Below are 49,103 nucleotides of genomic sequence, written 5' to 3'. Positions count from 1 at the left end.
CCACTGGACCAGCCTGCTCGAGGCCCGGGTGGTGATCGGAGATTTCAAGACCGACCACAACCGGCGGCACCGGCATTCGGCGCTGGGCTACCGGACACCGGCCGAGTACGCTGCGGCCTGCACCCACACCCACCACCCGGTGGGATGCGGAACCAACTGAACACCGCACCAATATCACCTGACTCTATTCCCGGGTGGTCGCGTTATCGGGGACTGCTCACCAGCTTGATGATGGTCTCGAATCGGCTCCCCGATCCCTGAGCGAATCCGTTCCAAGTGCCGGCGAATTCGTAATTTGCTGCCGGGGGTGTAACAGTCATCGCCGCAGGCGTTTGCGCCGTGGTAGACAGTGCCGTTGGACCGACTGAGGTTGTTCCTGTTATCGGTTGAGTGGGAACGGCAGTGGATTCAGTCGTCGGTGAGTCGGCGATGGATTCAGTCTCTCCTTGGAAGAGGGCTAGGCCCACCACTATTCCCACGATCAGTAACACCGCAGTCGTAACGAGTAGCACCGAGACAATCCTTTGATTGTCGGAGCGATGTTGGACTGCGTGACTCGACGGGGCGTTGTATGGGTTTACCTGTGTGGGGGCTGTTCGCGAGTAGATTTGTCCAGCGCGCGCAGTCGCGTTCGCTACAGCCATCCGCGCCGCGCTCGCCAACGCTCCCGCGGATGGGTAACGAAGGAAGGGGTCCTTCGCCATACCCCGTGCAATCACTGCATCGAGTTCATCTGTCAGCTGGGGAACTATCAGCGACGGTCGCGGTGGAGGCTCGGCAAGGTGTGCGGCGATCTTTCGTTCGAGCGTCTCGTATGGGAACGGCTTTGATCCGGTCAGAGATTCGAAGAGGACACAGGCCAGCGAGTAGACATCGGATCGAGCATCGCAACGCTCGGTGGAGAATCGCTCCGGTGCCATGTAATCAAATGTTCCGATTGCGAAACCTGTGCTGGTAAGGGCCGAGTCGCCAACCCCGCGGGCGATACCGAAATCTATGAGATATGTGAAATCGTCCGCCGCCACGAGGATGTTGGATGGCTTCACATCTCGATGGACCAGGCCCGTTCGGTGCGCGGAGTCGAGAGCTGCCGCGACCTGTTCGATATGATGAACTACTCGCAGCGGTGTCAAGCGATCCCGAGCGAGAACAGCTGCCAAGTCGTGCCCTTCGACCAGCCGCATGTCCAAGAATAGCCGACCGTCGATTTCGCCGAAGTCGTGGATAGGTAGCACATGCGGCTCGTTCAGCCTTGCGGCTGCCTGGGCCTCCCGACGGAAGCGCTCCTGATACACCGGATTACCGGCGAGGTGCGCCGCGAGGACCTTGAGCGCCACGACTCGGTTCGTCCCCGTGTCGTGGGCGCGATAGACCTGACCCATCGCACCCTCGCCGATCAGTGCGAGCAACCGATACCGCCCGAATGACTCACCTTCCACGTGACAGCACTATCACGTCGTAACCGATCCAGAGGGCGATCGCTAGGGTCCGTCCTCAAAGCCATATGAGCAGGGTGGCGAGGTCGAGCATTCCTCGATAGGAGGTCGCGGTCTTGTCGTAGCGGGTGGCGATGGCCCGATATTGCTTGAGTCGGTTGAAGCAGCGTTCAACCACGTTGCGGCGCCGGTAAGCGGTCCGGTCGAACGCTGGTGGGCGGCCACCGGCACTGCCCCGGCGACGACGGTGGGTTTGTTGGTCTCTGCGTTCGGGGATCGTCGCGGCGATACCCCGCTGTCGCAGGTGGTGACGGATCGCGCGTGTGGAATAGCCCTTGTCGGCCAGGACCCGCCGGGGTCGGATCCACGGTCGACCCCGACCCGGGCGTGGCATCCAGATTCCTGCCAGGACCTGGGTGAACATGGTGCAGTCGTTGACGTTGCCCGCGGTCAACACCATGCTCACGGGTCGCCCGAGCCCGTCACAGGCCAGATGGATCTTGGTGGTCAGCCCACCACGGGAACGACCGATAGCATGATCAACTGGCTCACTGTGCCCGACGCCGGATCCGTTGTCCCCCTGTGTGAACCACACGAGAGCGCCCACCGGCAGAGTGCTGATGGGCGCGCACGATCGTCGAATCGATCGACACCTCACGATCGAGTTCGGCCACCGCCTCGGCGACCACCCGCACCTTCACCACCAACATGCCCAGAGTGCCGTTACGCGACCACCGCCAGAACCGGTTGTAGACCGTTTTCCACGGTCCGTAGCGTTCGGGCAGGTCCCGCCATGCGACCCCGGTCTTGGCCTTGTACAACATGCCGTTGATCACCCGACGGTCATCGACCCGAGGACGGCCCTTCGCACCCGATACCGGCAACAGCGGCTCGATCACCCGCCACTGCTCCTCACTCAACTCGTGCCTACGCACCACAAACACAGATCAAAGCACATCAACCACACCAACTTTGAGGACAGGCTAGCTTGAGTTTTAAGCTCTGCGGCGTGGTCGTGGCGCGGCGGATTTCGATGCTTGCCGGTTGCTGGCGGTCTTGATGTGCACGTCGTAGCGGGGCGCGGGCTGCTGGTTGCGGTGGCCGGGCGGGCGTCCCGGTCCGGGGCGGGAGGGTTTCGGTGCACCGGCGGGACAGGCTGTCTTCGTGCGGAGGTGCCGAAACCCCCGCCGGACACGTGCGGGTGTAAGCCGTTGCGGGGCAGTAGGTTTCTCCCACGGGTGCCGGAGGTCCGAGGTGAGGCCGCGTGCCAGGCGTAGCTGGGTGTAGGCGGCCAGCAGCAGCCAGGTCCACCGGTCGGCTGCGGCCGGGTCACGTAGTTTCGGACCGGCCCAGCCCAGAGTTTGCTTCAGCATGCGGAAGGTGTGCTCGATGTCGAACCGGCGCAGGAACGCCTGCCACAGCAGATCCACCATCCCGGCATCGAGATCGATGACCGAGTGCCACAGCCATACCGGTTTCGGGATGGCGCCCGACGGTAGGCGGGCGACGTCGAGGCGAATGACAGTGCCCTCGATGACCGGCAGCGTCCCGGTCGCGGCGACCCAGGATGAGCGGTGAGTCAGTCTGGGATGCAACCGATTCCACGATCTCGCGGTGGCCGGGCCGTAGAGGCGCGTCTCGGTGTCGGTGGCTACGTCCGGTTCGCCCCAGGTGGCTGGGTCGCCGAAGACGAACTCGCCGCCGTGGCGGGGCGGGCGGCCGTTGACGCCGGGCACCCGTGGCGGCGCGGCGCGGCGCAGCACCCGGTCCGACCGCATCCGCCCCAGCACGGCCACGGGCAGGTCTGCCAGCAGGAACGCCAGCCGCGGCGAGTCGTACCCGGCGTCGGTCACGACCCAGATGTCGGGGTCACCGGGCCGCCAGTGGCCCGCGTCGATCAGATCGGTCACCACGGTGCGCAGTTGGGCGGCGGTGACGGTGGCGGCGTCGTCGCCGGGTGCCAGCCGTATCGCGTCCAGCGGGGCGGTCCAGGAACTACGGCCGGACTCGAGCGCGCAGACCATCGAATATGGCCATCCAGGGATCATCAGATGCGAATCCTTGGCACGCCCGTAGGTGTGACACAGCATCCGCTGCGGGCAGGTGTGCGCTTCCGGCCGCAGCCAGGAGGTGATATCCACCGCCAGCACCAACCGGCCGTCCGCAGCCCGCGGTAGCGGAGCCGCTGTCACCGCCCGCCGCAGCCGAACAATGTCGATCCGGCCCCGATCCAGCGCCGCATACACGCTGCCGTGGCCTCGGCGATGCTCGCCGACCAGCGACAACTCCGGCAACGACCGCACCGGGCCGTCCGCGCACAACACCGCGTCCACCAACTCGAACACCGCATCCGCTCGCGCGGTCACACACCGGTAGAACTCCTGCCGGAACGTCGACAAGTCCCCGGCCGCACCAGTCCAGCCGGTGTCGTGCACACTATTCACCGAAGCCCTTTGGGTCGAGTTTCCTTCTGTAGCAAGAGGAATCATCACCCAAGGGCTTCTTTCAAGATCAACCAGGGTCCACACCAGCCGCCAGAGCTTAAAACTCAAGCTAGTCGAAATCAGAGGGTGACGCGTCCCCCGGCGGGTCAGTGACTGGTGGTATCAGCGACGCAACTGCTCGAGGTCTGGGTCGCGACCGAGTTTCACCGCCCAGCCCAGGTCGTCGTGTGCGGCGCCTGATCTCCCCTACGACGACGACACCGCCTGGACCATCAACATCAAACCCTTGTACAGCAACGGACTCACCTTGCAGGGCTACACCCCGCTCCAGTTCCCGGACGCGCTCCCCGCCGCCTTCGACGACCTCATTGAGTGGGTCGGCGCCGGACAACTGATCCCCCTGGAGACCGAACGTCACGGACTCGACGCACTACCCGGCGCGATCAGCGGCCTGTTCAACGGCGAGAACATCGGCAAGATGATCGTCACCACGACCTGATCGAACACCGTGGACAGTCCACACAGGTCATTCGCGAACGGCGGGAGCGGCCAGCCTGCGCGCGTTCTCAGCCGCATGCCTGCAGGCCTGCTCCACCACACCACCCAGCACGCCTTCGAGCAGGAACACAGCGTGCCCGTGCGCGCACGCCGCCACCGACAACACGAGGCCACGGGCCTGCTGGTCATCGTCCCGGAGTGCGCGGGCCGGCGCGTCGAGCACAGCGAGCAGGTCCGCACCAGCCGTGACCAGCTCCGGGTAGCGGCGCTTGTCCAACCCCGCGGCGAAAGTGAGCTCGAACAGCGCCCGCTGCTCGATAGCGAACCGCACATAGGCCGCGGCGAACGCCGCCAATTGCTCCACCGGGTCCGCCACAGACCCCATCGCGGCCCGGTACCGCTCGCGCTGGTCCTGGTAGGCACGCAGGACCAGCGCCGCCAGCAGCGCGTCGCGGTCCGCGAAGTGCTTATACGGCGCCGCGACGCTCACCCCGGCACGCCGACTGGCCTCGGCCAGGGTGAACCCGCCGACCCCCTTGGCCGCCATCAGCTCCAGCGCGGCCTGCTCCAGCGCATGACGCAGGTCACCGTGATGCTGCCCGTTGGGCCGCTTGCCTCTGGTCTCCACACGCGTAAGGTTAACAACACTAACCTAGTTAAAGACATTAACCAGAATTCAGCTGGAGGTACCCCGCCCGATGTCCGCCCTGAAATTTGACCTGGCCGTGCACCACACCAGCCTGTCCGTCGCCGATCTCGACGCACAGCAGGCCTGGTACCAGCAGGTGCTCGGCCTACACCAAGTGATCGAGCAGTACGAGCTCGACGAACCAGCCGTGCGCACGGTGGTTCTGCGATCGGCCTCGGGCGTGTGCCTTGAGCTGATCGAGCGGTCCGGGGCGACGCGGCAGCGCGTGTTCGCCGATCCACTCGACGCTGCCGCCACGCTCGGTTTCGGACATTGGGCGCTGTCGGTGCGGGATCTCGACACCGCGTTCGCCGCCATCACGAACGCGGGCGGCGTCGCGGTGTGGCCACCGGCGGACGCAGTCCAGCCAGGGGCACGGTTCGCCTACGTGAAGGACCCGGAAGGCAATCTGATCGAGCTGATCCAGCCGCCCACACACGCCTGACGCAACGACTGCCGATCCCTTGTCCGACGCGCTCGCGTTGAGCGACGCCCGGTGCGTGATCGCGGGAGCTGTCCCGGCGCGACGACGCCGAGAGCAACCAGGACCCCGATGACCCAGCCCCCGCAACCTCGCGAGTCTGCTTCAGGAACTGCGGGTGGTCCAAACCGGCGTGCAGGTGCTCACCGGGTTTCTGCTGACGTTGCCGTTCCAGGAACGTTTCGAGGATATCTCCGCGGCGATGCGCCTGGACTACCTGTTCGTCGCCGGGGCATCGATCGCGGCGACGGCATGCCTGACCGCGCCGGTCGCGGCACACCGCATACTGTTCCGCCGTCATCGTCTCGAAGACGTCGTACACGGCGCGCACCGGTGCGCACTCACCGGAATACTCCTGCTCGGGTGCGCCCTCACCGGCGTGGCGGTACTGATATTCGATCTGGTCGCCGGACCGCTGTTCGCCGTAGCGGCCGGGGTGGGTTCGGCGCTGCTGTTCATCACCCTGTGGATCGCCCATCCGTACTGGCAACGTGCCCATTCCGGACGCTCGTGACGGCCACGCGACGTTCAACAGGGCCCCTCACCGATTTGGGTAGAACGCGCGATTCCGGGTAGCACGCGACTATGAGAGTCGGAGTCCTCGATATCGGATCGAATTCGGCACAGTTTCTCGTGGTCGACGCCTCGGTACGCGCTCCCCCGCTGCCGATTCGCGCCATGAAGGAACCGGTCGCACTCGGCGACGACGTCGACCAATCCGGCGTGATCAGCGAGCCGGAATCGCTCGCGTCGTCGTCTCGCGTCGTAGAAGCCGACACGGCGCTGCCGCTGCGATCGTTCACCGTGCCGCCGATCAAAACCCCGACAACCCTCGCGGTGGTCGGATCATGACGATTTCCGGCCAGAACGGAGCACTGCAGTGGATGACGACGCCACGGTCTATCGCGTGACGCTCACTGCCCTGCGCGGTGACGAACAGTCCCGATTCGCCGACGCGCTCAAAGCTGTCGGCGCGATGATCGTCTACGGGACACATCCGGAACACGTCACGATTGCGGCCACCCCCCAGGCTGCCGCGCGTATCGCCGAATTGCCCTTCGTGCAGTCAGTCGAAGACGTCATCCATGGTCGATCAGTACCAGCGCCGCTGCCGCTGCGGCACTCGGCCCGATAGAAACCCGGAGAGGAAATGGACAGGCAACCAGCAGGTGAAGGAAAGTCACGCGAACAGGTGGAGGCCGAACTTCACGATGAACCGGAATTCGCCGATGAACACACTTCCGTGACCAGCGAATCCGAACCGGAGGAAACCGAGTCCGAATCCCCCGACCAACTCGGCGGCATGGACATGTAGGTCACCGGCGTCGGGGACAGTCATGCGATCGCCGCGGGCCGAACACGACCTGTCGTACGGTCATCGCGCTACCTCGGCTCATCGACCGCGTCTGGGAACGAATTCCTGTGCTTTGGTCTTGACTCCCTGGGTGACCAGGTGCCAGCCGTCGGGATCACCGCGCAGCACTGCCTCCGCCGTGGATTTCATCTGATCCCAGGTCGCATGCGGAGGGATCGGCGGCATCTCCGGATCGCAACGCACATCGAGCAGCATCGGCCGATCCGCCGACAACGCCGCGTCCCATGCTTTCCCCAGATCGTCGGGGTCGTCGACCGCGATGGCGGCGAACCCGCAGGTACGGGCGAGATCAGCGTAGGAGACATCCGGAAGCGACTGCGACTCTTCGAATTTGGGAGCTCCGCCCATCGAGCGCAGTTCCCAGGTCACCTGGTTGAGATCATTGTTGTGGAATACGCACACAACCAGTCTCGGATCGGACCATCGTTCCCGGTACCGGCTGATCGTGAGTAGTTCGGCGGCACCGTTCATCTGCATCGCCCCGTCACCGACGAGCGCGACCACCGGCCGGTCGGGATGGGCGAATTTGGCACCGATCGCATAGGGCACGCCCGGACCCATCGTCGCGAGCGTGCCCGACAGCGAACCACGCATATCACCGCGCATGCGCAGACAGCGCGCGTACCAGTTCGTCGAGGAGCCCGAATCCGCCGTGACGATCGCGTTTTCGGGAATGCGCTCGGACAGTTCCCACGCCACTCGCATCGGGTTGACCGGGTCGGCCTTCAACATCGACTGTCGTTCGATCGTGGACCACCAGCGGGCCACATTCGACTCCACCGTGTCCCGCCAGTCTCGGTCGGTCTTGCGCGTGAGTAGCGGGAGCAATTCGGTCAGCGTCGTCTTCGCGTCGCCGACCAGCGCGACCTCGATGGGGTAGCGCATGCCGATCATCGCGGCGTCGATATCGATCTGCACCGCCCGTGCCTGCCCGAACTCCGGAAGGAATTGCGAATACGGGAAATTGGAGCCGATGATCACCAGGGTGTCGCAGTCCCGCATCAATTCGTAGCTGGGGCGCGTACCGAGCAGACCGATCGATCCGGTCACGTACGGGAGATCGTCCGACAGCACATCTTTGCCCAGCAGCGCTTTCGCCGCACCCGCTCCGGTGAGGTCGGCCAATGCGGTGACCTGCTCCACCGCGCCGCGCGCACCCTGACCCACCAGGATCGCGACCCGCTCTCCTGCTTCGATGACAGCCGCCGCCCGTTCTATCTCGGCGCGCTCGGCGGTGACGGTCGACCGCGGCGTCGACGGCGGGCTGGAAGGAACCTGTTTGAACGCGTGCGCGGGTTCCTCGTAAGGCTGCTCCTGGAGATCGGAGGGAATGATCACCGCGGTCGGCGCGCGTCGCGCGCGTGCGACCCGGAATGCGCGATCCAGGGCGTTGGGAAGCTGTTCGGCGACATTGACCTCGACGAGATAGTCCGACGCCACATCCTTGAACAGGCTCTGCAGGTCGACTTCCTGCTGATAGCTGCCGCCCATCGCGCTGCGCGCGGTCTGGCCGACGATCGCCACGATCGGGACGTGGTCGAGTTTCGCGTCGTAGAGCCCGTTCAGCAGGTGGATGGCGCCCGGCCCCGAGGTCGCCATACACACCCCGACGTGCCCGCTGAACTTCGCGTATCCCACCGCCTGGAACGCGGCCATCTCCTCGTGGCGCGCCTGAACGAAGGTGGGTTCGTCCTCCGCGCGGCCGAAGGCGGCGATCAACCCGTTGATACCGTCTCCCGGATAGCCGAACACCTGTTCCACACCCCACTCGCGTAGTCGTCGCAGGACATGATCGGCGACCTGGTCAGCCATGGTGCTACTCCTGTCCGTCATCGAACCGGTCGTTTCCGCGGTGCGGTACCCCGCCACTCGACTCCCAACCAGATCGGTCCGCGACCCAGGTCCGGTCAGCCGCCCCAAATACACTGGCCGCCGTGTCCTGGAACAGATCCGCGCCGATGAGGACCTGTCCCGTATTCCGGTGGTCATCCTCACCACCTCCTCGTCCGAGGACGACATCCTGGGCAGCTACCGAAGCCACGCCAACGCCTACGTGACCAGACCGGTCGACCTGGACCGGTTCACCGTGCGGATCGATGACGGGTTGATCACGGGCTGTACTTCGTGCGCAATCCGCACAAGCTTTCGCACATCGAACGCGAGACCCCCTTGGACCGTTCGATCCCCGCCCGCAAACCTACGGCGTAGCAGGTGGTCCGGACAGATTCCACGGCCGTTGGTCTCGAATGGTTTCGCAACTCACCGTTTCGCTAAGTGCGGGAAAGTAACGGGCGATGGACGTGCGGTGCAGCTTCTGGAACCGTGACGCCATGGTGGGGAGTGCGTCGCTGTGCGGGCTCGGCCCCGCGGCGGGGGACGCCATCGACCCTGACGCAGTCACCCGCCAACCCAATGCCCGCATGCGGAGCCGCCCCGTCGCGGCGCGCCTCGGCGAGCAACTCGGCGTGCGGGTGGTGTTCCGTGACGGGACGACGACTTTCGTTGAAGCGATCCGCCGCACACTGCCGACCCCCACGTCAGGACCGACACTTGCTACTCATTTGCTGTTGGGTTGAACCCTGAGGTTCCGGGTAGCGCCTACGCATGGAACTACTTGTGATCCTCGCTCTCCTCGTGGTGGTCGGCGCGGTTGTGCTGTACCGCAAATTCAAGGGAACCGACAAGGACCTGGACATGTCTACGGGCAATCCCCCTTCGTCGTCGGCCGACGACGACAAGATCTGAACCTCCGACGAGCCGACGCGATTTCGCTGCGCGTTTCTCGTTAGTTCGGGAGATCAGTGGGTAGAGCCTGTTCATACGCCGATTGATCGACATCATCCTGGTCGACGACTGATACCTCGCCTCCGAGGATCAGGCGACCGCGATCGACCCACGTCGTTGCGGCGGGAGCACCGTCGAATCAAAGCAAAAGAGGGGCCTCGCCCCTGACCGACGTGACGGGCCACTGATCCCCAGCAGTCCTGACGCGTTGCCGAGCAGCGCCGAGTTCCTTCCATCACCGAGGAGTACCGATGTCCACCGATGCGATTGTGTTGCTACGTGACGATCACAAGGCGATCCGCAAACTGTTCCGAGAATTCGAGAAGGCCGGTAGCGACGCCCACGCGACCAAAGGGCGATTGGTCGACAAGATCATCGAGGCGTTGACCGTGCACACCTACATCGAGAACGAGGGGATGTATCCCGACGTCCGCGAACTCGTTCCCGATCTCGAGGACGACATCCTCGAGTCGTATGAGGAACACCACGTCGCGGACATCTTGGTTACCGAACTGGCGGCCATGAAACCCGAGGACGAACGTTTCACCGCCAAGGCCACCGTGCTGATCGAGAACGTCGACCACCATATCGACGAAGAAGAAGACGAATGGTTTTCCAAAGTTCGAGAAAAGTTGGGGCGCAAACAGTTACAGGATATCGGCGCGAAAATGATCGAACTGCGGAAGAAGGCCCCCGCCTCACCCGCCCAACCCTCGGCGCTGAAGAAGACCGTGGACGCGGTCATTTCCTGAGTCGGCCGGGTGCCGCCTTCGCGCGCCTGGGCTGTGGACGAGCTAGCAACAACAGATCGGCCCGCGATCGGTTTGACGATGCCGTCGGCGTGCCCGACCGCCTGATTCGCCACATCCTGATTCGACACCGTTCCGGCGGGGTCCTGCGGATCCGATCATCTGGTCGACACGGGCTATCGGATCGAGGAGGTTCTCATGCATCTGTTTTCACACCGACAGCGGCAACCTCGACAGGCGCGGGGTGATGACCCGCGTGCGCCCTCGGTCGCTGTCACGGTGCCGGTGGCGCCCGGTGATGTCTTCGATGTTCTCGCCGACGGTTGGTTGTACGCGCTTTGGGTGGTCGGCGCTTCCCATATCCACGATGTCGATGACACCTGGCCCAGCGTCGGCGCCCGCATTCATCATGGCGTGGGGCCGTGGCCGATGACACTGCATGACGTCACCGAAGTGCTCGCCGTCGATCCGCCCCACAGCCTTGAATTGAGGGCCAGATCCTGGCCGGTCGGCTCGGCGTGGATTCGGATCGCCCTGCAACCGGGCGAGGACGGGTCCACCGCGATTCAGATGTCGGAGCGGGTCAGCGGTGGACCCGGTCGGCTCCTTCCGGACGCGGCTCAGAAGCTGCTGCTGACACCCCGTAACAACGAATCGCTGAAGCGTTTGGCCGATATTGTCGTCGGAAGGGCAGACGCCGACCGGCAGACCCACGGCTAGCACCATACGGATGTCACCTCGCCCACTACTGCCACAAAGTTACGGCGCTGACGGCGACTCAGCACAATACCGATCAGATGCAACAGTAGATATCTGTGCCGCCAGCCCGATTGCAGGTCGCGGCATGCCGGGCCTGCCGTCCCCCCAATTTCAGAGGTGGGTTTAGGCGACGCTGCCGCCCCGCCACCATTACCTGCGACGCTCACCTGCATCGTTCCTGCCCCGGGCGGGGCGATCGAGGTGATCTGGCTGGCCGAATCAATCGTGAACGAAGTCGCCGTGCCACCGAATCGCACCGTCAGTGGACCGGTGAAGTTCCGGCCGGTGATCACGACAGTGTTGCATCCCTCCGCCGGTCCCGATGCCGGTGACGTCGGGGACCACGACGTACACGAACGACCCCGGAGTTGGCGCCGCCCGGGGCGGTCACGGTGACCACGACGATCTCGGTTTCCGCCGGTGAGACGCCAGTATCTGGGTGCCACAGCTCGATGTCTCGACTGCGCGACCCGTACTGCATGCCCTGTTGACCCGCCGATGCGCTCAGTGAGCCAGTTGATCGGCTCGCGCCCAAGACCTATGTTCAGGCAAAGCGGTGGCGATCGACTCGAAAGCGGCTCCGAGGGTTGTGGCGCTTTCGATGCCGTCGAACTCGTCGGTGATCCCGGCGGTTTGCAGCGCCTGCTGGCCTGCTGGGATGTAGGCGATGGCTTTGAGGTGGCGGTGGGCTTCCTGCAACAGCACAGTGAGTTTCGGGTGCGGCAGGGTTGCTGCGATGAGCAGGGCGTCGAATTCGATGGAGCGGGCGGTGTCGAGGGTGCGTGAGATCGGAATCTTGTTCTGCCGAGTGCCGAGTTCTCCGCCGTGCCCGGCGATGACCAGTGCGGTCATCGACTGATCGGTGATGGCGTTCACTGTGGCGGCCAGGTCCGCCAGATCGGTGGCGTCGTCAGCGAGGATGCCGATGATCCGACCGTCAACGGGCCAGCGTGAACCGATCTGTGTCAGCGCCGCGGAGGTGGTGGGATCGGAATGCTCGTTGACCTTGGCGCGCACGGTGATACCGAGGTTGGCCGCGACGGTGCGCGCGAGTTGTTCGTCGATGTTGCGCAGGACGCCGACTGTTCGTTCCTTGATGGCCTTCTCATAGCATTTGCCGAGTTCGAAGCTGTAGGCCTCGGCGACGTGCTGCTGCTCGATCGGGGTGAGGCTGGCGTAGAACATGCGCGCACCGCTGTAGTGGTCGTCGAAACTCGCAGGCGCTTCACGGACCTTGGTGCCCTCGACCGGCTCGGGATACTCGATGAGCGCTTCGCCCGGTCTCGCGGTGAACGGGCAGCCGCCGTCGAGACTGTTGGGCCGGTAGGGAGCCACCCCGGAATGCACCGCAGTCTGGTGCATGCCGTCGCGGAGCATGTCGTTGACCTCGGCGTGGGGTCGGTTGATCGGCAGTTGCGCGAAATTAGGTCCGCCGAGCCGCGTGATCTGGGTGTCGATGTAGGAGAACAACCTGCCTTGGAGCAGCGGGTCGTTGGTGAGGTCGATACCGCGCACCAGGTGGCCGGGATGGAACGCGACCTGCTCGGTCTGGCTGAAATAGTTGGTCGGGTTGGCGGTGAGGGTCATCGTGCCGATGATCTGGACAGGTGCCAGTTCTTCTGGAACGAATTTGGTGGGGTCGAGCAGGTCGATCCCTTCGAAAGTCTGGTCCTCGATGTCGGGAAAGACCTGGACCCCGAGATCCCATTCGGGGAACGCGCCCGCTTCGATGGCATCTGCCAGATCGCGTCGGTGCATGTCCGGATCGACGCCCGCCGCGATCTGCGCTTCTTCCCACAGCAGCGAGTGCACACCCAGCTTGGGCTTCCAGTGCAGTTTCACCAGAACGGTTTTGCCGCGCGCGTTGACGAAGCGGAAGGTGTGGACGCCGAAACCCTCCATCATCCGGTAGGAGCGGGGCAGCCCGCGGTCGGACATGTTCCACAGGGTGTGGGCGGTGGTTTCGGTGTGCAGGGACACGAAGTCCCAGAAGGTGTCGTGGGCGCTTTGCGCTTGGGGGATCTCCCGGTCGGGGTGTGGTTTGGCGGCGTGGATGATGTCGGGGAACTTGATGCCGTCCTGGATGAAGAACACCGGGATGTTGTTGCCGACCAGATCCCAGATGCCGTCGTCGGTGTAGAACTTGGTGGCGAATCCGCGGGTATCGCGCACCGTGTCCGCGGAGCCGCGCGATCCCAGCACCGTCGAGAAACGCACGAAAACCGGTGTCTGCTTGCCCTTCTCGAATACCGAGGCACACGAGATCTTCTGCGCGGCCCCGTTGGCGACGAACACCCCGTGCGCAGCCGCGCCCCGCGCGTGCACCACACGCTCGGGAATCCGCTCGTGGTCGAAGTGGGTGATCTTCTCGCGGAGATGGTGATCCTGCAACAGGACCGGCCCGCGCGGCCCCGCCTTGAGAGAGTGATCGGTGTCGGCGAGCGGGGTGCCGTTCGCGGTCGTCAAGCGGGCGCCACGCGGGGCGACGGCGTCCTCGCTGTCGCTGGACTCCGTACCGGTCGGGGTTCTCGGGTCGGGTCCGCGCTGATCGGGTTTGGGTGGCAGCGGTGTGCGCGGGCGAGTCGGCTCCTTGATCGAGGGGGGTTCGCTACTCGGTGCGCCCGGGACGGTCGGCTGCTTCTCGGCATCGGGTCGACGCGCTGAGGGGGACATCGCGAAACCTCCTGTACTCGATTCGGCCCGAACTGAGGACGTCGATCCGCAAGAGCGTGTACCGGCACCGCTCAGGTCACAGCCACTGGACTGGCCTGCTATACCCCACGCGCTCCTGACCAAACACCGACCTCTACTCCTCTCACCTGCATGGATAGGCTCCACAGCACATCTTCGAGGCGACCGCGGGTCCGAAAGTCGACCCGGTGCATCCGATGCGGACTCGTCGAAGCCGCGAGCAAGGAAGCCGCTGTGGAGAAAGCGCGTGCCGAGTCGACGAAGCCCGCCAAGCCGCCCACCAGCAAGACCGCTGAACGACGCCGCCCGTCAAACCCGACGAAAGGGGCGCGGGGCGACCACTCACCCCGCGCCCCTTTCCCATCGGCGGCGATCGTGAGGAAATTGTTTGGCCGGGACCGGTTTGCCGGCCGGAAAACGGTGAAGTCCGCATCTGCGGGTGGGGAAGATGGACCAAGGAGAACAGCTATGTCGGATCCGGAGATATCCAGTGACCACGGCCGGGCTGCGGCCTATCCGGGCGACGGGAATTTCCCCGACCACGCGCGCACCTCGCGCAGCCACGCCGGTGAAGGAATCCAGGACGGCTACAACGTTCCCGGCATCGTGCTGTGGGCGCTGGGCATCGTCGCGTTGGGCCTGGCCCTGACCGCAGCGGCATACGGATTCAACGGGTGGGCGATCATCGCCGCGATCGTGTGCGCGATCGCCATCCTCACCGGCACAGGATGGCTACTGCTCGAACACCGCCGCATCAAAAACAAAGAAGGACTCGCCCTGACAGACCAAGCAGGGCACTGACCACACCGAAACCGACGCGCCCCAGGAAGCCGACGGCTCGGCCGCAGCCTGCTCGAAGGGCTGATCGTGCTCAAAGATCTGTTCCAGCAGGGCATGGCGGTGAGGATCCTGGCGGGCATCGCTGCTGGCGAACGCACCGAACGCAGCCTCACCCTGGCCCTGGCTGAGGACCGGCGCCGCGACTTCGTCCCCAAGACCCGCGGCGGCCTCGAGGCCGCTGGCCGCCGCGGCCGAAAAGGCGGACGACCCACCGTCGACGACGACGACAAGAGACGCGCGATTCTGGTCCGCCGCGCCGAAGGACAATCCCTGCGCGAGATCGCCCGCGGCGGTCGAGATCAGTCTGCCCGTGTTTGTACGGTGTGGTGAAAACCGCCGAACTCGGCACCGATCCCGTGCCGGGGCGTCTTTAGTGGATTCCGAGGTCAGCCGTCGTCTCGCCGACGCCGATCTCGTACGCGGTGATGGTTCGTACCGGAGCCTGGTGGTAGTCGGCAGGAATGGATAGGGAAACAGGCCAGAAGCCGGAGCCGGTTGTAGGCGAGGACCAGCGTGAACGGCCCTCCCCCGATACTCCGGGAGCGGTAGGCTCTTTCCGGTTCTGGTTCGACGACCATCGTTGGGAATGGTCGGAAGAGATCTGGCACCTCTACGGCTACGAACCCGGTGAGATGACCCCCACTACCGAGTTGCTGCTGGCCCACAACCACCCCGACGACCGTGCCGCGGTCGCTGACGCCCTCGCGGCCGCGGTACGCGATCACGGGGCGTTCGGCAGCCATCACCGCGTCATCGACACCGCGGGGGTCCATCACCAGGTGATGGTGGTGGGCGACGGAATGTTCGACGCGACCGGGACCGTGGTCGGCACGCAAGGCTATTTCATCGACTTGACCGCCAGCATCGCCACCTACGGGCGAGAAGCACTCGATGAGGTACTGCCCGACCTGGTGACCTCACGCGCGGACATCGAGCAGGCCAAAGGAATTCTGATCCTGGCCTATGGACTCAGCCCCGAGCAGGCGTTCGCGACACTGCGGTGGCGATCTCAAGAGACCAACGTCAAACTCCGGACCTTGGCGCGGCGTCTGGTCGCCGCAGCCAGAGCGCTACGCGGAGGACCTCCCCGGCAACGACTACAGATGGACCATATTCTGCTGAGCCTGCACGAATACCTGGATCCACCCGATGACCAGACCTGACCGCAAGGGGCAAGGTTCTTGCCCGTTGGCCGGGCCGATGAGCGGGCGACCGCAATCATCCTGATCTGGTGCTCGCCCTGGCCGAGGTAGGTTGCTCCTCGCGGGGGACCCCGAGGCATGCGAGGGCCGGGCCTCACGCAGCGGTGGTGTGGACTCGTGGCTGCCGGGTCCGGTGATCGAGTCCCATGACTTGTTCCCACCAGTCGTCCAGGGGGCTCGGGTCGGGCCAGGTGACGGGCTGTTCCTCGGTATCGATGTCCTCGCGTTGCGGGTAGTCGGTCATGAGCGTGTTTCCTTCGCCGGATTCACCTACATCCCGGGCTGCCCGTGATCAGGGTCGCACCCGGCTCGAACTGGGAACATCTTCTTTCGACACGGATCGAACCTCGTATCCGGGCCGTGTTGCTGCTTGTTGTGCATCCGCCTGAGCATCCGGGTGCGCGCGCAGGCGGTCGTTGTCGGCGTGTAGTCCGAAGCTGAGGTCTTCGAGGTCGAGGATGCGTGCGATCCCCGCCAGGTTCACCCCGGCCGCGGCCAAGGCGGCGATGCGTCGCCGCCGGGCAAGGTCGTCGTTGCTGTAGCGGCGGGTCCCGCCATCGCTGCGAGCAGGGGTGAGCAGGCCGTGACGTTCGTACAGGCGCAGACTCTGGACTCCGATCCCGGCCAGTTCCGCGGTAACCGAGATCCCGTACACAGCCTGCCCGGAGTCCGGCAGATGCGAATCTTGCGGCACAGCAGTCCCTTCCCTTCACCCATCCACACGTTCCAACAGGTTTCCTATTCTAGGGGCTTGCACTCATATGTCCAGAGTGGTAAAACAAATCTATGCCGGATAACAGAGGTTATCTGGATCTACCACAGAGATTGGAGTGTTGGAGGTGGCGACCATGCTGATGCGTACCGATCCCTTCCGTGATCTGGACCGACTCACGCAGCAGGTGTTCGGCACAGCGGCCCGTCCCGCGACGGTGCCGATGGATGCCTGGCGCGACGGTGAGCAATTCCGGGTAGAACTCGACCTTCCCGGCATCGACCCGGACTCGCTGGACCTGGACATCGAACGCAACGTCGTGACCGTACGAGCCGCACGCCCGGACCTGGACTCGGGCCGGTCGATGATCGCCGCGGAACGACCCCGCGGAGTGTTCAGCCGTCAGTTGTTCCTCGGCGAGGGCCTCGATACCGACAACATCACCGCCGACTACACCCACGGAGTACTGCGGTTGAGCATCCCGGTGGCCGAGAAGGCCAAACCCCGCAAGATCAAGATCGGCCACAGCGACACCGGCCGACAGCAGACCATCGACGTCTGAGGCCTGCCCCCCGTCCCTTCGTATCCGACGCTCCTGTCCTGGGGGTGGCGGCGTCATGACTACGAAACTCGACACGTCCCCCTTCGGCGATGTCGAACCGGTGCTGGATCTGCTCGACCCAGACCTGGAAACGTTGTTCGACGAGGTCGAGCAGATCCTGCGCCGCACCCGCACCGAAACAGTGGCCACCGCGGCCAGACTCCGGGCCCAGCGAGATCCCCGTTGCGGGCATCCGCCCCGCGGTGGTCACGAGATCGACATCCCGAGGCCGGGCGGGCGCGCCCCAGCGCGGGCCTCCGACGCGCCGGGCCGATGAACCGAATACAGTGCGACCCTTCCGAATACCGATGTGAGCCCGAGGGAAGCGAGGTGATGGCCCGTATCGCAGACGAGTCACGTTGTTGTTCCCTTCGTGGTGTGGGTCCGGGCCTGCAACCGGACCCACACCTTCTGCTGCCCCGCGGTACCAACTCGACATCGCCGCTGTCACCGACCGCATCGAGCAATCCTGGATCTCCCGACATCCGATGATGACTACTCTCTGCCCTGCTGACTTCTCCCCGCCGACACTGGCGGAACCGTCCCAGTGACGCCATGGGGTGGTGGCCTGGTTCAACGCCGAAAAGGGGTTCGGCTTCATCCATCCCGACGACCACACTGCCGCGGTGTTCGTCGAATACACCAGCATCGAAGCCACCGGCTACCGGACCCTCACCGCCGGCGACCCGGTCGTATTTACCGCCACCGCCACCACCCGCGGGCCCGAAACCGTACGAGTACGCCCCTACCGACACGCCACAGTCCAGCCGCAACCCCGGCCATCCGATTCGAAACGACCTTCGTGATGACGCTGCAGCACACACCCCATTGCGTTCTGATCCTGCTCACGGCCCTGACCGTGCTGGCCGCTCTCGACGCGCCAGCGACGGTCCTGCTGGCACTACCCCCGCTGACAGCCGCCACGATCACGGCACTACTGCTACACCAACCCTCGGCCGATCCCCCGCGCCGATCGAGGAATTCCCGTCGACGAGGTAGCCCCTCATAACTGTCTAGCGGGCCCGACCACGTGCGTGCTTCCGAATCACTCCGAATCACTCGCAGGCACAGCCGCGCTCATCGAGAGGTGAACGTGGCAGCGGCCTTGTCAGGGTGGTGAAACGATGGGGCGTCGAGACCGGGCCGGGGAGTCCGGTCCCGACGGCCAGCGCGCGTCGTCCCGTCCCGCCGTTCACCGGAGCTCCGTGACCCAAACTCTGTCGCTTTGCACCCCGCATCGGCCGGTCTCCCATCGCATGGATCAGTCGGACTACCCGCGCACTCTCGAAGATAAACGCGCACACTAGCCGAAAAAAATCTGTAGCGGCAAGGGTAGACATTGTGCCGGGAGGGGGTTAATGTCGCTGTCGTTGCAGAGGACAAGGGCCGAATGGCCGGGCAGGTGAACTGCCCGGAAGACCCAAGAGTTCGACCGTCCCCTCCGGCGGAGAAGAGAATCCGGTGCACTCGGCCGGTCCGCCGGAGGGGATGAGGAAATACCCCGTAGACGCAGGTTGGTTCGATCAGGGAGGTGGCTTACTGCATCAGTTACTCGACTCTTCCGTGCCCGAGGATCGGGCGCCTTGTTCGCCGCCGACCCGTCCGGTCGGCGAACAGAGCAAAATCTGAATCCCCCTTCGTAAGTTCATGGGCCCCGGCGCACTGTGCGCCGGGGCCTGTCGGTGTTGAAACCTCGAGAGGTGTTGTGGACCCAGCGAACCCGAAACCCGACAGCGGCGCGTCGGCTGCTGATCGGCTCGATGACGAGCACTATCGCGCCTACAGCATGGGCAGGGCCGCGGAGATCCTCGGTGTCACCGCGGCGTTCCTGCGCAGCCTCGGCGCCGCCGAACTACCGGCCCCGCAACGCTGCGAGGGCGGGCACCGCCGCTACTCCCGCTACCAACTTCGTCTGGCCGCCCGCGCCCGCGAACTCCTCGACCGGGGCACATCACTGGAAGCGGCGTGCCGGATCATCGAGTTGGAAGACCAACTCGCTGTGGCCGTCGAACTCAACGCCGAACTGACCCGACAGAATCCGACCGGCGACCCAGCGGTTCGTATGCTTGCAACAGTTCTCGGCCCTCGTCCGAGAGTCGGTAGCCGTTCGGGCCGTTTTCGAAGAGGTGTCGGCTGCCGCTATCAGCGACACACGGGTTCCGGCTCGTCGCTGCGCCTGAGTCATCGCAGCTTCGTCGCGCTGCCCATGAGGGCTCCCCGCCGACAAAGGCGCCGACCGCTGGCTATGCCAAGGGAAAGTTGGCTGACATCGAGATGTCGCTTCTCACGATGAACACTTGCGACCGCGGTGAGCGTCGCCAGCCGTGGCAGCGGCGGCAGTGCGCGACCGAGCGCCCTTCGGGCTGATCATCGATGGCGGCCCTATCGTTTTCCTTCGGCGCTGACGGTTTCGTTGCGAGTGTGGCCCGACCGAGCGGCATCGGCGGCCGACTACGGGTTCCGGCTTCCGATCAGCAGGCGCGCCGATGACGTCGAGCATTGCACCTGGCAGATTGAAGGCATGGCATCCAACACTGAAAAGTATCTGCTGAGCAACGGGACCGACGATCGTGTGTCGTTGTTCCACGACGGCAGGGTCAAAGTGTGGTCGCCCTCCCACCTATGGGAAATCGTCGAATCCGGTCGACACAACGCGTTGGGCCAGTCCGTGCGGATCGCAGTGGGACGGACACTCCAGGTCAAGGGGCCGACAGCCGCCCGTGAAAAGCTGCATTTCACCGCCTCGACAGATTCGGCGCTCGGTGATGCCGAGGCAGCAACCATCGCTGGCGACAACGGAACCTTTGTGGTCTTCCACCACGACGGCTCGGTCACCGTCGGAAACGACGGTCGAGACATCGAAGAGACCGTCAACACCGGCCGTGAAGGACTCGCCGGCACCGAGTCCGGCCGCGGAGGCTCGGTGATGGTCTTCTTCGCGGGAACCTACCGGCCCAGAACCATCCGCAGCAGCGACTACCAAGTCAACATCCCCGAAAACAGGCGACGAGGCCGCGGACAACACCCGGACGAACACGAGATCCGAGAAGGCAAGATCGGACGGCCACGCAGACCCGTCTCCTGAACATTCAGCCCGGTCGATCCCAGGTAAGGCAAAGTCCCTGCGGCTGCCCCGGGATATGAGCCGGGGGTGGGCGCTGGGGTCTGGTGGAGTGAGTGTCCGCTTCCTGCATCCAGTGGTTGTGCTTTGAATCATGCTGCCCCGGTGTGTGATGCACCGCTCGGACCGTGATTCGGTGGCCGGGGGCCGGGAATTCCCCACCCATGTTCGAGAAGGAGTCGACGTTACCGATCACAGAGGTTGTCACGCCCGCGGCGACGGGCAGTTTCCGGTTCTGGTTCGCCGATCACCGCTGGGAATGGTCCGACGAGGTCGCCGCAATCCACGGGTACGCACCCGGACAGGTCGATCCGAGCACCGAGTTACTGCTGTCACATAAACATCCCGACGACCGCAACGAGGTCGCCGAAACTCTGGCCACAGTGCTCGAGACCGGACTGCCGTTCTCGAGCCGCCACCGCATCATCGACACCGCCGGCCGACTCCACCACGTCCTGGTCGTCGGCGACCAACTCGAAGACGCCGAGGGCGCGGTCATCGGAACAGCCGGGTTCTATATCGACGTCACCACCACCGTCGCCGCCGAACGCCGAGACATCATCGATGACGAACTGCCCGACATGCTCGCCGCACGAGAAACCATCGAGCAAGCCAAGGGTGCGTTGATGGCGATCTACGGCATCAACGCGCAACAGGCGTTCTCGGTACTGGTGTGGCGATCGCAGGAAACCAACACCAAACTCCGTGTCCTGGCAGAAAAATTCCTCGCGGAAGTCGCAGGTTTGCGCGGCGCGGAGACCCGCACCCGCACCCGCACCCGTTTCGACCATCTACTGCTGACCCTGCACGACCGAGTCTGACCGCTTCCGCCCGCTCGGGGACGGCTACTGCTGATCGTCGAGACCGAGCGAATCGGCGATGTCGAACGGGATTTCCTGGTCGAACTGGTCGGCATACTGGTCCCACACGGCCAATACCCGGTCGGCGATCTTCTGGAAATGAGCGGACTCGACGGCGACCTCTACCGCGGTGGCCATCTCGGTGCGAGTGGGTTCGCTCCACAGTCGGCTCAAATACACATCGGCGCTATCGCGGTAGGTCGCGAGTCCGCGTACTTGATCGCCGCCCAACGCAGGCACCCAGGCCGGGGAAATGTCTGTCGCGCAGACCGCGCCGGTCAAATGGGCGCGCAGCAACAGGAATTCCAGCAGTTCACGGGCCTGGATGTGAAAGCTCTCCACCGCGGCCTCACGCAGCAACGGGCCCACCCCCTCGACCCCCAGCACTCCGGGCAACCCGGCCACCATCTGCGCCGCCCGCCGCGATTGAACAAGGCGCGCCTGCTGCGCCGCCTCGCTCGGAGGACCATTGACCATCGCCGAACCATTCACCACCCCAGTCTCCCAGACATCGGGGTCGCCGGATATCGCGATCCGCGCTATGTCTACGCGGCGTCCGCGCCCATCACACTGCCCTCGCGGCGACATACCCCGCCGGTGTTCGGGCTGGCGGGACAGCGGCCCGCCGATCGGCCCGCCGACCCGGCGGCGCTGCGGAACAGACGCGCAACGCTGGAATCTCCTGTGGCGCGGGGCATTGACGATTCTCGCGTTGTACTCGGCTGGAGCCGGTCACCGACGTGCGCAGCCACCTGGTCACCGGCCACCGCCCTGCTGGCCGCTGATCCGACATTGGTGCCGTGGCCCCGAACCGGCAGACGGTACGTTGCACCAGACCCGGGCCTGGCTGTTCACCGACGAGCGGCCGCTACCCGCCGACATCGAGCGGTTCCTCGACGCGGGCGAACCATCGGTGCTCATGGGATTCGGCAGCACGCCCGCGCCCGGTGGTGCCGTGCCCGCGGTCGCCACAGCGGCCCGTGCGCTCGGCAGACGACTGATCGTGGCCGGTGGCTGGGCCGAACTCACATCCTGCGCAAACGTGCCCACGCCGACCACCGCCTCGTCGAGATCGCCGCCGAGGCCGCGGCGATGATCGGACCGCTGCTGTTCGCCGAGTCCGAGGCTTTCGCTCGACGTGAGGAAGGCTCACGCCTGGTCGACCAAATCGAAACCCTCTGGGAAGCCAACAGCAACCCATCGACCTCAACCCGATGGTGTCGGCCACGCGCCGGTGGGCAACAGGCCAACTGATCAAAGCCGCCGACACTACAGCCCACCACACCCTCACCAACACTGTGCGGGTCCTCGTGCCCGACCACCCTGGCACCCTGCTCTCCCGCAACAACCTCGCGTTTGCCCACGAGTCCACGGGCAGGCTCGATGAAGCCATCGTGCTCCACGAACAGAACCTCACCGATCGCGAGCAAGCACTCGGACCGGACCACCCCGACACCTTGGCCTCGCGCAACAATCTCGCCGCCGCCTACAACTCTGCGGGCGCGCCTAGCCGAGGGACCTGGCAGCTGATGTGCTAGGCCGTGGGTGTCCGAGATCTTTCCCGTTGCCGACATTTCGCGGTGACCAAGCCCGATCCGGAAATCGCCAGGTCGTCGGATCGGGCTCGTTCGGTGTCGAGAACAATGTCGCCGACAGCGGCCCGGGGCTGATCACCGTGATTCTCGCGATCCGCCGACCGGCCGAATCGTTGCTGCCATGGCACGGTGTCAACGCCGGATGTCGGCGGATCGATCCGAATGACCCGCTGCTGTATCGACGATCGCCTGGCCACACCGCCCACGCGACCGTGCGTCACACACCTATCGCCATCAAGAACCGGGTGAGCCGATGCCGGTATCGAATTTCGCGCCGGGGTCATTCTGGAGCCCCGCCGAACCCTGCTCGGGTCTCGCGCAGCAGGACCCGCCGGTACCAGTCCGGATCCGAGACCCCCGATGCGGCCTCGAACGCACGGATCGTGTTCGCGCGTTCGGTGTAGGCCCACCCGAGCTGGCGCTCGGATCCGGTCAGGTCCGGCCATCCGGCCGCGCGGGCCGCGGTGACGTCAGCGTTGTCGAGGCCATCGTGAGTAGTCATACCGTCGATGGCGCAGTCGACCACGACATCCGGGCACAAGGGGTGCGCGAAATGTGATTCGTCGAGACAGAGCAGATTCCGGTCCGTCTTTGGGGCCGGGCGTGTTGCCCGTAGGGTTGTGCGTCCTGGCTGACCTGCGGCTGCTCTACGTCGACGACTCCGGTGTCGAGAACACCGGCTGCATCGGCTGGATCGTCTTCGGCTGGCTGGACTGCACTCACGAGGCGTGGCGTGGTGGGCGTGCCTGCACGATCTGCTGGAGATGCGAAAAGAGCTGTACCGCAAGCTTAGGTCACCGGCTACACGGTGCTCACCGACGACCTCGGCCCCTACGCCTATCTCGGCATCGCGATCGGCGCACGCCGCCGCGGCGGCGTCGCCAGGGGTACACATCGGGCGGAGTCCCCGACCTGTTCGGGTGGGGTTGTCGCTGACCGTGTTTGGCTGTTCGACGGAGGCCGCCCGGGCGATCGAGGTCGATCGTCCGGGCGGGCTTCATCCGATGATGCTCGGGGGCTCAGTCGCCGTAGGTGAGGTTCCCGGCGGCTTGGATGAGCTTGCCCGCGATGTGCAGGTCCCCGTTGGAGTCGAGGATGGCGATGATCTTCTTCTCGGTTCCGTGATAGGTGGTGAAGAAGATCTTGTCCGCCTCCTGGGTGTTGCTGAAGTTGGTGTTGACCGACAGTTCGATGCTGTTCGGCGACCCGATCAGCACATCCTTCTTCCTGGGCTCCGCCGGATAGCGCTGGTTCTGCCGCAACGCCACCCGACCGTTCGGGTCGCCCTGGGTCCAGTCACTGGCGACGCCGAGATCCAGATCAGCCATGTTCACTCCTCCTCCCGCCCGAAGAATCACCTCGGGCGCACAACGAACTCTCCGCAATCGATTCGAAGAGCACAAAAACCACGCGAAAACCCGAGCGGCGAATATCGATGAGTCATGCATTCGTAACCATCGAAAAGCAGACCGTCCCCCTGTTCGCCGTAGGATTCCCTGCGCGGCAAATACGAGCCTATGCGTGTCTACGTGCAGTTTTCTGGACTATGGGCCGATCGGAGGCAAGAGCAACATTTATACACACCATCGCTTCACATCGGCAGAAATATTCCGGATACGGACCGGTCGCATTCCTTGGTAATCAAAGGATTACCAAGCCTGTCGAATTCGAGTGGGAGCCGCTCGAGAAACTGCCCAGGGACTCGACCGAAGTGTGCACCGGATCGGGGGAACCAGCCCCGGGGGTGGACAACGCAGCATCACTCGACCGGGTTCGCGCTGGGCCCGCGGTGGACGCCAGCACCGGTCATGGCGCGGACCTAATCGGTCGGATAACCCGCCACCGAGATGCCCCTGTGTCGACAGAACGGGCTCTGGCACAAATTGCGTGTGCGCCGTGAGGCGCTGTGTTTCGCATGGAGGTGAGACCTTCGTCGTCGGCCTGTCTTAGCGGGTAGACGGAGTTGAGGGCAGCCTGATCCGGGTGGTGCCGGGGAGGGCGGGAGCAGCCCTGACAAAGCCCGGACGTGGTCAGTACTGCCAGATGGTGCGGGTCCGGCGAACGAGATGAAGAGGAGGACGCGAGGAACCAGCGTTGTTACGTCCCTTTATGTGCCGCCTGCTCGAACCTGTCGGATCCGGCAGAAGCGGCGCGCACCTACCACTTTCGTAGTGGTCGGGGAACTCCTGGATCGGTTTACGAAAGCCGGTCCGGAGGCCACGAGGAAGGTCTACGGCGTATTCGTGGCGACGCCGCAGGGACACAGTTGCATCCGACGATTACCAGCACACTGATCGGCAACAGCATCACCGCAGCCGCCGAAGGCGAATAGCCGAGCAGCCGCACTGGGATTCGAGTTCCCTGTTCGCAGTAGTGGCGGCCCGGCGTCGGTTGAGGGTGCCGAGCGCGATATCGCGCGCGTGCACGAGGTTGTCGAGTCGGCACTCGAGAAGTCCGGTCTGGCATGGACTTTCATCCGCCCGGGCATGTTCGCCACGAACACCCTGTGGTGGTGGCAGCGCTCGATCCGGGATACCGGCGGGTTCGCGTGCCCTATCCCGACGCGCGCACCGCGCCCGTGCACGAGCGGGACCTCGCCGCGCTGGCGGTGGCCGCGCTGACCGAACCAGGACACGAGCGTCGCGTCCACACCGTGCCGGGCGCACATGCGCTGATCGTGCGCGAGCAGGTGGCGGCGATCGGCGCGGCGATCGGTCGCGAGATCGCAGTGGAGGTGATCCCCGTCGATCACGCTCGGGCGGAGATGTATCGGATCATGCCCGCGCTCGCCGTCGACACCACCCTGCGCGCGTGGGAGGCCGGAATCGACAGCGCCCCGCAAGTTTCGAAAATCGTCGAGGAGTTCACCGGTCGACCCGCGCACACTTTCGAGCAGTGGGCGCGAGACCACGCGGCGGACTTCTGCTGAGAGCTCGGCCTCGCCCGATCGGCAAGGCGGCGAAGATCGGGTTGTGGACCCAGTTCAGCATGCGTTCGGCGTCGTACTTCCCGGCCGACCAGGAGACCACCCGCCAGCCACGCGGCGGTTACCGGATTGTTGTCGATCTCGGCGAGCAGTGCGGCAAAGGCCTCCTTCCGTCGGCCTGCTGGGATCGAACTCATCGGCATCGGGTCCGGACAGAGTGGTGACCCATCTCTACGGTGACCGCATTCGCGGCTACTTCGACACCTCGACGCGGCGGTGGCCTTTGGCGTATTTCGGCAATACGCGGAATATGGAATTCAGCCAATCATTTCGGCGTTGGATAGTGACTTGCCGGAACCGGTCGGTGCGTCGCCGCAAGCCATGGACCCGATCGAGGATTGCCTGATGTTCGGGGGCGAGGTCGGCGGGGTTGGTCATGATCCAACTGACGAATTTCCGGACTGGTGGTGGCTTGCTCGGATTCGCCGAGATCATGGTCGAGCGGCGCGGTCGAGATCTCGAACGGTGGATGGCCGCAGTCGATGTCGACGATCAACCAGCAGTGCACTCGTTCGTCAGAGGTCTACGCCGTGACCGAGACGCCGTCGTCGCGGGCCTGACCATGTCCTGGAGCAGCGGAACGGTCGAAGGGCATGTCAACCGCATCAAGATGCTCAAACGGCAGATGTTCGGCCGCGCCAAGACCGACCTGCTCCGAAAGCGAATCCTGTTGAGCAAGTGACCAACCTGCGGATCCGCGATCACGAAATTTGTGCCAGATCCAGGATTGGCGCGCCGTTGACAACCGGTTCCCTCCAAATGCCCGAGAGCAGGGTGTGGTCCATCGCCGTAGCGCAGCAGTGCCGCGAAAACGGTGACCACCGATCAGGTTCCCCGAGGGTGAACATGCTGCCGTGCAGTTGGATCGGAGCCATCAACAGCGCCATTTCGCGCCAGCTCAGGGCGCAAGACTGCCTTTGTGTCGCTGGCGGTACGCCGCTGACTTGGCGCGGGTGCCACAGATATCCATCCCACACCAACGGCGGTTGCCTCCACGGGAACGGTCCACGAACAGACGCGTGCAATCGGTTCCGCCGCATTCACGCAGCCGGGCATGCTCCTCGCCACCGACCGCCTCGATCGCGGACCGCGCGACGGTGGCCAGCACGTTGTCCAGATCACCCTCCCGAACTCGGTGTGCCACCTCGAGTAGTCGGGTCTTGACCGGTGGAACCGCCGCGAACTGGTTGACCACCCGACGGTCGGCCTCGGGAAGCTCAGCACCGCGCGCACATGCCACCCCGCACTGATAGATCGCCTCCCGTAGCTGCAACGCACTATCGAAACTCGCGGCGTCGATCTTCGGAACCACATCCAGCAATGCGCTGGCCGCGATCCACTGCGCCAGATCACCAGGTGCGCTCAGTCGTTCCAGCGGCGCCGACTCGCGGTACATCCGTGTACCCGCGAAATCCAACGCAACGTTGTCACTGACGAACTCGAACTCCACGCGACCATCTTAGAGGGTGACAACCTGTTGAACAATCCGTATGCGCGTTTCCTCTACATCGTCGACCAGGATGGGCCATCTCAGTTCGTCACCCTCTTGACAGGTGATGCAATCTGGGGTGATCCTCGATCGAACATCGCGACACCGCGTGGAGAGGCCCGATGAGCGAATCCACACGTACGGCCCCCGACCACTCCGACCACTCGAACACGGCGACGACCGCGATCACCTATGCCGTCCCGGCCACCTTCGTCCTGGCCTGGAGTTCGGCCTACATCATCGGTGCCATCGGGATCGACTCCACTCCCCCGTTCACGCTCACCTTCCTCCGGTTCGCACTCGCTGCCCTCGTCATGCTCGCCATCGCTGTCGGCACCCGCGCGTCCTGGCCCCGCACCCTCGCGGAGGCCGGGCACATCCCCGTCGCGGGCGTGCTCGTACAAGCAGTCCAGTTCCTCGGCGTCTTCGCCGGCATCAACGCCGGTGTACCACCGGCGATCTCGGCGCTCGTCCTCGGCATGAATCCCGTCCTGACCGCTCTGCTCGCCCACCGATTCCTCGGCGAACGGACCACCGCCCGGCAACGTTGGGGTTTCGCGCTCGGTGTCGTCGGCGTCGTCCTGGCCGTCGCCAACGGATTGCGCTGGTCGACACACATATTCACCGGCATCGGCTTCACCGTGATAGCGGTGCTCGCCATCAGCGGCGGCACCGTGTACCAGAAGCGGTTTTGCCCGTCCATGGATCTGCGCAGTGGCCAAGCCCTTCAACTGGGTGCCTCCACCGTCGTTGCCGGACTGTGCGCTATCACCTTCGAGCATCCACACACCACCGACCCCCGCACCCTGGGACTGAGCGTCACCTGGCTCGCCCTGGTCAACTCCATCGGCGCAGTGAGCCTTTTGTACGTGATGATCCGGCGAGGACAGGCCGGACGCGCCAGCAGTTTGTTCTTCCTCGTTCCCTCGGTCACTGCGGCAATGTCGGCCCTGACCCTGCACCAGCCCCTGGCGGCACTCGCGATTGCCGGGTTCGCAGTCTCCGCCACCGGCGTCGCGTTGGCAAGCTTTCGCAGCTCACATCGCCCAGAACGGTGAGATCGCGAGTATTCGGCACTGAATTGGACCGATGCCGGTCGGGTGACTCCGCGACGATTTTTGAACGCCACACTGAGAGTAAACGTGTTGGCCTACCCGATGTTTCAGACGATCGCGCCTGCGAAAGAAGTCGTTTGACGCAGCAGTTCGGCCGCCGACGCCACGCGCAGGCCGGCCGAGCGGTCGGGCCGGTCACGGAGGATCTCATGGAGGATGGCGTCCGAATCGGATATTCGCCCCCGATTGCGGTCGGCCGGTCAACCGGACTTGGTGGCCGAGAATCTGAATTGGTCACCGCGAGTGGGGTATTCCGCGGCCATACCGACGGTGATCGCGGTGAACCCGGCCGCGGCCAACCGTCGGGGTAACGTCGCGGGATCTGCGGGGACGAAAGTATCGTCGAGATGGGCTTGTCGCATGCGCGGCGAGTCGATGGTATCGACACCGAGAAACACACCACCCGGGCGCAGTACACGATGAACCTCGGCGAACAACTCATCTTGGGCGTGCGGTGACGGCATGTGGTGCAGCATCGAGAAACAGGTCGCAGCCGAGAACCGGTCATCGGGTATGGCCAGTCTCGTGGCATCGCCGTGGATCACCTCGACATTGCTGCCCGCCAGCCGTACGGCAAGTGCGGCAGCGAGTTCGGTGTCCACCTCGACCGCCGTCACCGCCGCCGCGCACTCGCGCAGCAGATCGGTCGTCAACCCCGGCCCCGGACCGATCTCGAGGACGTCCTCGCCCAGATCGGCGATGGTTTGCAACCACGGCAGCAGATCGACACGAAGATCCTCGGCCCAGGCCGGACTCGCCAGATACGTGAGATGGTTTTTGTTCATGTCGTCATTGCTACCGTCGACCGATCCACCGATCACCGCTGCGGCGGCCGGACATGTCGCAACTTCGGCCACCCCGGTACTACGTCGAGTTCGAGCCCGATCCTCGGACCCGCGAGCGGGAACCTACCCGTACGAGGCGACCGACGTGGTCTCCGGATGGCACGTCCACGACATGCACCAACTCGAATACGCGTTCCGAGGGATCGTCCAAGTCGAAACCGACACGGCCCGCTACCTGCTGCCACCACAGCAGGCGGTGTGGATACCGGCAGGCGTGGCCCACAACACCACACTGCGTCGGGTTCGCACGGTCTCGGTGTTCCTCGACCCCGACATGGTCACCGACACACAGCACCGGGCGCGCGTCCTGTCCGTGCCACCGGTACTTCGAGAGATGATCCTCTATGCCGCCCGCTGGCCGATCGACGGGCCCACCACCGACCCCGCCGCACCGGCCTTCTTCGACGCCGTCGCCGCCCTACTGACACAGTCGATGACCGACGAGACCCCCTACCATCTCCCGGTCACCACCGACCCGATCGTGACCGCGGCCATGCACTACACCGACAACCACCTCGACACCGCAAACCTGACAGCGGTGTGCGCCGCCGTCGCGGTCTCCGAACGCACACTACGACGACGCTTCACCGCCACCACCGGACTCACCTGGCGCGACTACCTCACCCACAGCCGCATGCAGCGCGCCATGGCACTACTCACCGAAACCGACAGAACCATACTCGACATCGCCCTCGCGATCGGATTCGACAACCCAGGCTCCTTCGCCCGCGCCTTCGCGACCCACACCGGCCGAAACCCCAGCCTCTACCGCAAACACACCCGCAGACCAATATCTTCGTAGGCGATACGGACCGACCGGCCAACCACAGCACGAGCGGACGCTACGCCGACAAGCGACTCGACCTTCGCAGCGACACCGTGTGCGGGGTCAATCAGGCAAGCCTCGATCGAGGGGGCCGGTCCTGAAATCAGGCCCGGTTGTGGGGACCTTCTCTGCTTTCTGATTCCGGAGGAGCCTGCCTTCGTGCCGGGGGAACCTCCTGCGAGCTTCCTAAGGATGGCCGAGGGTCGCTGGCGTGTGCCCGTGCCGTGCTGATCAGCTGGCGGACTTGCTTCGCGGAAATCTCGAGTAGGTCGGCGACGTCGTCGTCGCTCTGGCCCTGGTCACGGATCAGTGCGGCGACCGCGGCCTGGTCGGCACGTAACCGCGTGATCTCCTCGGTGGCGCGATTCTGCACCGCGCTGATCTGACCGCGCAGATCCGCGACCTCACGATCACGAGCGGCCTCGCACGCGTTGATCGCCTGCCAGGCTTGCAAGTAACGCCGCACCGCGGCGGCGATGGTCTGTTCGCGCTGGCGGGCGAGCACGCGGCGCTGACGCACCCGTTCACGCGAGCGTTCCAAGCGCACAGACAATTCCGGTGATGCAGAGTTCCGCGGAGGACGACGCGACGACATTGCTGAACCTCACAAAGTTCGTTGAGTCAGCCCGCTGATCCGTCCGCCCACCAGAATACGCCTCTTTCGCGCCACCTGGCGTGTGCTCGGTGAGGTCTTTACGGAGCGGCGGCGGGTGTGGTTACCCGGCGTCGATCTGGTCGGCGGCGTTGAGCAGGTGGGCGGCGATCTTGCATGCCTCGCTCCCGGTCAGGTCGGTCACGAGCCCGTGGGTGATCAACTCCAGACACACCTCGCGGCGATCATCGAAATCGAACGCGCTCACTCGCACCGCGACGGTGACACCGCAGGTGTAGGGGTGCGGGTGGCGCACCACCATGAACGGTCCGCGATGCTCCACGGCCGCGAGACCGAGTTCGCGGCCGACTTCGCTGTGGCCGAGGCACCACGACGGACAATCCCCGTCAGCGGGCGCCAGCACCAGATCCGCGCCCAGGATGAGGATCCGGGCGGCTCGGCGCGCGTCGGCGGTACTCAACTCGACGCCCACGCCGTGCGGGTCGATCACACCGATCAGGCACTGGCGGTGCCCCTCGCGGTCGTGAGCGCTCGACTGGATCCACACCTGGCGGGTCGTGTCGAACTCTAGTCGGTCGTACAGATTGACCGCGACTTCCGGACCGTAGTGCGCACCCCCGCCCGGAGGCTCACCGGGCAACGCGCCGCGATGGTCGATGCACCACGACGGACAGGAAAACACCACGGCCACAACGACTCCCCACAAGTCACCCGACATTCTGAGCCTGCCGAACCCCAGGCCCACCCGGCCACTGTAACCACACCTCAGCACACCGAGGACCTAGACCCACCCGATCTCCATCCCACCACCAGTAGGGAGTTTTGATGTTCGCATCCGACCCGCTGTTCCCTCGAACCGAATCAGCACCGGATCCCGCGCTCGCCAACACGGTGTCGGCGGCGCTTCCCGAGGCTCTTGCCGAGGTATTCCGACGCCGCGCCCAAGTGCAACACGAGGATGAAGAGTCCGGCTACGACGGCCGCGACCTCGAACGAGAAGGGCGGCACAGTTCGCTGGCAACCGATATCCCCATCACTGACCAACCATTTGCTGCATCACATCAAGAGCCGCGGCGGAACCGATACGACGACCAAACTCCTGCGATACCGCAACGGCAAACCGATGGGCCGCCGTCGCTTCGACTACCTCAGCGAGCGACTGCGGGATTACCTGCCAAGGGCCAAACACCATCCAATTCAGCATCCACTGGCTTCGCCACACCACCCTCACCTGGGTCGAGCGCGAATACAGCTACGCCGTAGCCCGCGCCTACGCCGGCCACGGCCAACGGGCCGTTACTTCCACCGGGGCAACCTTCACCTACGTCCGGGCCGGTCTACCCGAAGTTGCCCATGCCCTGTCGACCCTGACCGGCGAACCTCATCCGATGGCGGAGGCTGCCCGTCACCCGCTCGCGGCAAAACCGGCGGACTTCCCACGACCGGCGGTCGGTAGGGTATGAGCCTATGAACACGCAAACATTGCGTATTCGCTGCAATTTGCGTGTCAGAACGCGTGTACTATTTGCCCGGATATACACCCGCGGGAGCTCGGACATGGCCGGGCTGAGAGGGCGGACCCGAAGCGCCGCCGACCGCATGAACCTGTCCGGGTAATGCCGGCGTAGGGAAGCGAGTTGCCCGATGGCCTCATCGACCGCCGACACGACGGGCCAGGAGGCCCCGCTCACGTTGGATCAGCCAGCGCCGAGGGTGCTGTCGTTCTGGGATCAGAGCGCGTTCTGGGCGAATCTGGGCGTCAGTCTTTTCGCGTTCTCCGGGGCCTACACCGTCCTCGCGCCGAATACCGAGGGCGCGGCGCAGATCTCGATCGCGGCGGGCATCGTCGCGATGATCATCGGCACCGTGGTCGGTGGACTGATGCTCGGGCTCGCCGCCGTCCCCGGCGCGAAAACCGGCAAACCGGCGATGATGCTGCTGCGGGGTCTGTTCGGCGCGAAACTGAGTTATGTGCCGACGGTGCTCAATATCGCCCAGCTCATCGGGTGGGGCACCTTCGAGTTGATCGTCATCGGCAATGCCGCCGAAGAGATGTTCGGCGGCGGTCCGCGCTGGCTCTACGTCGTCGTCGCCGGTGTCATCACCACCGTGCTCACGATCTGGCCGCTGGGGTCGGTGCGCCTGCTGCGCCGATTCGTGACGGTGGGCGTCGGCATCGCGCTGCTCTGGTTCTACATCCAGTTCTTCCGTGCGGGCCTGCCCGATCTGACCGCCGATCCCGGCCCCGAGGGCAGCGGCCCGTTCGGCGCCGACTGGTCGCTGTTCTGGATCGCCACCGATGCCGCACTGGCCGTATCGATCTCCTGGATGCCGGTCGCGGCCGACTACACCCGTCACGCGCGCAGCACGAAAGCGGCGTTCGGGGCGGCGAGCGGCGCGTACGGACTCACCCAGATCCTCGCCTACATCCTCGGTCTGTTCGCGCTCGCGCTGTCCACCGGCGACGGCACCTACGGGCCGTTCCTCAGCGTCACCCTCGGCGCGGCGTTCTTCTTCATCCTGGTGCTGCGCGAAGCCGACCAGTCCTTCGCCAACGTGTACTCCACCGCGGTCTCGATCCAGAACCTCGCGCCGCGCGTCGACCGCAGGGCGCTCTCGATCGGGCTCGGCGCGCTGATCACGGTGCTGGCGCTGTGGCTGGACATGGACGACTACTTCGGCTTCCTCGGCCTGATCGGCTCGGTATTCGTGCCGCTGCTCGGCGTTCTCGTCGCCGATTTCTTCCTGCGCACGCACGGCGAGTGGAACACCGCCGCCGACGCGCCGTCACGCTGGGGCATGATCGTGGCCTGGCTGGTCGGGCTCTCGGTGTACCAGCTGATCAATCCCGGTGACGCGGGCGTGTGGACCGATGCCTGGGTGCGGGTACAGGAATGGCTGCATTTCACCAAGCAGCCGTGGATGAGCGCGTCGCTGCTGTCGTTCCTCGCCGCCGTCGCGGTGGCGTGGCTGGTGGGCAGGTTCGTCGACCGCCGCGCCTCGGTGTCAGCGCGCGGATAGCGTCGCGAGGGCGGCCAGCGCCGCCCGCTGGAAGGTTCGCGTGTGGGTTCGCGGCGGTGTGTCGACGCCGCCGCGGACCCACTGGCGGCAGTACTCCTGGGCCGGTCCGACGCAGAGCGCGTGTGCCAGCGAGAAGCCGGAACCGTCGTCGGCTCCGGCGCCGGGCAGCTCGGCGTAGCAGCGTCGGAGCGCGTCGAAGAATTCTCGATTATGCTGCGCCAGTGCGGGTTTCGCTATGGCTCCGACCTCGTCGGGCAGGGTGGCGAACAGGAAGCGCGCGAGCTCTCGGTGATCTTCGACCCAGCCCAGATGCGCGGCGATGAACGCGAGTACGTCGCGCTCGCCGTCGCCGGAACCGAGGCGGTCGAGCACGGCGCGCTGGTAGTCCAGCATCGCTTCGACGTAGACCGCCGCCGCGAGCCCGGCCTTGGAGCCGAAGGCGTGGAACATACTGCCGCTGGACAATCCGAGCCGATCGCGCACCGCGGCGACGGTGAACGCCGGATACCCCTTCGCGAGCAGATGCGTCCTCGCCTCGGCCAGGATCCGGTCGCGGGTGCCCCCCGCCACCTAGACCCCGAACTCGGTATCGATACCGGATCGCACGGCCTCGAGCACCGCCGCCCGCACCCGTGTCTTCGTGCCGAGATGCGCGACCATGTCCAGGCCCGCGAGCCGTTCGGCCTCGGCGTACACGCCGCTGCGCAACGCGTCCTCGTCCTCGGCGACGACGTCGAGGAAACCCAGTTCGCGCGCTTCCCCCGGCGCGAACAATGCCCCGGTGCCCGCCGCGCGATCGAATCCGGGTGCGGTGAGCCGATGCCGGGCCGTCTCGACGCCGTAGTGCGGGATGGTCAGTCCGATCGCGACTTCGTTCAGTCCGATCTTGAAATCACCGGCGACGCCGAAGCGCACATCGGTCGCGAGCAGCACGAACGCGCCCTGCGCGATCGCGTGGCCGGCGCAGGCCGCGATGACCGGATACGGGAAACTCAGCAGTCGGTGGACGAGTTCGCCGCCCGCCCGCAGGGTCCGAACGACTTCCCCCGGATCGCGGTCGAACATGGCGAGGTCGTATCCGGCGGAGAACAGCCGAGACCGCCCGGTCAGCACGACCACGGCCCGGTCGGTCTCGGCTTGTGCCAGCGCCGCCGTCAGTTCGCGAATCATCTTCTGCGACATCACATTCGCTTTACCGTCATCCATCGCGATGGTGGCGACGGCGCCTTCGCGTGTGTATCCGACGAGATCAGGCACGACAACTCCTTCGTCCTAGAGCCCCGCTCTAGAGTAGCACTCCACCACGGATCCGAGCGTTATTCGCGCGGGCGCCAGATCTGCGCCGCGTCGGCCAGATTCCACCAGGAGACGAAATCGGGGTCCTGTTCGACGAGCACCCACTCGGCGTCGAGCGTGGCGAAGAAGGACTCGTTCGCGGTCCGACCGCCGCGCGGTTCACCGATGTAGACGAGCCGGTCGCCGCCGGCCTCGCGGTAGTGGTTCAAGGCCTCCGACGACATCGGGTCGTCCCATCCCGGCGGCCAGCACAGCAACAGGACGGCGTCGGTGGTGTCGATGTGGGCGAACGCGGTGAGATCGCCGACCGGATGCCAGGTCTCGGGAATTCCCGAGGTCGCCGGGAACGACAGGTTCGAGCGCGCGCCGGGCGGTTCGACGTCGAAGGCCAGGATCTCCGCACCGCGACGCGACAGCTGGGTGGCCCAGTAACCGCGTCCGGCACCGAGTTCGACGATGCGACGCCCCTGGCAGCGGGCGACGATCCAGTCCAGCGTCTCCGGCGCGGGAACCGCGTAGGCGTAGGCGGATTGGAGGACGGTTTGCGCGAACGCGAGCCTGGCACTGCCGCGAGGGTTGCCGCCGTTGGCTTCGCGTCTGCGGCCGCGGCTGTCCGGGCCGGGCGTGACGGTGGGGCGGACGATCTCCCAGTACGGATTGTCGGCCGCACCGCCGGTCAGATAGTGCAGTAGCCCGAGATCGAAAGCGCCGTCGGCGCTCTCGTCCCCGGTGCCCGCGAGAAGCGGGGCGGTGTCGAGATAGTCGGCGACGGCGGGATGCTCGGCGCGCAGCCGGTGCTCGTCGGCGAGAAGTGCGGCCAGTTCGTCACGTCGCCGAGGCGACAGGGGAAATGCGGTCACCGAGACAGTCTGGTCGCTGCGCTCACGACGCGACGCCGAATCCGGAGTCCGCGCGACGCGGCCGGACGACCTGCCGATTATTCCCGAACGACCGGTTCGGATCAGAGCGAGGAAAACCGTCGCGGTGGCGGCTACCGGGTCGAATCCTAGAGGTTCGAGCAGTGTTCTCTCGGGCGGAAGCAGGTGGCGTATGGGTGCGTTCGGTGTCGGCATAGAACTCGACGGCGACGGGTACCACCCGGCCGCGTGGCGGCGCTCGGGCCGCACACCGGACCGGCTGCTCTCGGGCGACACGGTCCGGCAACGGGTCGTCGCCGCCGAGAACGCCGGATTCACCCTGGCCACGTTCGCGGATTCGATCCTGCCCGACGACGCGGTGCCCGGGCGTATCGACGCGGTGACGCGGGCGTCGTTCGTGGCTGCGACGACGAGCACCATCGGACTGGTCCCGACCGTGGCCACCACCTATGCCGAGCCGTTCCACACCGCCTCGCAGATCGCGACGCTCGACTACTCCTCGCGCGGTCGCGCGGGCTGGATCGCGCAGCGCGTCGACGACGAACGCGCCGCCGCCACCTGGGGTCGTCCCGTGGTGTCGGCGGATTCCGATCTCGCCGCCGAACAGCGCGACTCGATCGAGGTGGCACGGCGGCTGTGGGATTCGTGGGAGGACGACGCGGTCGTGCGCGACTACGCGAGCGGACGCTTCCTCGACCGGGATCGCCTGCACTACATCGACTTCGAGGGCGGGACCTTCTCGGTCAAGGGTCCGGCGATCGTGCCGCGCCCGCCCCAGGGACAGCCCGTGGTGTTCGGTGTCGAAGGCGAGGTCGACGTCCGGCTGGTCACCGGGAACACCGTCGACGAACTCGTCGCGGCGGCGGCCGGATCCGACGCGCCGCGCACCTTCGCCGAGATCTCGGTGGCCCTCGACACCCCCACCGTGACCGCCGCGGACCGGCTCGCCGACCTCGATCGCCACGCCCCTGCGCGACCGACCGGACGACTGTCGTTCGCGGGTTCGGCCGCCGAACTGGTCGCGCTGCTGACCGGCCTGGCCTCCCACCTCGACGGCGTGCGCCTGCATCCCGCGGTCATCGACGAGGACCTTCCCGTGCTGGCCCGGCTGGTCCTGCCCGCCCTGATCCGCGCGGGCCTGGCGCACCGACCGGTCCCCGGATCGACCCTGCGGGCCGAACTCGGGCTGTCCCGTCCGGCGAACCGCTACGCGGTCACCCCCTGATTCGAGGAGAGATATCACCATGACCGCCGACGTTCCGCGCCCCGACGCACAGGTCCACTTCGGGATCTTCTTCCAGGGCGTGAATCACACCACGATCTGGTCGGATCCCGGCAGCGGATCGCAGATCGATTTCGAGACCTTCCGCCGCGTCGCCACCACCGCCGAACGCGGCCTGTTCGACGCCTTCTTCCTCGGCGAGGGCCTGCGCCTGCGCGAACAGGACGGCAGAATCCTCGAACTCGATATCGCGGGCCGTCCCGACGCCATCGCCCAATTGGCCGCCCTGGCCGGGATTACCGAGCGCATCGGCCTGGTCGCGACGCAGAACACCACCTACAACGAACCCGCCGATCTGGCCAGACGGCTGAGCGGACTGGATGTGATCTCCGGCGGACGCGCCGGATGGAACGCCGTGACCACCGACAACGCGTGGACCGGCGAGAACTTCCGGCGCGGCGGCTACCTCGACCACGCGCACCGCTACGACCGGGCCGCCGAATTCGTCGGCACGGTCCGCGAGATCTGGGATTCCTGGCGCGATCACGCGATCGCGACCTCCCAGCACGGCGCGAACTGGATCGAACCCGACGCGATCGCTCCGGTGGAACGCGCGGGCGCGCATATCCGCGCCACCATCCGCCCGACCCTGCCGCGCAGCCCGCAGGGACATCCGGTGATCTTCCAGGCCGGGGATTCCCCGACGGGCCGCGATTTCGCCGCCGCCAACGCCGACGTCATCTTCTCCAGGCACGGAACCCATTTCGACGACGCCCTCGCCTTCGCGCGGGATGTGCGGACCCGGCTGCGCGCCGCGGGCAGGCCCGAGGACGACATCAAGATCCTGCCGGGAACCCAGATCGTGCTGGCGGAGAAGGAATCCGAGGTCGAGGAGAAGGTCCGCTGGGTCCGCGAGGGTCAGTACACCGGCCAGACCACGCTGTCGCTTGCCGGTCAGGTGTGGGGCAAGGATCTGTCCGACCGCGATCCCGACGGTCCGCTCCCGGCGGAGGATCCGGCGCCGCGTCCCATCTCCGAGACCCGGGGCGCACCGCGCGGCGGCCAGGATCCGCTGGAGATCGCCCGCGAGTGGCGAGCCCGCGCCGAGGCCGAGAATCTGTCGCTGCGCCAGGTCGTGATCGCGACCACGGCCCGTTCCGGTTTCGCGGGCACCCCCGCCGGGGTGGCCGACGAGCTGGCCCGCTGGGTCCGCCACGGCGCCACCGACGGATTCAATATCTCGCCGTATCTGGTACCGACCGGATTGGACGAGATCGTCGAGTGGCTGGTTCCCGAACTCCAGGAACGCGGCGTCTACCGGACCGAGTACACCGGCACCACCCTGCGCGAGCACCTGGGCTTGCGCGACCCGCTCACGCGCCGCGCCTGAGGGTTATTCGGCCGACGGCGCGAGATCGCCACCGGATTCGGGCGACGGCTCGTCGGACACGTCGACGTCGTCCGAATCCGGTGGCGGGCCGCTGACCGCGTCGATCTGCTCGCCGATGTAGCGGATCACCACCGCGATGATCGCGACCACCGGCACCGCGAGGAACGCGCCGGTGATGCCGTAGAGCGAACCGCCCGCGGTCACCGCGAGCAACACGATCACCGCGTGCAGTTTCATGCTGCGGCTCTGCAGAACCGGTTGCAGCACATTGCCTTCCAGTTGCTGCACCGCGATGATGATGCCGAGCACGATCAGCGCCGTGGTGAGCCCGTTGCCGACGAGCGCGACGAGTACCGCCAGCGCACCGGCGACGAAAGCGCCGACCATCGGGATGAATCCGCCGATGAAGGTGATCACCGACAGCACCATCGCCAGCGGCACCCCGAGGATGAACAGACCCGCGCCGATGAAGACCGCGTCGATGAGGCTGACCAGCGCCTGGGTGCGGATGAATCCGCCGAGGGTGGCCCAGACCCGTTCCAGCACCGCCTCGACGTGGCGTCCGCTGCGGTTGCCGAACACCTGGTGCATCCAGGGCAGGAAGCGCGGTCCGTCCTTGACGAAGAAGAAGGCGAGCACCAGCACGAGGAACAGCGTGATCAGCGCGGAGGTCGCGGTGCTGACGCCGGTGAAGACGCCGGAGGCGATCTGCTCGGAACTGGACTGGAGTCGCTGCACGATCGCGTCGACCGCGGAATCCAACTGTTCGTCGCGCACCCGTAACGGCGGGCCCTGCAACCATTCCCGCACCTGATTGACGCCCGCGGTGGCCTTGTCGGCGAGTTCGGGCGATTGGTCGGCCACCGACGGCACGATCAGCGCGATCACGCCAGCCAGCAGTGCGAGGAATCCGAGCACGGTGACCGAGGCCGCGGCGGCGGGGCGAAATCCGTGCGAGGTCAGCCACCGCGTCGGCGGCCACAGGATCGTCGCGACCACGATCGCCAGCGCGACCGGGAGGATCACCACCCACAGCCGGGCGGTGAGGAATCCGAGTACCCAGGCCCCCGCCGCGATGGCCACGATGGCCAGCGACCATTTGGCGAGCCACAGGATCCCGCTCCCGATCACATCACCGCGATCGCGCCACGATGTGCCGTTCTTCTGTGCTCCGCTGGTTTCCTCTGTCGGACCGCTCACGCCGCCAGTCTCGCACGCGGCACTCGCGGCGGCGGGGATTGGAGCGCGAGCATCACCCGCGGGCCCGCACCGCGATCGCTGCCTTGCGCGCCGCGACCAGCACCGGATCCCAGACCGGCGAGAACGGCGGCGCGTAGCCGAGATCGAGCGCGGTCATCTGTTCGACGGTCATCCCGGCCGTCAACGCGACGGCCGCGATGTCGACCCGTTTGGCCGCCCCTTCGCGGCCGACGATCTGCACGCCGAGCAGTCGACCGGTCCGCCGTTCGGCGAGCATCTTCACCGTCATCGGGTCCGCGCCGGGGTAATACCCCGCCCTGCTGGTCGATTCGATGGTGACGGCGACGAATTGCAGCCCGGCGTCGGCGGCGGCCCGCTCCCCCAGCCCGGTTCGCGCGACCTCGAGTTCGCAGACCTTGCTCACCGCGGTGCCGACCACGCCGGGGAACGTCGCGTACCCGCCGCCGATACCGGTGCCGATGACCTGCCCGTGTTTGTTCGCGTGCGTGCCGAGGGCGATGTGGCGCTCACGTCCCGACACCAGGTCGAGGACCTCGACGCAATCGCCGCCCGCCCAGATGTCGTCGTGACCGCGCACCCGCATCGCGAGATCGGTGAGCAGTCCGCCGTATTCGCCCAGCGGGAGTCCGGCCGCGCGCGCGAGCGTCGTCTCCGGGGTGACGCCGATACCGAGGACGACCACGTCGGCCGGGTATTCCGCCGACGCGGTGACGACCGAGCGCACGTGCCCGGCGTCGTCGGCGCGGATCTCCACGACCTCGGCCTCGCAGACGATCTCGATCCCCATCCCGACCATGGCGGTGGCCACGAGCGCCCCCATATCCGGATCGAGGGTCGACATGGGCGCGGACCCGCGATGCACGACCGTCACCTCGAACCCGCGATTGATCAGCGCTTCGGCCATCTCGACACCGATGTATCCGGCGCCGACCACCACCGCCCGCTTGCCCTCGATCCGGTCGAGCGTGTCGAGCAACTCCTGCCCGTCGTCGAGGGTCTGCACACCGTGCACCCCCCGGGCGTCGATGCCGGGCAGATCGGGGCGGATCGGTCGCGCGCCGGTGGCGATCACGAGTTTGTCGTAGGACAGCCGGGATTCCGCACCCGACTCGAGATCCTTCGCCCGCACCGCGCGACCCTCGATATCGAGTTCGACCACCTCGGTGCGCATCCGCAGATCGATATCGCGGGCCCGGTGCTCCTCGGGAGTCCTGGCGATGAGCGCGTCGCGTTCGACCACATCCCCGCCGACCCAGTACGGAATCCCGCACGCCGAATACGAGGCGAACCCGCCCCGCTCGAACGCGACGATCTCGAGTTCGTCGGCGCCGCGCATCCTTCGAGCCTGTGATGCCGCCGCCAACCCCGCCGCGTCGCCACCGACGACCACCAGTCGCTCACTCATACCGTCACGCTACGTCGCCGGGCGCGCACCCGGCCCGAGACAGCACATCGGCCCCGGCCGTGACGGCGGGGGCCGATGTGTACTCGCCGGTGGATCAGGTGGTCAGGATCGACGCCGCCGCCGTGCCGGGCGCACCGTAGACCTGCGCGTAACCGACCTTCGGGTTACCGGGAACCTGACGGTCGCCGGCGTTTCCACGCAACTGCTGGACGAGTTCGTAGACCTGCCGGATACCGGAGGCGCCGATCGGCTCGCCGTTGGCGATCAGGCCGCCGTCGGTGTTGACCGGCAGCCTGCCGCCGATCTCGGTCGCGCCCTCGGCGATGAGCTTCTCCTGCTCGCCGTCCTTGCAGAAACCGTTCTCGGCCATGTGGATGACCTCCGAACCCGCGTCGGTGTCCTGGAGCTGGATCACGTCGACATCGGACGGGTCGATACCCGCGGTCTCGTAGGCGGCGCGCGAGGCGTACACCGTGGGCGAGACGTCCTCGTCGACGGCGGCCCAGGTGCTGTGCACCTCGTAGGCGCCGTAGCGGCGGGTGCGGATGGCGCTGGACCGCAGGTAGATCGGCTTGGTGGTGTAGCGCGCCGCGAGATCGCCGCGGCACATGATCACGGCCGCCGCGCCCTCGTCGGGCGAGCAGAACATGTACTGGGTCAGCGGGTAGTTGAGCATCGTCGAGTTGAGGATGTCGTCTTCGGAGATCGGGTTGCGCCGGAACGCGTTCGGGTTGAGCGCGCCGTTGCGGAAGTTCTTGTTGGCGACCTTGGCCAGCGTGCGCTGGGAGATCCCGTGCTCTTCGATGTAGCGATTGGTCTTGATGCCGAAGAACTTGGTGGTCACGAACTGACCGTTCTCGGCGTACCACCCGGGCAGACCCAGTTTGGACGGGTCGTCGGTGAACGCGCCACGGGGGTGCTTGTCCATGCCGACCGCGATACCGATGTCGTAGCGGCCCGAACGGATCGCCTCGGCGGTCTGCTCGATCGAGCTGGCGGCGGTGGCGCAGGCGTTGAACACGTTGGTGAACGGGATACCGGTCAGGCCCACCAGCCGCGTGACGGCGTCGGGGTTGCTCACCTCGTAGCTACCGCCGAACCCGAACTGGATGTCCTTCCATTGGACTCCGGCGTCGGACAGGGCGAGCTGGATCGCTTCCGCGCCCATCTCGATCGCCGTTTTGGCGAAGCGGCCGAACGGGTGCAGACCCACGCCGATGATGGCGACGTCGTTCATGTGAAGCTCCTTGATTTCTTCGGTGAGGGTCGGTGTCAGACCGGCTTGAACGCGACCGTCACGACCTCTTCGCCCGCGTCGTCGACATAGAGGGGAACGAAGGTGAGTTCGACGTCCATGCCGGTGCGCAGCACGGCCGGGTCGCCCTCGGTCAGCCGGGTCTCGACGCGCACGTCATCGCCGAGCTGCACCAGGCCGATGCCGAACGCCTCGAAGTTGTCGGCGTTCTCCTTGCCCGCGTACGGCAGCTTGGGAACGAATCCCTGCGTCGTCCACGCGACCAGCTTGCCGGAACGCTCGAGCAGCAGGTCGGACAGATCCGCGCCACTGCACCTCGGGCACCGCTGCTGACGCGGCCAGGTGGTGGCCGCGCACTCGTTGCAGCGGCTGCCGATCAGCTGCGGATTTTCCTCGGGCCACGTCGAGACATCCGGCGCCAGTGCCTTCGCCATCTACTGTCCTCCTCTGTCGATTCCTCTTGCGAGCTGGGTTTTCGTATTCGAATGTGCTGTAGCTCAATGGTTTTCAGGCCAGAGAAGGTGATGACACAGTCCGATCGGCCCATCGGCGACCGCGAATGCACATCCCACTATCCTCCTGCGAGAATTCGATTCTCAATTCCCGAAGATAGATTTCCATGCGGGGACCACGGAGTCAACCTCGAGACGGGTGCCGAACGGGGAGGGATAGAACACGTTCGACCCACCGCGAGGTCGATAGCAAAAAGTTTGCTTTTCGATTGCCCGTCGGAGACGCGCCGATCGGGACTAAACGGAGAGGAGTGCTCCGCTATCGTCGGGAGCATGAGCATCCATGGATTCAGCGTCACCACCGCCGAGGGAACCGCCAAACCCCTGAGCGACTATCGCGGCCGCCTCGTATTGATCGTCAACGTCGCCAGCAAATGCGGCTTCACCCCGCAGTACGCGGGGCTGGAGGCACTGCATCGGGCGACCGAGGACCGCGGGTTGGACATCCTCGGGTTCCCCTGCAATCAGTTCGGCAACCAGGAACCCGGCACCGACGCAGAGATCCAGGAATTCTGCTCCACCGAATACGGTGTCACCTTCCCGATCTTCGCCAAGGTGGACGTCAACGGACCCGACGCCGACCCCCTGTTCGCCTACCTGCGGGCCCAGGCTCCCGGCGATTTCGGCCCCGACGCGGGCCCCCTCTACGAGCACATCAAGAGTTCACGTCCCGAAGTGCTCGGCACCGACGAGGTGAAATGGAACTTCTCGAAGTTCCTGGTCGACCGCGACGGCGCGGTCGTGCGGCGATACGAATCCAGCGCGACACCGGAACAGATCCGCGCCGATATCGAAGCCGACCTCGACTGAAACCCTGCGGTGCTTCGTGGGCGCCACGCCCACGAAGCACCACCGCGGCGCGACTATGCCGAGTGACTCACCTCGGGTTCGCGCGCGGGACCGATCCGGTCGTCGCCACCGGAGTCGGACCGCGGCACCGTGTACGTGGCGAGCACGCACAGGACTGCGACGACGAAGCACGCCAGGGCGTACCAGATATTGCCGATGGGATCGCCGTTCGCGGTCGAGCCGTCCACGGCGTCGAAGTAGTCGGGCAGCGCGGTCACCCAGAGCAGCGCCATCACGCCCAGATACACCACGCTGTATATCCGGACGAATCGATTCGAATAGCGCGGGATATCCGTCTCGCCCCGGCGCAGCGCGAGCCACCGGCGACTCAACGCCACCACCGCGACGACCGAGACGACCACCAGTTCCGCCACGTAGAGCAATCCCCTGACCGTGTCGCTGCCCGCGCCGAGAACCGTCGCGGGAATGGGCAGTATCCCGGTGCCCAGCGATCCGAGTATGCCGATGACGACGGTGCGCCAGACGATTTCCACACCCGAGAAATCCCGGCCCGCGTCGACATGGCGACCGACGAGCAACTGGACGAAGAACGCCAGCGACATCGGCCACAGCGCGGCGAAGACGACCACGCTGGGAATGGGGACCGAGCCGAACATGGGCTGGTTGATCGGATTGTCGACCGACCATTCCCACCAGCGCAACTGCGGTCCGATGTGGTCGAAGACCTCGTAGAAGGCGTGGTGGACGAATCCGACGCAGACCGCGCCGACGAGCACACCGTAGCGGCGGAACACCCCGAGCGACCGGACCGTTTCGAAGGCGAGCGTCGCCATCAGCGGATAGATCGCGACGATGTACAGCGGCAGTCGGCCCCAGAGGAATTCCACCGTGAAGACGTTGTGCGCGAACATCGTGTCGACATGTTCGTCGATGCCGAACGCCGCGGGGAAATACAGCGGCGGCTCGATGATGAACAGATACGCCGTCGCGCCGAACCAGACGACGAGGTTGGTGGGATCACCGTGACGGCGCAGCCGGACGATCGCGTAGATCAGGGCGAGTATCGCGCCGAGCACGATGGTGAATTCGAGGACGGGCAGCGTCCAGTTCTCCAGTGCGAACGGGTTGCGCACTTCGAGGAGTCCACCCGCTTCCTCGCAGGAGAAGCCGAGTTCTCCGGCGAGTTTCTCGAAGGTGGGGGCGCAATGGTCGGTCATCGGTCCGCCCGCGGCGAGGTGACCGCGTTCGCGGTGTACCACTGCGACACGTCGTAGCCCGCGTCGTAGCGCTCGAACCACACTCCGGCGAGTTCGGGCAATGTCTCGTGATCGGGATTGTGTCGCGGCATCTGACTACGGATGATGCCGACCAGCGCGACGAGTTGCGGACCGAGCCGGAGGTGGTCGAACGCGCGCGACATCGGGCCGTTGCCCCCGGCGCGCGAACGGCGGAACAATCCGGCGAGTCGTTGCTGGTAGCGGTAGGTCGCGAACATCGCCATCGCGTCGACTTTGCGATCCTCCAGCGGAACGTGTTCGTTGAAACCCGCGCTGGCGATCCGGATCACCTTCATCACGTGCCGGAAGATCGAGGGCGCCATGCGCATCCGGTAGATATCGCTGCCGACGACCGAGTCGAAGATGATCAGCGCCGAACTCCGGTGCTCGACCTCTTCGACGAAATGCCAGATGAACAGTGACGCGACGCGATCGTCGCCCGGCCGGAACAGGGACGAGTCGTTGTCGAGCATCAGTTTGAAGACCGGCGTGAACGTCGCCTCCAGGTCCGCGGTGTAGGCGAGGCGGTAGTCGAGGGACGTGTCGACGGTGAGGCGGTCGAATTCCCCGATCACCTGGTTGAGCGTTTCCTGTAGTCCCGGATAGCGCCTGATCAGAGCGTTGGCGTGTTGACGGTGCGCGGTCGAATGCTGGCCCTCCTGACGCACGAACGCGTCGGCCTCCTGCGCGACGGCGGGATCGGTGATCCGGGGCATGGCCTCGCGGATCATGTTGACGATCATCTTCTCGAAGCCGATCGCCAGGAAGGACACGGCGTTGGCCATCGCGGAGAAGGCCGGATTCTGCTCGTTCCACAGGAAGGGCACGTCGTAGTCCGCGAATGCGAATCGCATCTTCCGGACCTGTAGGTCGGTCACCGGTCTCCACCTCGTTCTCGGGAACGGTCCGGGCTGTCGGGCCGCTCGGATAAGCCCGCTCGGGCATGCCCGAGCCTGACAATTGTGATCATACATATGATGCTCGCTGTGTATGATATGAATCGAAATATCGCCTCGAGCTGGGCGAACAGTCGACCGGAGTGCTGTGGTAGGTTCGATTCCTTGATTCGCACGCAATGAATTCGGCCGAGGAAGCGGGCAGTGGCAGGCAGGCGCGGGTGGGGCGGCAGTCCGCCGAAGGACGACGACGAAGCGTCTCGTCGAATCGTCGCCGCCGCGGTCGAACTGATCGGACGGACCGGCGCCGAGATCAGCATCGCCGACGTCGCGGAATCCCTCGGCGTCATCCGCCAGACCGTCTACCGCTACTTCCCCAGTTCGGACGCGCTGATGCGCGCCGCGGCGTTCGCCTCGGTCGACAATTTCCTCGACCGGCTGGCCCGGCACGTCAGCGGCATCACGGACCCGGCCGACGCCATGACCGAGGCCGTGGTCTTCACCCTGACCGATGTGCCGCGGACCCCGCACCTGGGCATCCTGCTGTCGAGCACCTATTCCGAGGCCGACCCGGAAAGTCTCACCTCCGAGGAAGCGCACACCTTCGGTATGACGATGATCGAGCGCTTCGACGTCGACTGGCGCCACTACGGCTACGACGACGAATCCCTGCACGAACTCGTCGAATACGCCCTTCGGACGATGCAGTCGTTCTTCCTGTCCCCCGGAAATCCGCCGCGCGAGGAGGCGGAGCTGCGCCGCTATCTCCGGCGGTGGATGGGAACCGCGATCCGCGCCCAGGTCGACAGTTCGTCGAGGTAGCCCCGCACCGGCCCGACACCGAGCAGGCCGCTCTGCGCGGTGGTCTCGGCCGCGGCGGGTGAGAGCTGGGCGATGGCTCGCGCCATGACCGGCGCGTCGTCGACGGCGATCGCCGCGTAGGCGATCACGGCCCACAGCGCCTCGAAAAGCAGATCCCGTGGCGGGGACACGATATCGCGCAGAGCCGTTCGGGCACCGTCGATCTCGCCTCGCGCGGCGAGCACTGCGGGACGAACCCACGGCGCGTACGGTCCCCAGTCCCGGCCGGTGTCGAACGAGCCGATCCGTTCCGTATCGCGGTGGCGCAGGGCGAGACTCAGCAGCGCCAACGGCAACAGGCCGCGATGCAGTCCGGGCATACCCGCCCCGTCGAGCGGAACGGCCGCCGCCTCGTACGCCGCTTCGGCTGCCCGGATGTCGGAGGTCTCCGCCGTGCGCAGCGCCCGGAACCAGTCGGTGAACACCGTGACCAACGGCAGGTCGTAACGTCGGGCGACGGCGTCCGCGGCCGAGGCGTGCCGTTGCGCCCCTTCGAGATCGGCCAGCGCGCAGTGGGCCTGCATCCGCACGAGATGACCGAGCACCTCGTAGGTGAACAGATTGTTGCCCGTGGCCACCGACAGCACCTCGGCGCCGAGCGCGTCCCGCTGTCGCGCCATTCCGGCCCGTTCGAAACTCTGCATGAACACGCCGTTGAGCGCGAAGGCCAGCAGCGACGGATCGCGCAGCCGCCGTGCGATCTCCTCGGCCGCACGGGCGGCGTGCAGCGGCCGCAGACCGTCGTCGGCGCGATATTCGGTGGGCAGCGCGCCACGCGATTCGACCGCGATCGTCGCGAGCAGCCGGGCCCGATCGGCGTCGTCACGCTCGGGCAGGCGTCGAATCGTCTTCTCGGCGACGGTGACCAACCAGCGGTCCGAGGCGGGATCATCCGAACGGGTCCAGATCGCGGGCACGTCGTAGATGCCGATGACCCGCGCGGTCAGTCGCGCGTCACCCGTCTGCTCGGCGGCGGCGACCGCCGCGATCCGGTGTCTGCGGGCGGCTTCGAGTCCGCCGCCACCGGTCACCGCGAGATCGCGCATGAGTCCCGCCGTCGACTCCAGCCTGGTTCTGGTCCGGGACGCCACCGCGCTGTCGTAGGCGGCGCGCGCCTGTTCCCACACCCGCTCGGCCGGGTCGGTGACACCCGGATCGAGGTGTTCGGCCTGGAGCAGCAGATCCTGTTCCAGCCTCCGCAGGCGCGGTCCCGGATCGATGCCGAACTGTTCGGCGAGCATCGCGCGGGCCCGGCCCACGACCGCGAGCGCGTCGGCCTGACGCCCGCAACCGTAGAGCGCGGTGGCCAGCAGCTGCCAGGCGTCCTCGCGCCAAGGATGTTCGGCGACGTGGACATCGAGATCGGGGATCGCCGCCGCGGCCGCGCCCGTCGCGAGTTGCGCCGCCGCGCGGCGTTCCACGGCGAGTAGCCGCTGCTCGGTGAGCCGCGCGCGCTCGGCCCACGCCCATTCGCTGTCCGCGAAATCGGCGTAGGCGAAGCCGTGCCACCAGCCAAGCGCCTCGGTCAGCCGGGAAAGCGCTTGCGCGGCCGGAAGTTCGGCCGCCGCCCGGACCGCGTCGTCGAATCGCCACGCGTCGACCGCGTCCGGTGCGGCGCGCAGGACATAGCCCGGTCCTTCGGTCACCAGCAACCGGGCGGGAGTGCGCGGCGCGCGATCGGGCTCGAGCGCGCGCCGCAGCCCGGCGACGAAGGTGCGGATCGCCCCCACCGGGTCGGCGGGCGGTTCGTCCCACAGGTCGTCGACGAGACGACCGACCGGGACGACGCGGCGGCGGGCGAGGATCAGCCGCGCCAAGACCTCGCGGTGTCGCGCGCGCAACGCGACCGGTTCACCCGTCTCGTCCCGCACGATCACCGGGCCGAGCACCTGGAAGCGCATCGGTCCACTGTAGTGCGCGTTCATCGGTTGCTCATCGGCTCACCGCAGGGTGGGAACCGAGGCGCCCGACGGCGCGCAACCCCGATACGAGGAGTCGCCCACGATGAATGTCACCCTTCCCGGTTTCGACTACCGACGCGTCCGTGTCGCCGACGACGTCGCGCTGAATATCGCCGTCGCGGGCTCGGGAACCCCGATCGTGCTTCTGCACGGCTTCCCGCAGACCCATCTCATGTGGCGTCACGTCGCCACCGAGCTGGCGGCACATCACACCGTCCTGTGCCCGGACCTGCGCGGCTACGGCGACAGTGACAAACCGGCCGCAGCCGGGACCGACACCTATGCCAAACGCACGATGGCCGCCGATATCGTCACCGCCGCGGCGGAACTCGGCCACGACCGCTTCGCGCTGGCCGGACACGACCGAGGGGCGCTCGTGGCGTTCCGT

General features: G+C 66.0%; 55 protein-coding genes, 5 pseudogenes and 1 riboswitch (1 of these 61 cut by a window edge). Of the genes and pseudogenes, 31 read left to right on the top strand and 29 right to left on the bottom strand.

The genetic code is table 11. The features are described 5' to 3' along the window. Nucleotides 1-13 precede the first annotated feature (13 nt). Nucleotides 14-160 carry a hypothetical protein gene (locus JZ792_RS13865; protein WP_438804326.1) on the top strand — a complete coding sequence of 49 codons (147 nt, stop codon included), beginning with the start codon at nucleotides 14-16 and terminating at the stop codon, nucleotides 158-160. A 43-nt stretch (nucleotides 161-203) separates the two neighbouring features. On the opposite strand, the gene JZ792_RS42940 is transcribed toward JZ792_RS13865, so the two are convergent. From JZ792_RS42940 to JZ792_RS13850, 3 genes are all read right to left on the bottom strand, one after another. Next, nucleotides 204-1,439, bottom strand: coding sequence for a serine/threonine-protein kinase (locus JZ792_RS42940; RefSeq protein WP_216910712.1), 1,236 nt, complete (start codon nucleotides 1,437-1,439; stop codon nucleotides 204-206). Nucleotides 1,440-1,494: 55 nt separating this feature from the next. Beyond that, nucleotides 1,495-2,380 (bottom strand): IS5 family transposase gene (locus JZ792_RS13855; protein ID WP_435831567.1). Its coding sequence is split into 2 segments (ribosomal slippage): nucleotides 1,495-1,986 and nucleotides 1,988-2,380, totalling 885 coding nucleotides; the frame shifts between segments, so codons are not numbered across the junction. 51 nt (nucleotides 2,381-2,431) lie between these two features. Then, the gene (locus JZ792_RS13850; protein WP_308165290.1) at nucleotides 2,432-3,925 is read right to left on the bottom strand and encodes an NF041680 family putative transposase; all 1,494 of its coding nucleotides are present in this window, start codon (nucleotides 3,923-3,925) and stop codon (nucleotides 2,432-2,434) included. A gap of 241 nt (nucleotides 3,926-4,166) precedes the next feature. Here JZ792_RS13850 and JZ792_RS13845 point away from each other — a divergent pair, with 241 nt between their 5' ends. Then, nucleotides 4,167-4,379, top strand: a complete 213-nt coding sequence (locus JZ792_RS13845; protein ID WP_216910708.1) for a hypothetical protein — start codon at nucleotides 4,167-4,169, stop codon at nucleotides 4,377-4,379. Between the two features lie 27 nt (nucleotides 4,380-4,406). On the opposite strand, the gene JZ792_RS13840 is transcribed toward JZ792_RS13845, so the two are convergent. Continuing rightward, nucleotides 4,407-5,006: a TetR/AcrR family transcriptional regulator gene (locus JZ792_RS13840; protein WP_216910706.1), complete on the bottom strand. Its 600-nt coding sequence runs from the start codon at nucleotides 5,004-5,006 to the stop codon at nucleotides 4,407-4,409. A 70-nt stretch (nucleotides 5,007-5,076) separates the two neighbouring features. On the opposite strand from JZ792_RS13840, the gene JZ792_RS13835 reads away from it, so the two are divergent. The 4 genes and pseudogenes from JZ792_RS13835 (at nucleotide 5,077) to JZ792_RS13820 (ending at nucleotide 6,682) form a co-directional block, all read left to right on the top strand. After that, nucleotides 5,077-5,511: a VOC family protein gene (locus tag JZ792_RS13835; RefSeq protein ID WP_216910705.1), complete on the top strand. Its 435-nt coding sequence runs from the start codon at nucleotides 5,077-5,079 to the stop codon at nucleotides 5,509-5,511. 133 nt (nucleotides 5,512-5,644) lie between these two features. Continuing rightward, nucleotides 5,645-6,061 (top strand): annotated as a pseudogene (locus tag JZ792_RS13830) (DUF6328 family protein); the annotation flags it as partial. Nucleotides 6,062-6,132: 71 nt separating this feature from the next. Next, on the top strand, nucleotides 6,133-6,399 hold the full coding sequence (locus JZ792_RS13825; protein WP_216910701.1) for a hypothetical protein: 267 nt from the start codon (nucleotides 6,133-6,135) through the stop codon (nucleotides 6,397-6,399). Nucleotides 6,400-6,427: 28 nt separating this feature from the next. Continuing rightward, the gene (locus JZ792_RS13820; RefSeq protein WP_216910699.1) at nucleotides 6,428-6,682 is read left to right on the top strand and encodes a hypothetical protein; all 255 of its coding nucleotides are present in this window, start codon (nucleotides 6,428-6,430) and stop codon (nucleotides 6,680-6,682) included. A gap of 45 nt (nucleotides 6,683-6,727) precedes the next feature. On the opposite strand, the gene JZ792_RS13815 is transcribed toward JZ792_RS13820, so the two are convergent. Together JZ792_RS13815 and JZ792_RS13810 are read right to left on the bottom strand one after the other, a co-directional pair. After that, nucleotides 6,728-6,886: a hypothetical protein gene (locus tag JZ792_RS13815; protein ID WP_216910697.1), complete on the bottom strand. Its 159-nt coding sequence runs from the start codon at nucleotides 6,884-6,886 to the stop codon at nucleotides 6,728-6,730. 54 nt (nucleotides 6,887-6,940) lie between these two features. Continuing rightward, entirely contained in the window at nucleotides 6,941-8,734 is a 1,794-nt protein-coding gene (locus JZ792_RS13810; protein WP_216910695.1) for a thiamine pyrophosphate-requiring protein, read from the bottom strand. 103 nt (nucleotides 8,735-8,837) lie between these two features. Between JZ792_RS13810 and JZ792_RS41995 the strand changes: the two are divergent. The 4 genes and pseudogenes from JZ792_RS41995 to JZ792_RS13795 form a co-directional block, all read left to right on the top strand. Next, nucleotides 8,838-9,005: pseudogene (locus JZ792_RS41995) on the top strand (response regulator); the annotation flags it as partial. Nucleotides 9,006-9,526: 521 nt separating this feature from the next. After that, nucleotides 9,527-9,667, top strand: coding sequence for a hypothetical protein (locus JZ792_RS13805; RefSeq protein WP_216910693.1), 141 nt, complete (start codon nucleotides 9,527-9,529; stop codon nucleotides 9,665-9,667). Nucleotides 9,668-9,957: 290 nt separating this feature from the next. After that, complete coding sequence (locus tag JZ792_RS13800) at nucleotides 9,958-10,458, top strand: hemerythrin domain-containing protein (protein ID WP_216910691.1); 501 nt, start codon at nucleotides 9,958-9,960, stop codon at nucleotides 10,456-10,458. A gap of 276 nt (nucleotides 10,459-10,734) precedes the next feature. After that, entirely contained in the window at nucleotides 10,735-11,175 is a 441-nt protein-coding gene (locus JZ792_RS13795; RefSeq protein WP_368858156.1) for an SRPBCC family protein, read from the top strand. On the opposite strand, the gene JZ792_RS43205 is transcribed toward JZ792_RS13795, so the two are convergent. After that, on the bottom strand, nucleotides 11,172-11,660 hold the full coding sequence (locus tag JZ792_RS43205) for an IPT/TIG domain-containing protein (RefSeq protein WP_216910687.1): 489 nt from the start codon (nucleotides 11,658-11,660) through the stop codon (nucleotides 11,172-11,174). The two genes, JZ792_RS13795 and JZ792_RS43205, sit on opposite strands and share 4 nt — an antisense overlap. Before the next feature lie 58 nt (nucleotides 11,661-11,718). After that, nucleotides 11,719-13,887, bottom strand: a complete 2,169-nt coding sequence (locus JZ792_RS13785; RefSeq protein ID WP_216910685.1) for a catalase — start codon at nucleotides 13,885-13,887, stop codon at nucleotides 11,719-11,721. 486 nt (nucleotides 13,888-14,373) lie between these two features. On the opposite strand from JZ792_RS13785, the gene JZ792_RS13780 reads away from it, so the two are divergent. From JZ792_RS13780 to JZ792_RS13770, 3 genes are all read left to right on the top strand, one after another. Then, nucleotides 14,374-14,706: a hypothetical protein gene (locus JZ792_RS13780; RefSeq protein WP_254189768.1), complete on the top strand. Its 333-nt coding sequence runs from the start codon at nucleotides 14,374-14,376 to the stop codon at nucleotides 14,704-14,706. A 66-nt stretch (nucleotides 14,707-14,772) separates the two neighbouring features. Further along, entirely contained in the window at nucleotides 14,773-15,075 is a 303-nt protein-coding gene (locus JZ792_RS13775; protein ID WP_216910683.1) for a hypothetical protein, read from the top strand. A gap of 131 nt (nucleotides 15,076-15,206) precedes the next feature. Next, nucleotides 15,207-15,908, top strand: coding sequence for an ANTAR domain-containing protein (locus tag JZ792_RS13770; protein ID WP_216910681.1), 702 nt, complete (start codon nucleotides 15,207-15,209; stop codon nucleotides 15,906-15,908). A gap of 133 nt (nucleotides 15,909-16,041) precedes the next feature. On the opposite strand, the gene JZ792_RS13765 is transcribed toward JZ792_RS13770, so the two are convergent. Continuing rightward, complete coding sequence (locus JZ792_RS13765; RefSeq protein ID WP_216910679.1) at nucleotides 16,042-16,191, bottom strand: hypothetical protein; 150 nt, start codon at nucleotides 16,189-16,191, stop codon at nucleotides 16,042-16,044. Between the two features lie 48 nt (nucleotides 16,192-16,239). Beyond that, a complete protein-coding gene (locus tag JZ792_RS13760) occupies nucleotides 16,240-16,641 on the bottom strand; it encodes a MerR family transcriptional regulator (protein WP_216910677.1) in 402 nt (133 codons plus the stop codon). A 154-nt stretch (nucleotides 16,642-16,795) separates the two neighbouring features. Between JZ792_RS13760 and JZ792_RS13755 the strand changes: the two genes are divergently transcribed. From JZ792_RS13755 to JZ792_RS13730, 6 genes and pseudogenes are all read left to right on the top strand, one after another. Continuing rightward, nucleotides 16,796-17,221 carry an Hsp20/alpha crystallin family protein gene (locus JZ792_RS13755; RefSeq protein ID WP_216910675.1) on the top strand — a complete coding sequence of 142 codons (426 nt, stop codon included), beginning with the start codon at nucleotides 16,796-16,798 and terminating at the stop codon, nucleotides 17,219-17,221. Nucleotides 17,222-17,276: 55 nt separating this feature from the next. Beyond that, complete coding sequence (locus tag JZ792_RS13750) at nucleotides 17,277-17,537, top strand: hypothetical protein (protein WP_216910673.1); 261 nt, start codon at nucleotides 17,277-17,279, stop codon at nucleotides 17,535-17,537. Between the two features lie 283 nt (nucleotides 17,538-17,820). Beyond that, nucleotides 17,821-18,003: pseudogene (locus JZ792_RS13745) on the top strand (cold shock domain-containing protein); the annotation flags it as partial. Between the two features lie 1,043 nt (nucleotides 18,004-19,046). Then, nucleotides 19,047-19,286 (top strand): annotated as a pseudogene (locus JZ792_RS41990) (helix-turn-helix domain-containing protein); the annotation flags it as partial. Between the two features lie 282 nt (nucleotides 19,287-19,568). Continuing rightward, nucleotides 19,569-20,345 (top strand): hypothetical protein, encoded by a 777-nt coding sequence (locus JZ792_RS13735; protein WP_216910669.1) that lies wholly within the window; start codon nucleotides 19,569-19,571, stop codon nucleotides 20,343-20,345. A gap of 200 nt (nucleotides 20,346-20,545) precedes the next feature. Continuing rightward, entirely contained in the window at nucleotides 20,546-21,202 is a 657-nt protein-coding gene (locus JZ792_RS13730) for a PAS and ANTAR domain-containing protein (RefSeq protein WP_216910666.1), read from the top strand. A gap of 24 nt (nucleotides 21,203-21,226) precedes the next feature. Here the strand turns inward: JZ792_RS13730 and JZ792_RS13725 are convergent, their stop codons facing one another. Further along, nucleotides 21,227-21,718, bottom strand: coding sequence for a hypothetical protein (locus JZ792_RS13725; protein WP_216910664.1), 492 nt, complete (start codon nucleotides 21,716-21,718; stop codon nucleotides 21,227-21,229). A gap of 349 nt (nucleotides 21,719-22,067) precedes the next feature. On the opposite strand from JZ792_RS13725, the gene JZ792_RS13720 reads away from it, so the two are divergent. Both JZ792_RS13720 and JZ792_RS13715 read left to right on the top strand, forming a co-directional pair. Beyond that, on the top strand, nucleotides 22,068-22,337 hold the full coding sequence (locus JZ792_RS13720; RefSeq protein ID WP_216910662.1) for a hypothetical protein: 270 nt from the start codon (nucleotides 22,068-22,070) through the stop codon (nucleotides 22,335-22,337). A gap of 118 nt (nucleotides 22,338-22,455) precedes the next feature. Continuing rightward, on the top strand, nucleotides 22,456-22,779 hold the full coding sequence (locus tag JZ792_RS13715; RefSeq protein WP_216910660.1) for a tetratricopeptide repeat protein: 324 nt from the start codon (nucleotides 22,456-22,458) through the stop codon (nucleotides 22,777-22,779). 337 nt (nucleotides 22,780-23,116) lie between these two features. Here JZ792_RS13715 and JZ792_RS13710 read toward each other — a convergent pair whose 3' ends face one another. Together JZ792_RS13710 and JZ792_RS13705 are read right to left on the bottom strand one after the other, a co-directional pair. Continuing rightward, nucleotides 23,117-23,338, bottom strand: a complete 222-nt coding sequence (locus JZ792_RS13710) for a hypothetical protein (RefSeq protein WP_216910658.1) — start codon at nucleotides 23,336-23,338, stop codon at nucleotides 23,117-23,119. A gap of 517 nt (nucleotides 23,339-23,855) precedes the next feature. Next, nucleotides 23,856-24,164 carry a DUF6342 family protein gene (locus tag JZ792_RS13705; RefSeq protein ID WP_216910656.1) on the bottom strand — a complete coding sequence of 103 codons (309 nt, stop codon included), beginning with the start codon at nucleotides 24,162-24,164 and terminating at the stop codon, nucleotides 23,856-23,858. 1,184 nt (nucleotides 24,165-25,348) lie between these two features. Between JZ792_RS13705 and JZ792_RS13700 the strand changes: the two genes are divergently transcribed. Next, on the top strand, nucleotides 25,349-25,765 hold the full coding sequence (locus JZ792_RS13700) for a Rossmann-fold NAD(P)-binding domain-containing protein (RefSeq protein ID WP_216910654.1): 417 nt from the start codon (nucleotides 25,349-25,351) through the stop codon (nucleotides 25,763-25,765). Nucleotides 25,766-26,014: 249 nt separating this feature from the next. On the opposite strand, the gene JZ792_RS13695 is transcribed toward JZ792_RS13700, so the two are convergent. After that, complete coding sequence (locus tag JZ792_RS13695) at nucleotides 26,015-26,200, bottom strand: hypothetical protein (RefSeq protein WP_216910652.1); 186 nt, start codon at nucleotides 26,198-26,200, stop codon at nucleotides 26,015-26,017. A 40-nt stretch (nucleotides 26,201-26,240) separates the two neighbouring features. Here JZ792_RS13695 and JZ792_RS13690 point away from each other — a divergent pair. Next, a pseudogene (locus JZ792_RS13690) lies at nucleotides 26,241-26,504 on the top strand (transposase); the annotation flags it as partial. A gap of 216 nt (nucleotides 26,505-26,720) precedes the next feature. Here JZ792_RS13690 and JZ792_RS13685 read toward each other — a convergent pair. Continuing rightward, nucleotides 26,721-27,272, bottom strand: a complete 552-nt coding sequence (locus tag JZ792_RS13685) for a CGNR zinc finger domain-containing protein (protein WP_216910648.1) — start codon at nucleotides 27,270-27,272, stop codon at nucleotides 26,721-26,723. Between the two features lie 161 nt (nucleotides 27,273-27,433). On the opposite strand from JZ792_RS13685, the gene JZ792_RS13680 reads away from it, so the two are divergent. Further along, nucleotides 27,434-28,369 carry a DMT family transporter gene (locus JZ792_RS13680; protein ID WP_216910646.1) on the top strand — a complete coding sequence of 312 codons (936 nt, stop codon included), beginning with the start codon at nucleotides 27,434-27,436 and terminating at the stop codon, nucleotides 28,367-28,369. 257 nt (nucleotides 28,370-28,626) lie between these two features. Here the strand turns inward: JZ792_RS13680 and JZ792_RS13675 are convergent, their stop codons facing one another. Then, the gene (locus JZ792_RS13675; RefSeq protein ID WP_216910644.1) at nucleotides 28,627-29,211 is read right to left on the bottom strand and encodes a class I SAM-dependent methyltransferase; all 585 of its coding nucleotides are present in this window, start codon (nucleotides 29,209-29,211) and stop codon (nucleotides 28,627-28,629) included. On the opposite strand from JZ792_RS13675, the gene JZ792_RS13670 reads away from it, so the two are divergent. After that, entirely contained in the window at nucleotides 29,210-30,073 is an 864-nt protein-coding gene (locus tag JZ792_RS13670; RefSeq protein ID WP_216910642.1) for an AraC family transcriptional regulator, read from the top strand. The genes JZ792_RS13675 and JZ792_RS13670 overlap by 2 nt on opposite strands. 127 nt (nucleotides 30,074-30,200) lie before the next feature. On the opposite strand, the gene JZ792_RS13665 is transcribed toward JZ792_RS13670, so the two are convergent. The 3 genes from JZ792_RS13665 to JZ792_RS13655 all read right to left on the bottom strand — a co-directional run bounded on the left by JZ792_RS13665 (nucleotide 30,201) and on the right by JZ792_RS13655 (nucleotide 31,914). After that, the gene (locus JZ792_RS13665; protein WP_216910641.1) at nucleotides 30,201-30,644 is read right to left on the bottom strand and encodes a hypothetical protein; all 444 of its coding nucleotides are present in this window, start codon (nucleotides 30,642-30,644) and stop codon (nucleotides 30,201-30,203) included. A gap of 169 nt (nucleotides 30,645-30,813) precedes the next feature. Next, on the bottom strand, nucleotides 30,814-31,401 hold the full coding sequence (locus tag JZ792_RS13660) for a DUF6907 domain-containing protein (protein WP_216910639.1): 588 nt from the start codon (nucleotides 31,399-31,401) through the stop codon (nucleotides 30,814-30,816). A gap of 342 nt (nucleotides 31,402-31,743) precedes the next feature. Then, entirely contained in the window at nucleotides 31,744-31,914 is a 171-nt protein-coding gene (locus tag JZ792_RS13655; RefSeq protein WP_216910637.1) for a hypothetical protein, read from the bottom strand. 329 nt (nucleotides 31,915-32,243) lie between these two features. Next, nucleotides 32,244-32,359: riboswitch (TPP riboswitch) on the top strand. Between JZ792_RS13655 and JZ792_RS13650 the strand changes: the two genes are divergently transcribed. Further along, complete coding sequence (locus tag JZ792_RS13650; protein WP_216910635.1) at nucleotides 32,355-33,731, top strand: purine-cytosine permease family protein; 1,377 nt, start codon at nucleotides 32,355-32,357, stop codon at nucleotides 33,729-33,731. Its footprint overlaps the riboswitch before it by 5 nt. Here JZ792_RS13650 and JZ792_RS13645 read toward each other — a convergent pair. Genes JZ792_RS13645 through JZ792_RS13635 form a run of 3 tightly spaced genes read right to left on the bottom strand, consistent with a single transcriptional unit; the run spans nucleotide 33,717 to nucleotide 35,887 of the window. Further along, nucleotides 33,717-34,301, bottom strand: coding sequence for a TetR/AcrR family transcriptional regulator (locus JZ792_RS13645; protein ID WP_216910633.1), 585 nt, complete (start codon nucleotides 34,299-34,301; stop codon nucleotides 33,717-33,719). The two genes, JZ792_RS13650 and JZ792_RS13645, sit on opposite strands and share 15 nt — an antisense overlap. Further along, complete coding sequence (locus JZ792_RS13640) at nucleotides 34,302-34,988, bottom strand: crotonase/enoyl-CoA hydratase family protein (protein ID WP_216910631.1); 687 nt, start codon at nucleotides 34,986-34,988, stop codon at nucleotides 34,302-34,304. 59 nt (nucleotides 34,989-35,047) lie between these two features. After that, nucleotides 35,048-35,887 (bottom strand): class I SAM-dependent methyltransferase, encoded by an 840-nt coding sequence (locus JZ792_RS13635; protein WP_216910629.1) that lies wholly within the window; start codon nucleotides 35,885-35,887, stop codon nucleotides 35,048-35,050. Between the two features lie 190 nt (nucleotides 35,888-36,077). Between JZ792_RS13635 and JZ792_RS13630 the strand changes: the two genes are divergently transcribed. Both JZ792_RS13630 and JZ792_RS13625 read left to right on the top strand, forming a co-directional pair. Continuing rightward, the gene (locus tag JZ792_RS13630; RefSeq protein ID WP_216910627.1) at nucleotides 36,078-37,130 is read left to right on the top strand and encodes an LLM class flavin-dependent oxidoreductase; all 1,053 of its coding nucleotides are present in this window, start codon (nucleotides 36,078-36,080) and stop codon (nucleotides 37,128-37,130) included. Between the two features lie 19 nt (nucleotides 37,131-37,149). Continuing rightward, the gene (locus JZ792_RS13625; RefSeq protein ID WP_216910625.1) at nucleotides 37,150-38,517 is read left to right on the top strand and encodes an NtaA/DmoA family FMN-dependent monooxygenase; all 1,368 of its coding nucleotides are present in this window, start codon (nucleotides 37,150-37,152) and stop codon (nucleotides 38,515-38,517) included. 3 nt (nucleotides 38,518-38,520) lie between these two features. On the opposite strand, the gene JZ792_RS13620 is transcribed toward JZ792_RS13625, so the two are convergent. From JZ792_RS13620 to JZ792_RS13605, 4 genes are all read right to left on the bottom strand, one after another. Continuing rightward, nucleotides 38,521-39,717, bottom strand: coding sequence for an AI-2E family transporter (locus JZ792_RS13620; protein WP_216910623.1), 1,197 nt, complete (start codon nucleotides 39,715-39,717; stop codon nucleotides 38,521-38,523). Between the two features lie 52 nt (nucleotides 39,718-39,769). Further along, nucleotides 39,770-41,143 (bottom strand): FAD-dependent oxidoreductase, encoded by a 1,374-nt coding sequence (locus JZ792_RS13615; RefSeq protein ID WP_216910621.1) that lies wholly within the window; start codon nucleotides 41,141-41,143, stop codon nucleotides 39,770-39,772. 94 nt (nucleotides 41,144-41,237) lie between these two features. After that, entirely contained in the window at nucleotides 41,238-42,380 is a 1,143-nt protein-coding gene (locus tag JZ792_RS13610) for a thiolase family protein (RefSeq protein WP_109530499.1), read from the bottom strand. A 35-nt stretch (nucleotides 42,381-42,415) separates the two neighbouring features. Continuing rightward, nucleotides 42,416-42,832, bottom strand: a complete 417-nt coding sequence (locus JZ792_RS13605; protein ID WP_216910618.1) for a Zn-ribbon domain-containing OB-fold protein — start codon at nucleotides 42,830-42,832, stop codon at nucleotides 42,416-42,418. A 351-nt stretch (nucleotides 42,833-43,183) separates the two neighbouring features. Between JZ792_RS13605 and JZ792_RS13600 the strand changes: the two genes are divergently transcribed. Further along, nucleotides 43,184-43,720 (top strand): glutathione peroxidase, encoded by a 537-nt coding sequence (locus JZ792_RS13600; protein ID WP_216910616.1) that lies wholly within the window; start codon nucleotides 43,184-43,186, stop codon nucleotides 43,718-43,720. A gap of 53 nt (nucleotides 43,721-43,773) precedes the next feature. Here JZ792_RS13600 and JZ792_RS13595 read toward each other — a convergent pair whose 3' ends face one another. After that, nucleotides 43,774-44,937: a hypothetical protein gene (locus JZ792_RS13595; RefSeq protein WP_216910614.1), complete on the bottom strand. Its 1,164-nt coding sequence runs from the start codon at nucleotides 44,935-44,937 to the stop codon at nucleotides 43,774-43,776. After that, nucleotides 44,934-45,875, bottom strand: coding sequence for a metal-dependent hydrolase (locus tag JZ792_RS13590; protein WP_216910612.1), 942 nt, complete (start codon nucleotides 45,873-45,875; stop codon nucleotides 44,934-44,936). Before JZ792_RS13590 ends, JZ792_RS13595 begins: the two co-directional genes overlap by 4 nt. A gap of 222 nt (nucleotides 45,876-46,097) precedes the next feature. On the opposite strand from JZ792_RS13590, the gene JZ792_RS13585 reads away from it, so the two are divergent. Then, the gene (locus tag JZ792_RS13585) at nucleotides 46,098-46,715 is read left to right on the top strand and encodes a TetR/AcrR family transcriptional regulator (protein WP_216910610.1); all 618 of its coding nucleotides are present in this window, start codon (nucleotides 46,098-46,100) and stop codon (nucleotides 46,713-46,715) included. On the opposite strand, the gene JZ792_RS13580 is transcribed toward JZ792_RS13585, so the two are convergent. Continuing rightward, nucleotides 46,655-48,679 carry an AfsR/SARP family transcriptional regulator gene (locus JZ792_RS13580; RefSeq protein WP_254189766.1) on the bottom strand — a complete coding sequence of 675 codons (2,025 nt, stop codon included), beginning with the start codon at nucleotides 48,677-48,679 and terminating at the stop codon, nucleotides 46,655-46,657. The two genes, JZ792_RS13585 and JZ792_RS13580, sit on opposite strands and share 61 nt — an antisense overlap. Nucleotides 48,680-48,758: 79 nt before the next feature. On the opposite strand from JZ792_RS13580, the gene JZ792_RS13575 reads away from it, so the two are divergent. After that, nucleotides 48,759-49,103, top strand: the 5' end (the start) of a protein-coding gene (locus JZ792_RS13575) for an alpha/beta fold hydrolase (RefSeq protein ID WP_216910608.1). The gene runs 534 nt beyond the window's last position; only the first 345 of its 879 coding nucleotides appear in the window; the start codon lies at nucleotides 48,759-48,761; the stop codon falls past the right edge of the window.

The sequence above is a fragment of the Nocardia noduli genome, assembly GCF_019038455.1.
In the GTDB taxonomy this organism is placed as follows: Bacteria; Actinomycetota; Actinomycetes; order Mycobacteriales; family Mycobacteriaceae; genus Nocardia; species Nocardia noduli.
The sequence above is the reverse complement of the archived record's forward strand: the minus strand, read 5'-3'. Positions and strand labels throughout refer to the sequence as shown.

Bases quoted from the DNA above. Each gene is read 5' to 3' on its own strand.
- JZ792_RS13850 (WP_308165290.1), bottom strand. From the start codon at position 3,925: ATGATTCCTCTTGCTACAGAAGGAAACTCGACCCAAAGGGCTTCGGTG.
- JZ792_RS13835 (WP_216910705.1), top strand. From the start codon at position 5,077: ATGTCCGCCCTGAAATTTGACCTGGCCGTGCACCACACCAGCCTGTCC.
- JZ792_RS13825 (WP_216910701.1), top strand. From the start codon at position 6,133: ATGAGAGTCGGAGTCCTCGATATCGGATCGAATTCGGCACAGTTTCTC.
- JZ792_RS13815 (WP_216910697.1), bottom strand. From the start codon at position 6,886: ATGACTGTCCCCGACGCCGGTGACCTACATGTCCATGCCGCCGAGTTG.
- JZ792_RS13810 (WP_216910695.1), bottom strand. From the start codon at position 8,734: ATGGCTGACCAGGTCGCCGATCATGTCCTGCGACGACTACGCGAGTGG.
- JZ792_RS13805 (WP_216910693.1), top strand. From the start codon at position 9,527: ATGGAACTACTTGTGATCCTCGCTCTCCTCGTGGTGGTCGGCGCGGTT.
- JZ792_RS13800 (WP_216910691.1), top strand. From the start codon at position 9,958: ATGTCCACCGATGCGATTGTGTTGCTACGTGACGATCACAAGGCGATC.
- JZ792_RS13785 (WP_216910685.1), bottom strand. From the start codon at position 13,887: ATGTCCCCCTCAGCGCGTCGACCCGATGCCGAGAAGCAGCCGACCGTC.
- JZ792_RS13780 (WP_254189768.1), top strand. From the start codon at position 14,374: ATGTCGGATCCGGAGATATCCAGTGACCACGGCCGGGCTGCGGCCTAT.
- JZ792_RS13770 (WP_216910681.1), top strand. From the start codon at position 15,207: ATGGATAGGGAAACAGGCCAGAAGCCGGAGCCGGTTGTAGGCGAGGAC.
- JZ792_RS13765 (WP_216910679.1), bottom strand. From the start codon at position 16,191: ATGACCGACTACCCGCAACGCGAGGACATCGATACCGAGGAACAGCCC.
- JZ792_RS13755 (WP_216910675.1), top strand. From the start codon at position 16,796: ATGCTGATGCGTACCGATCCCTTCCGTGATCTGGACCGACTCACGCAG.
- JZ792_RS13750 (WP_216910673.1), top strand. From the start codon at position 17,277: ATGACTACGAAACTCGACACGTCCCCCTTCGGCGATGTCGAACCGGTG.
- JZ792_RS13730 (WP_216910666.1), top strand. From the start codon at position 20,546: ATGTTCGAGAAGGAGTCGACGTTACCGATCACAGAGGTTGTCACGCCC.
- JZ792_RS13725 (WP_216910664.1), bottom strand. From the start codon at position 21,718: ATGGTCAATGGTCCTCCGAGCGAGGCGGCGCAGCAGGCGCGCCTTGTT.
- JZ792_RS13715 (WP_216910660.1), top strand. From the start codon at position 22,456: ATGGTGTCGGCCACGCGCCGGTGGGCAACAGGCCAACTGATCAAAGCC.
- JZ792_RS13710 (WP_216910658.1), bottom strand. From the start codon at position 23,338: ATGACTACTCACGATGGCCTCGACAACGCTGACGTCACCGCGGCCCGC.
- JZ792_RS13705 (WP_216910656.1), bottom strand. From the start codon at position 24,164: ATGGCTGATCTGGATCTCGGCGTCGCCAGTGACTGGACCCAGGGCGAC.
- JZ792_RS13695 (WP_216910652.1), bottom strand. From the start codon at position 26,200: ATGACCAACCCCGCCGACCTCGCCCCCGAACATCAGGCAATCCTCGAT.
- JZ792_RS13680 (WP_216910646.1), top strand. From the start codon at position 27,434: ATGAGCGAATCCACACGTACGGCCCCCGACCACTCCGACCACTCGAAC.
- JZ792_RS13670 (WP_216910642.1), top strand. From the start codon at position 29,210: ATGTCGTCATTGCTACCGTCGACCGATCCACCGATCACCGCTGCGGCG.
- JZ792_RS13675 (WP_216910644.1), bottom strand. From the start codon at position 29,211: ATGAACAAAAACCATCTCACGTATCTGGCGAGTCCGGCCTGGGCCGAG.
- JZ792_RS13655 (WP_216910637.1), bottom strand. From the start codon at position 31,914: ATGCTGAATTGGATGGTGTTTGGCCCTTGGCAGGTAATCCCGCAGTCG.
- JZ792_RS13650 (WP_216910635.1), top strand. From the start codon at position 32,355: ATGGCCTCATCGACCGCCGACACGACGGGCCAGGAGGCCCCGCTCACG.
- JZ792_RS13630 (WP_216910627.1), top strand. From the start codon at position 36,078: ATGGGTGCGTTCGGTGTCGGCATAGAACTCGACGGCGACGGGTACCAC.
- JZ792_RS13625 (WP_216910625.1), top strand. From the start codon at position 37,150: ATGACCGCCGACGTTCCGCGCCCCGACGCACAGGTCCACTTCGGGATC.
- JZ792_RS13615 (WP_216910621.1), bottom strand. From the start codon at position 41,143: ATGAGTGAGCGACTGGTGGTCGTCGGTGGCGACGCGGCGGGGTTGGCG.
- JZ792_RS13610 (WP_109530499.1), bottom strand. From the start codon at position 42,380: ATGAACGACGTCGCCATCATCGGCGTGGGTCTGCACCCGTTCGGCCGC.
- JZ792_RS13605 (WP_216910618.1), bottom strand. From the start codon at position 42,832: ATGGCGAAGGCACTGGCGCCGGATGTCTCGACGTGGCCCGAGGAAAAT.
- JZ792_RS13600 (WP_216910616.1), top strand. From the start codon at position 43,184: ATGAGCATCCATGGATTCAGCGTCACCACCGCCGAGGGAACCGCCAAA.
- JZ792_RS13595 (WP_216910614.1), bottom strand. From the start codon at position 44,937: ATGACCGACCATTGCGCCCCCACCTTCGAGAAACTCGCCGGAGAACTC.
- JZ792_RS13580 (WP_254189766.1), bottom strand. From the start codon at position 48,679: ATGAACGCGCACTACAGTGGACCGATGCGCTTCCAGGTGCTCGGCCCG.